This window comes from Flavobacterium ginsengisoli (assembly GCF_029625315.1).
Classification (GTDB): Bacteria; Bacteroidota; Bacteroidia; order Flavobacteriales; family Flavobacteriaceae; genus Flavobacterium; species Flavobacterium ginsengisoli.
Genome location: NZ_CP121110.1, coordinates 2,941,715 through 2,999,385 on the forward strand (window position 1 = coordinate 2,941,715; position 57,671 = coordinate 2,999,385).

Genomic DNA, 57,671 nt, shown 5'->3' on the forward strand with positions numbered 1-57,671 from the left:
TTTGCCAATTACATTTAAATAATGAAAATTAAACATAAAATAACTATTCATATAAATTGCAAATCATTTTTGCCAACGTTGTATGTAGTTATGGTTCTAGTTCTTTTCGGTTGTCAAAACAAAGAAAACAAACAGCCGGATGCTAAAAACATTGATATTAACAAAGACACTTTGACTACAAAGCCAGATGTTTTAGATACAACTGCAATCAGTACAAAAAAATCAGATCAAGCACCGTCAGATATATCAAAAATTGAGCGACTCAAAATAAGGAAAACTACAACAATAGCATCTAGAGAAGTTGAAGAGAACAAATCATCAAAATCTGATAAAACAAAAAAAGATGATGCTTTGATAGTTGCAAAAACAGTTTCAAATTCTAACGCAGAATTTCCAGGTGGCATTGAACAATTTCATAACTTTTTCATGAAAGAATATAAAAAACCTGAAGAAGTTGAATATTGGAAGCTGAATTTTACGCTTTCATTTGCTGTAGAAAAAAATGGTTCTGTATCATTTCTTGAATGCGCTCCTGCAGTTGAAGAACCTCTCGAAAAAGAAATCATCAGGGTTTTAAGCTTATGCCCTAAATGGCTGCCAGGCGAATCGAATGGAAAAAAAGTGAGAATGCAATATTCTGTGCCCATTTTATTGAAATAAGACTCTAAGAGAAAATTAAATTTAAAACCGTAAATTTGCTTTTTACCTTACAATGAAAAGCGATTTACTTTCCGACATATATAATCCCGCTGATTTACGTCTTTTAAAAGAAGAACAGCTCACCCAAGTTGCCCAAGAACTTCGTCAGTTTATTATTGATATAGTTTCTGTAAAAGAAGGGCATTTGGGAGCAAGTTTAGGCGTTGTAGAACTTACAATAGCGCTTCACTATGTTTTTAATACTCCAAACGATTTATTGGTTTGGGATGTTGGACATCAAGCTTATGGGCATAAAATATTAACTGAAAGAAGAGAAAATTTTGATACCAATAGACAAATTGGAGGTATTTCTGGTTTTCCAAAAAGAAGCGAAAGCATTTATGACACTTTTGGTGTCGGACATTCTTCAACTTCGATTTCTGCAAGCACTCGGAATGGCGATTGCTTCTAAATTAAAAGGCGATTTTGACAAAGAGCATATTGCAGTCATTGGCGATGCATCAATTGCAAGCGGAATGGCGTTTGAAGGTCTTAATCACGCTGGAGTTACAGATGCGAATATTCTCGTTATACTTAATGACAACGCAATTGGAATTGACCCAAGTGTTGGTGCTTTAAAAAAATACCTTACTTCGGTTAAAAACGGAAAAAATCCACGCCAGAACAATATCATTAAATCTTTGAATTTTGATTATTCTGGTCCAATTGACGGTCACGATCTTCCAAAATTAATCAAAGAATTAAATCGTCTCAAAAAGATTAAAGGCCCAAAATTCCTTCATATTGTAACTACAAAAGGAAAAGGATTGCGACAAGCTGAAGAAAATCAGGTAAAATATCACGCTCCAGGAAAATTTGATGCTTCGACGGGAGAAATTCATTTAAAATCGGAAGAAAATCTTCCTCCAAAATATCAGGATGTTTTTGGCTTGACCATTTTAGATTTAGCCAAAAAGAATGAAAAAATAATCGGAATCACACCTGCAATGCCATCTGGAAGTTCATTAAAATTTATGATGGACGAATTTCCAGAACGTGCTTTTGATGTCGGAATTGCAGAACAGCATGCCGTAACGCTTGCTGCAGGAATGGCGACTCAAGGAATGATTGTTTACTGCAATATTTATTCGACATTTTTACAGCGTGCCTACGATCAAGTTATTCATGATGTTGCTTTACAAAATCTACCTGTCATATTTTGCCTCGATCGTGCAGGATTGGTAGGCGAAGATGGTGCAACTCATCATGGCGTTTTTGACATTGCGTATCTGCGTTCGATTCCGAATATGATTATTTATGCTCCATTAAACGAAATTGAACTTCAAAACATCTTGTACACAGTTCAATTAGGAATAGATAATCCAATCGCAATTCGATATCCAAGAGGTCGCGGAGTTCTTCCAAATTGGGAAGTAGAAAATTTCGGACATTACGAAAAAATAAATTGGGGCGAAGCAAAATGCTTAAAAGATGGTACGAAAGTTGCTGTACTGTCGGCCGGAACAATTGGAAATAATGTTATAGAAGCTCTTAAAGAATCGACCCATTCTGATGAGATTGCCCACTATAATTTTAGTTTTATCAAACCATTAGACATCAACACATTAAATACTATTTTCAAAACTTTCCAACACATTATTACAGTCGAAGATGGCGTAAAAAATGGTGGTTTCGGAAGTGCAGTTTTAGAGTTTGCGACATCACATAATTTTAAAAATTCTATAGAAATTTTGGGTGTTCCAGACGAATTTATTGAACATGGAACAGTAAACCAACTGCAACAATTGTGTAAAATTGACGTTAAAAGTTTAATAAATCTTTTTTCTAACGGTTCAAAATAATTATTTTGCGACACCAAAACAAAAATTACCACAATGAAATTATTGCGTTCTACCCTTTTGCTGTTATTGCTTTTGTGTACTTCTAATAACTTTGCCCAGATTATACAAACAACATTAAGTCCAAATCAGGTTCCTAAACCGCCTTCTAACTGGACCCAAAAAAATCAGCTTGGTTTTGACATTTCCGAAATTGCTTTTGTAAACTGGAGTGCCGGGGAACAAGTTCTATTTCAGGTTTGTTTAAAGGAGAATTTGGAAGAACTTATGCAAAGAAAAATCATAAATGGGTTAACGAACTTATTGTAAAATATGGTTTAAACAAGCAAGATGGGACTGAATTAAGAAAAACAGACGACGCTATTCAGTTCAACTCGACTTATGGGTTTAGAAAAGATACTGCATCAAATTGGTATTACTCTTCAAAATTAAATTTCAATACACAATTTACAAACGGTTACAATTATCCAAATACAGACGTTGCAATCTCTAAACCTTTTGCACCAGCCTATATCTTTCTGGGAGCTGGAGCCGAGAATTCTAATAAGCAAAAAAATAGAGTTTTCTATTTCTCTCCAATAACATTAAAAACCACTTTGGTATTAGATCAAGATTTAGCTAACCAAGGTGCATTTGGGGTTAAGAAAGCAACTTATATGACTGATCCTTTAGATCCAAATTCTCAGATTTTGATTGATGAAGGCCAGAAAGTAAAAGCCGAATTTGGTATTCTTTTTACAGCTTATATGAAAAACGAAATTTATAAAAACGTTTTTTACGAAAACAGGCTAAGTTTATATACTGATTATTTGAACAAATTTGGAAATGTCGACATCGATTATGACACGCGTTTAGACCTTGTTGTTAATGCTTATGTGAAAGCAAATATTGGATTTCACTTAATTTATGATGACGACATTAAAACCAAAAAAGATGTTGTTGATCCAGCAACAGGAGCAACTACGCAGGTAAATAACGGACCGAGAATGCAGTTAAGACAAGTTCTTGGTGTAGGTCTTGTTTATGCTTTTCAATAATAAAGAGAAAGATTTATAATTATAAAAAAAGCTTCTTTTAGAATATTTCTGAAAGAAGCTTTTTTTATTTAACGCTTTTTTTGTCCCTGAATCATTTCATACAACTCAAGCGCATTTCCGTCGGTCAGTAATGAAACATAATGGCAAATATGCAATAGACGTTCGTATAAATTGGTTTTCTCTAAATGATGTTTTTCTGGCAACATTTTCAAAATCAACTTATCGTAGTTTGAAGCAGTTCCTTCAAACTTGTTATTAAATGCTGTTATGAATTTATCCAACAGTGTTTGAATAATCTGATAACCCACAATTTCTTTTTCGATCACTTCGCGGCTCTGATAGATTTTCTCAATACTTAATTTGATAATATCATCCATTTGCGCTTTATATTTGCTTTTCTCTGTTAAAGCATATGGAAAGTTTCCTGCAAGAATCGCTTCTTCATTTTCAACAAAAACATTTACAGCATCGTTAATTAAAGTTCCAATCGCTAAAGCTCTTAAATAGCTAATACGATCTTCTTTTGTCGTTAATGATTTGTATTTAGAAACTCCAATATTGTCTTTTACAAGGTTAATCAAATATTCTAGAGCAAAATCTTCAGAAACCAAACCTAAATTGATTCCGTCTTCAAAATCAATAATTGTATAGCAAATATCATCAGCAGCTTCAACCAAATACGCCAAAGGATGTCTTTCAAAACCAATATCATCGCCAGATTTATTGGCAATCATTCCCATATCTTTAGCTACTTCTTCAAAGAATAATTTATCGGTCTGAAAAAAACCGTATTTCTTATCTGAGATGTTATTAGTTGGCTTTTTTGGAAGACTTTCTTTTGGATATTTCATAAAAGCTCCCAGAGTAGCATACGAAATACGAAGTCCGCCTTCAATTCCTGGACGACTTGCCGTTAGAACTGAAAATCCATTTGCATTTCCTTCAAAATCAATTAAATCCTGCCATTGTTTATCTGTAAGCTGATTTCTGTATTTCTGGCCATTTCCTATAGAAAAATACTCGCCAATTGCTTTTTCGCCAGAATGTCCAAAAGGCGGATTCCCGATATCATGCGCCAATGAAGCCGCAGCCACAATTGCTCCAAAATCATTCATATGATAACCGTGAACTTCTTTCAAGTAAGGATATTTTTCAATAATCTTTTTTCCGACCAAACGGCCAAGCGAACGCCCTACAACAGAAACCTCCAAACTATGCGTTAAACGCGTATGAACGAAATCTGTTTTAGAAAGTGGAATAACTTGTGTTTTATCTTGTAAACTTCTAAAAGCGAGCAGAAAATATAATGCGATCATAATCTACTTCAAATCCTAAACGCGTATCATCTTGTTCTACACGTAATCTTTTGCTTGTATCGCCCTGACGTTTTAATGATAAAAGTTGTTCCCAGTTCATTTGATTTTAGATTGTAGATTAAAGATTTTAGATTGATGATCTAAATCTTGATTTTAGACTTCAAAAATACATTTTATTTTAGGATTTTCTTCTGCTTTAAAACTCTAAAGGTGCACTATGTTTGATTTCTCCCAATACAAAAATACTATTCGTATTTGCGATGTTTTCTATAGTAGACAAATTATTCATTACAAAATCCTGATAACTAGCCATATCTTGCACCAAAATCTTAAGCATAAAATCATAATTGCCAGCAATATTGTAGTATTCTATAATTTCTGGAAGCGCAACAATATCTTTTGCAAAATTGCTCCCGAAATTTTTGGCATGTTCTTTTAAACGAACATTGCAAAAAACAGTCATTACGCATTTCAAAGTTGTCGATTTAGAAAAAGCAGGAATTAAAATTATTCAGATTGATGAGGCCGCAATTCGCTAAGGTCTTCCGTTAAGAACCAAGAAAGATGCCGACAGGATTTTCTGTTGCTTTTGTAGCAAAACACTAAAAAAACAATGCATTACAAACTTTGAGATATTACTAATCATAAAAAAAGCACCCCAAATTGGAGTGCTTTCTAAAATTGAATATAAACTTAAGACTAGAAATTTTTAGAAATTCCGATGTTAACCGTTTTTCCAAAATTGAATGAAAAACTATTGTATTTCGTATCATCGTTATCATAGCTTAATGTTTGATATTCTATACCGCCAATACTAAAATTTAAACCGAAGCCTTTTTTCATATTAATAAAAAGAGATGGAGCTAAATTGGTATAGAAACCATCGGCTTTACTATCCGACATAAGCACATTGTTTTGATAATTCTTGTTTGTTCTATTTTGAAAACCGGCTCCTAAATCGGCAAAAACAGAAAAAGTTTCATTTAGCGGAACTGTATAACGAACAAACGCCCCAACTCTTAAATTCTTATACTTCGATTCTGTATCCAAAGCAGTACTTTTTGAAGTTGCTAAAGCAAATTCAGCCCCAACCGTCCAATTTTCGTGAAATTGATACCCCACTTTTGGAGAAAAAGTAAACGAATTCGATTTTCTCTCATCGGCTTGCTGATCAATATTTTCTGAAGTATAACCAACGTTTCCTCCTACTAATACTGTTCCTTTTTGTGCATTTGCATAGCTAACCATAGCCAATGCAAGAATAAGTAGCATTTTTTTCATATGTTATATTTATTAAGATTTCACATACAACAAACAATTAAAATACCAATATAGAATCGTAGTTATTTTCTTAACCATTACTTAAAAACAACTCGCCTTAATCAGCTTAAAAATTAAAATAAGAATAAGAAATGGTTATAAAAAAAGCGCCCCAAATGGAGCGCTTTCTGAAATTGAATGTATAAACTTAAGATTAGAAGTTTTTAGAGATTCCGATATTGAATGTTTTACCGAAATTAAAGTAGAAATTGCTGTAATCTTCTCCATTATCATCAAAACTTAATGTTTCGTATCCTAAACCACCAATGCTGAAGTTAAGACCAAAACCTTTTTTCATGTTGATGAAAAGTGCTGGAGTTACATCTACATAAGCACCATCTCCTTTATATCTTACATAGTTATTTGCATTAGTGTAGATTTTGTTTTTTTCAGTTTGGAAACCAACTCCCATATCTGCAAAAACAGAAAAAGTTTGGCTTAATGATTTTGTATAACGTACAAAACCACCTGTTCTAAATTTGTTGTCTTTACGTTTTACATCTGTATTATCGATATCAGATGTGCTTAGAGAGAATTCTCCTCCAACTGTCCAGTTTTCGTGAAATTGGTAACCTACTTTAGGAGAAAAAGTAAATGTACTTGCTTTATCATCTCTAAATCTGAATTCTGATTTTTCAGAAGTGTATCCGATGTTACCACCTACTAAGATTGTTCCTTTTTGTGCGTTTGCAAAACTGCAGATAGCTAAAGCAGCCATCACTAACATTTTTTTCATGATTTGGGTTTATTTTAATTTTAGCATTCCTTTAACAACAACAGTGCCGTGAATTGCTGACTTTATGTTTTTTTTAAGAACTACTTTAAAAGGCAAAATGTAGCAATCGAAATTATTTCTCGTTACTTTTGTAGCAAATAAAAAGTCAATGTCGATAGAAGTAAACAACATATCAAAAAGTTACGGAACACAAAAAGCATTAAACTCGATTTCATTTTCGATTGAGAAAGGAGAAATTGTTGGATTTTTAGGTCCAAATGGAGCTGGAAAATCTACTTTAATGAAAATTTTGACCACGTATTTATTGGCAGATGAAGGCTCAGCCCTTGTAAACAGTCACGATGTCATGACGGAAGCCAAAGCTGTTCAACGTTCAATTGGGTATTTGCCAGAACACAATCCGTTATATTTGGATTTGTATGTTCGTGAGTATTTGGCATTTAACGCCGATGTTTATAACGTGCCAAAAACAAGAATTGAAGAGGTGATTCAACTGACAGGACTGACACCAGAAAGTCATAAAAAGATTGGACAGCTTTCTAAAGGATACCGCCAGCGCGTTGGATTGGCGAATGCTTTGCTTCATGATCCAGAAGTTTTAATTTTGGACGAGCCAACTACCGGACTGGATCCTAACCAGTTAATGGAGATTCGTAATGTAATTAAAAATGCAGGAAAAAATAAAACTGTTTTTTTATCGACACACATCATGCAAGAAGTCGAAGCAATTTGTGATCGTGTTATAATTATTGACAAAGGACAGATCGTTGCAGACAATAAATTAGACCATTTGGTTGCAACAGACAAAGAGCAAATTATTGAAGTTGAGTTTGATTACAAAGTTGAAGAACAACTTTTGGCTAAACTCGAAAATATCGCTTCGTACATAAATACGCATGACATGACATGGGAACTTACTTTTGTTACAGATAAAGATATGCGACCAGCTATTTTTGACTTTGCCAACGAAAATGGTTTAAAAACTTTACAATTGAATCAGAAAAATAAAAATCTAGAAGCTGTTTTTAGAGAAATTACCAAATAAGTTATCACTGACTTCCCGACTATCGGGACAATTTTAAGTTAAAAAAGGGGTTTGTTTTTAAATAAAACAGACTCCTTTTTTATTTTATTTCTTCTTCTTTTTTCTGCAAATCAGTAAAATAAGGGTTTTTCTAAAAAAATAATTACTATTTTTATTTAGACTTGTTATAAATAGTATTATATTTGGCAAATCAAATTTTAAATGCCACGGTATGTTACGTATCCTCCTTATCCTTAAAAAACTTATTTCTGTTGTTCCTAACCAAGTAATAAATCTTCGAAAAAAGTTTTCAGACAAATTAGAACAAATTGTATTGCGATAAATTCTGATTTTAAAAATTACAAAGATTATTATGTTCTAAATCTCGGTTTAGAATAAGGCCAAATTCAAACAACATGAAAAAAATTATAACCTCTCTTATGCTTGCTTTTTCGGTATATGATGGATATTCTCAAACAGAAAAAGAAACTGATAGTATTGTTGAAACAACTATAAATGCTTTAGATGAAATTGTGATTAGTAAAAAGAAAGTACTTTACACTCAAAAATCAGATCGTCTTGTTTTTAATGTAGAAAACAGCATCGTGTCTGAAGGTGGAACTGCTCTTGACGTTTTGTCGCGTGCGCCAGGCGTTGTGGTTTCGCAAGATGGCGATTTGTCTATTCGCGGACAACAAGGTGTTGCTGTAATGATAAACGGTAAATTAACACAGCTTTCGCAGAAAGAATTAGCTAATTATTTAAAAACTACAACTTCATCCAATATCAAACAAATTGAAGTAATTACAAACCCTTCTTCTAAATATGATGCGGCTGGAAAAGCGGGTATTATCAATATCATTCTTAAAAAGCCAAACGCTTCGGGTTTAAAAGGGACTGCTTTTGCGAGTTACGGAAGAGGGCGAAAAAACAGAACTAATTCTGGTTTCAATTTAAATTACAATAAAGATAAATGGGGCGTTTTCGGAAATTACAGTTATACTTTCCGTGGCGAAGAAGAGCATAAGACATTCAATCAGACTCAATATACAAGTCTTACACATCAAGAAATTGCTTCTACAAATCACCAAACTTCTATTACAGATGAGCCTTTGACTTCTAATAATTTTAAAATTGGAACACAATACGAGGTTTCGCCCAAAACCAATTTAGAGCTTTATGTAGACGCTAAAATTGGACGCTATCAAAATATGGCAGACGGAACGAATAAGGTCTTTAATACTACAAATCAGCTCATTTTTGATGCCTTGACTTATAACGACAGTAAAGAAAAATGGTTTGATTATACATATGCTTTTTCTGGTACACATAAATTTAATGACGAAGGAAAAAATATGGTTTTTGATTTTGAATACGAAACTTCAAAGTTTAGATCTAATCAGTTCCAGAGTGCCGATAATACTGCAAACGCTACTGTTGTAAACGATCGTCGCGGTTATATTCCTTCTCAATTAAGAGTTTTTACAGGAAAAGTCGATTTTGTAAATCCGTTCAAGGAAAAACAATCTATTGAGTGGGGTTTTAAAGCCAGCATTAAAAACAATGATAATCCATCGGTTTATGAATATTATGAAAACAACCAATGGCTTATCGATTTTAATTCGACCAATCATTTTGAATATAACGAACAGATTTATCGTCGCTTATGCAAATTACAAATATCAGTTAGAAAAATTAAACATTCAGGCTGGTTTAAGAAGCGAATACACGGCAATCAATATCGATCAGAAAACTCTAAATGAAGAGCATAAAGATGATTATTTGAAATGGTTTCCGAGTCTTTCTTTAAAATATGAATTTACAAGCAATCATTCTGCACATGCATCTTACAGTAAAAGAATCAATAGACCAAGCCAGTTTGATTTGAATCCGTTTCGTTTTTACGATGATTCATTCAATTATTCGCAAGGAAATCCAAACTTGATTCCAGAGATTACACATGCTATGGAAATTGGTTACGCTTGGAAAAGCAATTTTATGGCTTCTCTTTATTTTAATAGCACTAAAGATGTTTTTACAGAAGTGTACAATTATAATCCTGACAACAATACAACGATTACAACTCAGATAAATGTTGACAAATCATACAATTACGGAGTTAATATTACCAATACGGCTGAGTTAAACAAATGGTGGTCTGTAAACACTTTATTTAATGTTTTTGAGAATAAATTTATGGGAGAGATTTTAAACAGTAATACTATTGATCCTATAATGACAGTAAATCTGAGTGTTCAAAATTCTTTTACTATAACTGAAACCTTGAAAGCAGAAGGAAATGCACAATATCAATCAAAATCTAATCTTGGAATTTACCAAAGAGATGGTTTCTTTGATTTTAGCATCGGAATATCTAAACAAGTTTTAGCCAAAAAAGGAAGCATCAAACTCAATTTTACTGATGTTTTCAATACTAATAATTTCTACATTAAATCGGCAGTTGCGCAAACTACTATTGATAAAAAATATGATTTAGATAATCGTATTGCGACAATTGCATTTACATACCGTATATAAAATTCGTTCTTTAAATACCTTGTTTTTTGTTTTTTTTTGTGTTAGTTAAGAGCCTGTTCCTTCAAACAGGCTCTTCTACATTTAATAATGTGCTTAGTTTTATTGTTGCAACCTTAGCAATAGTAAACAGATGAAACAATTCACTAATTTTTCTAATTATAGAAACTTCTGGAATCATTCGCTCTTTAAATTTTACCGATACGAGCTATCATTTAACTATTAAAGCGCAATTAAATTCAGAATCATTTACATTCTAAAATCTTTAAAATTAAATCTTTTGCTTTTTATAGATATAAAAAATCTTTCAATTAAGAGCATAAAAAAAGTCCTTTTAAAGCTTATTTCACTTCAAAAAGACTCTTCAAAAAACAATTGTAACGGCTAGCTTTTCTTTGTTTTCTTCTTTCTTCCCCACCAAATATAAAAACCGGTAATAGGTAAACTCGCGCAGATTAAACTTGCTGTAAAATAGAGAATTTTGGTTGTTATTCCGCCAATTGCGCCAACATGAAGGCTATAATTTGAACGACTCATCCAATCGTGGAATTTCTCATCTCCTATATATTTTTTAGAATTTGGAAGCAATTCTAATGTTTTCTGGTCAAAATATAAATCTCTCCAATTCCCGTTGTGCATATCGGTACATGCGTAAAAATTATCTTTCGGTTCATCTGGAAAATGAATAATTACGGCCTCATGATTCTGCTTCGCAATTTCTTTACGAACTCGATTAAAAATAATATCCGCAGAAGTCAGCATATCATATTTAGGTTTTAAAAGTGTATCCGATTTTATTTCAGCAACAACTTCTTTCTTTTCTTTTTCATTGCTAAAACCTCCAGTAATCCAGTAGGTGCTTTCTCTTACCCAATGAAAACTCATGATTAAACCTGTTAACGCAATCAAAAATGCTAAAAGAAGCGAGTAAAACCCTAAAACATTATGCAGATCATAATTAAGCCTTTTAAATTTGGCACTCCATTTAATTTTGAAACTATTATTGATGGTTGTTTTATTCCACTTTTTAGGAAACCATAAAATAATACCGCTTATCAATAAAAAGAAGAAAATTAAAGTTGCCCAAGATGTTACTGCAGTTCCTACTTCTCTACCCAACCAAACATAACGGTGTCCTTCATCAATTTCATGAAAAAAATCTTCATGATCAACCATTCCGGTTATTTTTCCATTATAAGGGTTTACATAAATCAAAGAATCAGATGCAACATCAACTTTTATTGTTTTATCTAAACCGTTATACCATAAGCCGTGAATGTCTTTTCCTGGCAATTCTTTCTTAACAGCAAGCATATATTTTAGAAGGAGGCAAAACTCTATCTGCACTTTGAGCTTCAACTTTAAGCCACGGAGAAGTTAGTTCTTTTATTTCATGTTCAAAAACCAAAATGCAGCCTGTAATTCCCATTATAAAAACTACAATTCCAGAAGCAAGTCCGAGCCACAGATGCAGCCAAGCATTGATTTTACTGAATCTTGATTTTCCTTTATTTGGAGGTTTATTTAAACGTTTTTTAAAAATATTCATTGCAATTTAAATTTGAGAAGATTACAAAAAAGTGTAAAAACAAAATGGCCTGAGGATTATGTTCATAATGCCTCAAGCCATTTTTTAATGTATAAAATTAATATGTAAGTTTACCAATTGTAGGCAAATAAAGGCCTTCTTTGATAAGAGCTCCAGCTTTTGCAACACCAGTCGCGATATCGATTTGATAAACACGTGCTTCGTCTCCTGTAACAAAACTTTTGTATGCTTTTCCGTTATCTACAAGCAAACTTCCTAACCCAAAAAACTCATCTCCACCATGATCAGGCAAGCCTGTTACAGCAAGAATAGTTTTATTTGATAAATCTAAAATAGCCGACTTGAAAATTGTTTTTGTATTTAAGAAACTGTAAACTGCATTAACAGCATCTACATCATTAGGAATATAAGAAATGAAAACTTTTTCTCCGCCTAATGGATAAGTCGCAAGAACTTTTCCTTTTAATGTACTTTCTTCCAAATTGAAGAAGTAACCTGGATCAAACTTAGCATCTCCTTTTTTGATGCGTAAAATTCCTGAAGCAGCAGTTGTAACAGGATATCCTCCTGCACGTGCATTAGATGAAAATGTATAAACATCTCCAGATTCTGTCTGAACAATTCCGGTATTTGTATAATACATTCCAATTGCAGTTGTTCTAGTATCTTTTATTGTTGTAACATATTCCAAAGAAGGATATTTGTAAATTCTAACAGTCGCATCAGATGATAATACTTTATTTGTTCCGTCTGTTACATCTTTAGTGTAAACAGGAACAAAAAGTTTATCTCCTGATACAGCAACTCCAGTTGGCCAGTATAAAACCTTTTTGTTAGCTGGGTCTACAGCAAAATCATTAAACTTACGTCCTTCTATAGAAACAGTTGCAGGATTGTAAATCATAAGTTCATAATCTGATGAACTTCCGTCCCAAGTTGCACCAATATTGACTAGTTTTTTGTCATCTGTATAACCAACAGCATAAGACGATTCGAAAGCTAGTTTTCCTGCTTGTATAAGTTTTCCACTGCTGTTAAGTTTAAAAGAAGCAGCTCCTTCATCATCAGTACTTAAAGCAAAAAATGTATTTTCGATAGGAAAACAAGATCCGTTTTGTTCAATTCCAACTCCTTTAGCACTGATTTCGCCAGTCATTAACTGGTCTATAGAATTAAAATCAAGAATATACTGTGTATAATCGTCAAGCCAATAAGAGGCAACATATTTAGTACCATTTACCGTTGGTTCGGTTGGTTCGGTCGAATCATTATTATCACTACTACATGAAAAAATAGAAAGTGACAGACAAGCCAATGCAAAGCATTTTGCAAATTTGTTTACAAACATGATTAAAAGTATTAAGGGTTATTATTATTTTAATTATTGAAGAAAGTATCTAAACTTAACTGAGAAGGAACGTCCTGGCTTTTGAACTTTAAAATAGTCGTACACCTTTACATCAGTAATGTTTCGGCACTCAAAAGCCAGATTATATGTTCCGTTTAAGAAAGAATATGCAACCATTGCATTTTGAGTAAATTGTTCTGGAATTGCCTTTTTAGTTTCTAAGCTTCCTAAAACTGGCCAAGTCAGATAAAAATCGTCTATATAATTTGCACTTGCGTTTAGAGAAAGTCGATCTCCTTTATATTTGACATTTTTAAAATTGAAAGTCAGATCGGCATTTCCAAAAAAGATTGGAACGTTTGGCAATTGTGCGTCATATAGCGCATCTGGAATTGCTGTTCCAGATTTAAATTTATTTTTGTTGAGACTTTTTTGATAAGTACCATTTACTTCGAAAGTAAGCAGATCTTTATATCCATATCTAAAAACTCCGTCGATACCCGTTATTTGTACATTTTGAAGATTTTCATAAACGGTTTTATCTCCGTCTTGTTTCTCTCTGATAAAATCTTTTGCTTGTCTGTATATCAAACTTGTTTCGGCACTAAAATGATTTTTGGTTTGTTGAGTAAGAAATGCCAATCCAAAATTTGCATTATCACTACTTTCGGGTTTCAAGCCAATATTACTGTTGATTGTTAATCCGTCACCTAGCATTTCTGTCGCTGATGGCAAGCGATAAGCATGTTCAAATGAACCTTTTATTTGAAATTTATCCGACAAATGATAAGCCGAAGTAGCCCCATAGCCATAATTATTTGACGATGCAGATTGGCTAATCGAATTGGTAACCATTTTGGTTGACAGATCGTACATCTTACCAAAAGCAGAAATTGCAAGTCGGTTATCCAGACCGCTAAAATTGTATCCAAAACCTAAAATGCCTTTATCGATAGTAGGTTCACCAAGATCGACAACTTTTTGAAACTCTTCAGTTGCCTTTCTTTTATATGCTAGATAAGTATAATTTAAAGCAACAGAATGTTGGTTATTTAACTGATATTTCAAATTGGATGTGAATTGCGCATTTGCCTCATCGTATACATAAATTGTTTTGTTGCCCAATTCTCCTTTATCTCCAGCATTGGCAAACTGCCTGTAAACGTAATTTCCAGTCCAATCATAAACTCTCGACGAAGTATCGATAGAGCGATTGTTTACTAGAGCATATGTAGAATTAATATTCAAAGACAAACCTTTAGTAAAAAGATTGTCTTTTTTATATTTTAAAGATGTGATAAAACTTTGACTGTCTGTAAAAGCTTGTCCAACAACTTTCTGCATGGTTCTTCCCTGTTGAATTTCTTTCTTGTTTCCTGCCATCGCAAAACCAACAAGCAAATAATCTGCAAAATTTCTATTCTTAAATCCTGCTTCAGCCATTACTGTACCCGACTTATATCCATCATGGAAATGCTTATATTTTTGTTCTGGCAAAAATTTAGAAGTATTTTTATCTACCACACTTACATCAACTTTATAATCATTATCAGAGTAATTAGCGAATGCATTAATGTTGGCTATAAAACCATCTCTACCAGAAAATCTCGTATTTACAGCGGCTCTGTGCGTATTAAACGAACCATAACTGTATGAAGCGTCTATGTAACGGTTTACATTTTTGTTGGTTACAATATTTACAGCTCCTCCCAACGCATCAGCTCCTAATTCTATTGGCACAACTCCTTTGTAAACATCGATTCTTTCTGCCATATTTACTGGAATGTTATTCAATGTAAGTGCAGATCCATAACTGTCCATAGGCACGCCATCCAAGAAAAACTTAACCTGACTTCCTGAAAATCCATTTAGAGAAAAATTAAATGCAGAACCCAATCCTCCATATTCGCGAATACGAACTCCAGTTGTTTTATTCAAAACCTGATTTAAATCTGCAGAGGTATTGTAGGTTTTCTTAAGATCAACTGCGGTAATATTATAAGCCTGTTCCCTAACACGCTGTACTTTAGATTTACCTGTTACAGCTACTTCATTTAAAGTCGCCATATCTTCTTCAATGGTAATATCTTCAACAGTTTTAGCGCTCTCTTTTACAATTATTGCTGTTTCTGTAGCTTTATAACCTGTATATGCAACTACTAATGTATAGTTGCCAGGCGCAACCGTAAATTTATATTCTCCCTTACTATTAGTTAGTGTAGCATAAGGAGTTCCTTTCAGCGCAACCGAAACTCCTTCCTGCGGTTTCCCAGCATTTAAAATAACTCCGTTTAAACTCGATTTGTTCTTTTGTGAATACCCTTGAAATGAAATTAACAGAATTGTAAGCAAGAGCAATAATCTAGATAGTTGCATTATAATTTTTTGAATTTGAAAATTAAAGTGCTCCAAATTTAAGGCCTTCAGCAAGCTTTCACAATACTATTTTTAATTATTCTAAATAAAAGTATTATTTAACTTTAAAAAATAGAAATCAATAAAAAATATATTCTTTCTTAAGAAATAATTAAGATTAAATTAATATTACATTAAAAAAAACGACCTGAAGAGTTAAATATTTCTGTCTTTTTTTAAATGAAATCCAAAATAAAAGACATAAAAAAAGCCCGCTTCAAAATAAGCGGGCTCTTAAAATAGATCTTTAATTATTAGATTTCCATATCTAAAATCGTTTGCTTCATTTCTTCAATCACTAATTTGATATCCTTTTCGGTTGTTCGCCAATTTACAAAAGAGGCTCTAATCCCTTTTTTGTTTTGATAAATTGTTGGTGTCATAAATACTTTTCCAGTATCATTCAACGCAGATAGAAACTGGTTTACTTTGTCTTGATTGTGTTTTCCTTTTAGCGTAAAGCAAACATTATTTAAACGTATTGGCGCTAATAGTTCAAAATCATTTTCGATTAAAGCATTTCCAAAGTGCAAAGCCAATGCTATACTGCCCTCGATAAGATCTTTGAAACCTTCTTTTCCATACGCTTTAAGCGAAAACCAAGCTGGTAATGCACGTAAACGACGCGAATTTTCAGGAAGTACGTTTAGATAATTAAAATTTTCTAACGGATTTCCTAAATATGGTGCATTAGAATTTTGAAATGTTTCAATTTGCAGGTTAATATGATCTTTTTTAATTAAAAAGAAAGCACTTTCATAAGGCACATTCAGCCATTTATGGCAATCAATCGTAATACTGTCTGCCCCTTCCCAACCTTTTACCAAATGATTATATTTATCTGAAACCGCTGCAAATCCACCGAAAGCACCATCAATATGCCACCAGAAATTGTACTTTTCTTTTAATGCAAGCAATTGCTTCAAAATCGTCAAAATCGGCAGTATTTACAGTTCCCGCACTAGAAATCAAGATGAAAGGTTTTCCTTCTAACTTCTTTATATTTTCTTCCAAATCAGCAATATCAAGAGCTTCACGATTTCCTTCGATTGTTTTTACAGTTGTATAATTTTGGCTTCCAATTCCTAAAAGCGATAAACATTTTATAGAAGAAGAGTGCGGCGTTGCTGTTAGAATATTGACAGTTTCTGAAATTCCGTCTTTAGCGAAATCTTTCCCGAATTGCTTACCAAACCATTGTCTGGCAACACCAAGAGATGTAAAGTTTGACATGGTAGCGCCTGTCACAAATCCGCCTAAAAATGTGTCCGGAAGATCTAACAGCTGCAGACAATAAATTGATTGTTTCAAACTCTATTAATGCCGAAGCACCACCTTGTGCTTTTACAGCCTGAGTGTTTTGATCGTAAATAGATGCCAACCAGTCGCCCACGATAGATGCTGGAGTTGAACCACCTGTTACAAAGCCCCAATATCTTGGTCCTGGAGAAGAAACCATCAAAGGAGCTAATCTTTCGTTGAATTCTCTTAAAGCTTCAATCGAGCCTAATCCTAATTCGTTTAAAGCTGTTTTGGGATTAATTGTATAAGTGTTTGAAGTTGGAATATTTTCTATGTCATTCAGAAAATCAATCCCTTGTTGTTTTGTTTTTTCTAAGATATTCTCAAAATTGTCGAGATCTTGCTTTAGTATTGAATTCATTTTTCTATTAAACTAATTTTTCATCTAATTTAATGAATAATTGCCCTTAGATTTATAGTGAAATAAACTTTTTTTAGCGTTTTAAAGTGAAGTGTCCCTTATAAATCTTGCCATTTGCTCTTGTCACTACAAACCAATAATCTGTTGCTGGCAAATCTATTCCGTTGAGTTTTCCGTCCCAAAAAGTATAAGCATTCAGTTCTTTTATGAATTTTCCGTATCTATCAAATATTTTAGTATTGATTTCGGGTTCTGTTTCAGAGAACTTTATTCCCCAAGTATCATTGTAACCGTCTTGATTCGGAGTAAAAAACTTTGGATAATTCAATAAAAAGACTTCTTGATTTACAGTTCCACAGCCGTTTTTATCTCGAACATAAACAATGTAATCTCCTGTTGTTAATCCTGAGAAAATGTTATTGTCTTGATAAGTGTTTCCATCAATTGAATATTCGTAATTACCAAGACTTGTGTCTGCTAATTCAACTTCAATACTATTGTCAGCATCTGTCCAATCTTTGACAGAAAGATTCTTGATTTCAGCAGTATTCGAGAGTTTTACCTGAAAATCTTTTGTAGATGAACAAATAACACCACCGTGATTTTGTGTAACCATCACAGAATATGAGCCAGCTTCTGTAATGATTATCGATTCTGTCGTAGCTTGGGTTGACCATAAATAACTTTCAAAACCAGAACCTGCATGAACCTCAACCTCTTTATTTTGGCATAACGAAACGACATCAGAAATTACGATGATAGGCACATTTACTAATGTTAAATTTAATTCAGCAATTTGATAGCATTTATCATTAGAATCTATTCGAACATAAATTAATGTTGTGTCAGCTGATAAAGTATAACTAGTTTCATCTGTAATTTGATTCGATACTGTTTGATTTTCTGCTCCAGATAAAGTCGTATAGTAGGTAAACGTACATGAACTGCATTCTGCTATCTGATTATTATAACTCTTTAGATTTATAACTTCAGATCCATTATTTAATTCATCGCAAACATTAGCCGAAATATTATTAAATGCTAAAGATGGGGCAACTATAGAAACCGAGACTGTCAGACGGCTTACACTTTCACAGCCATTTATAGTCTGAGAAGCATAATAGGTTGCCCCATTTGTTAAACTTGTTGAAGAAGATAAAACTACTCCGTTTGATATACTATCATACCAAACTATATTGGTTCCTGCAACTGTTAAGTTTGCGATTGTTGGTTTTTGAGTGGTACAAAAATCTTGCTGTAAATCACCTGTTGGAGCTGGAGTATTTTGAATATTGATCGCAATTGGAGTTCTTTCACTTTCGCAAACAGCAATAGTTTGAGAAGCGTAATATGTTTTGTTTTGCAAAATGGTAGTATTGGGCAATAAGTTTCCATTTGTTTGAGCATCATACCATTTGATGTTTTGTCCCGTAACACTAACATCACTCAATGTTGCATTTTGCTGTAGGCAGAAAAGTTGCGGACTCACAGCTGTAACAAGCGGCTCTTGATTAATGTAAGCCTTTATCTCGACTTCATTTGGCAATAATGAAATACAACCTAAATTGTTTTTTATCAAAACCTTATAAATTCCTGGAACTAAATTATTCTTTGAATTTGAAACTCCCCAAGTTAGTCCGTTATCAAAACTATACGCTGAAGCCGAATCAGAAATTGTAATTGTTCCTGTTGCTGAAATACAATCTGGCTGTACAATCGAAACTGCTGGAGTTGGCGGATAACCCGGTGGTACCAAAATAGAAACCAACACTGCTGTAGTTTCGCAATTAGAACTATTTCTAGTTTTAATCTGATAGTCTCCTGCTTCTAAACCTGTTTTATAGTTACTCGTTGACCATGTTGTGCCATTGTCAAAACTATACTCGTAATCGATGCTTGTGATTGTAATTGTTCCTAAAGGATTCGAACAAATTACAGGCTGTGTAACCGAAAATGAAGGAGTCGCATTTGATGAAGTTACAGAATTTATATGTGCCACTACAGGAGTTGAAGCACAGCCTGTATTTAATTTTGTAGTAACCTTATAATCGCCTCCCGACAAACCAGAAAAAATACCCGATGTTTGATAATTCGTCCCATCAATACTATAAGCCGTATTGGCTGTTGTAGCAATAATAATAGTTCCGCTGGGTACATCGCATGTTGGTTGCACTGTCGTGAAAACTGGGGCAATGGAGCTTTCATTGATTTTAAAACTAATAGTATTTGACACGACTCTACAAGTAGTCGATGAAATATTACTGCTTTGTGCTACCGCCATGCGATACAAGTAAGTCCCAGCTGTAGAATTGGGAACAAAAGTATAAGTTAGTGCGTTTGCGCCCGAAATATCAATCCAAGTTGTTCCGTTATCGCCGCTAACCTGCCACTGGTAAGCTGGATTTGAATATCCTGAAGAAACTGTTCCCGCAAGTGTATAACTTTGTGTATCGCCTTGACAAATCGTTAAATTCGTATTTGTATTGTTTTGTACTGATGAAGTAACTGTCGGACCGCAGGCACGAAAAGTAATATCGTCCAAAGCAATATCATTTCCAGGCGCTGCTCCTGCTTTATTGTTTCGCATTCTAATTACAACTGTAGGAATGCCTGTAGGTGTTGTAAAGTAAAAGCCATACTGTTTCCAGATAGCACTAGAACTTAAACCAATATCTCCGGTATTGTAAGTTCCTAATATAGTTCCAGAAGTTGATTCAATTGTGAAAGTAATATTGGGCGGACTAGTATCATTTGATCGCAATAAATTCATAATCCACGCAACAAACTCATATGTAGTATCTGGGCAAAGTCCCGTAACGGTATTTTTATAAAAATAATCGGTTGTAGAAAGACTTGCATTAACTACCATCATATATCCTCCACCGGTATGATCTGTTGTAGTCCACCAAGTTCCTGGTGTGTTAGTTGTTTTTTCAATGGTATAAGAACCATCATTGGGAAAATCTGCTGTTGTATAAGTATAACTTGTAATTCCAGTTCCTAAAGCAGTTCCATGTGATGAAGTACCAGTACCGAAATCAATTTTGACAACGGCATCGCCTAAACTTCCTGTGCACAGCTGAGCGTGCACATGGAAGCAGACAATAAATAGAAATACAACAAAAAAAGTTTTACCTTTCAAAATAAATCAATTACTCGGTAAAACTACTGTTTAATAAGTCATTACATTAATGTTTTATACTAATCAATACAAAATCTCGATGTATATAAAAGTATTATCTACTAATACGTAATTTCTTTATAAAATTTAATCCCATTTCGTTTTTTCAGAGAATCTAGAAACTACCATGGAAGCAATTACATCACCATTTGCATTTAGCAAAGTCGCAATTGGATCAACTAATGTTCCTAAAATCATGGCAACCGCAAAGCTTGTTCCATTGGAAAACCATAAACGGTAATAGCTAAAACTTCTCCAATATAACCACCATTTGGAATTCCGCCTTCGACAATCGAAACAATTATAGTGATTCCTAATGCCAAAAGTATAGTTGACGGTTCTGTAAAATCTTTTCCAAACATGGCAAACAAAAAAGTGATTTTTAAGATAGATGACATACTCGATCCATCTTTATGTAAAGGTGCTCCAAGCGGAATTACCAAATTGCGAACATGTGCTGGAATTCCCATTTTTTGTGCAAGCATCCAAATTTGCCGGAATTGTTGCAATACTACTGCAAGTTCCTATTGCGGTTAAAGAAGGTGTAATATTATTGCTCCAAAAGACTTTAAAAGCTCTTTTTCCGCCAGCAATAAAAGCGTACAAACTAAAAAATGTAAAAAAGTAAAAGATACAGGCTGCATAATAAACCGTCATAGGTTTTGCGTAAACTCCAAATAACTGAGGTCCGAAAATACCAACTTGATAAGCAAAATAAGCTCCTAATCCTATAGGTGCAAATTTCATAATAATATTCAACAGCTGTTTCATAACTTCATTACCTGAGTCTAGAAAACTCTTGAAAGCATTTCCCTTTTCTCCAGATTGTAAAGTAGCAAAACCAATTAAAAACGAAAATATAATGAGCGCCAACATACTTTTTCTCGATAATAATTCGAAAAAATCATTTGTGGTAACCAATTTAGCAATCTGATCGCCTACAGAGCCTGACTGTATGTTTTCAAAAGGAACTTTTGCAACAGCAATATCCTGATGAATTGGAAAAAGATAAACAGCAAAAATCATTACAATTGCAGAAATAAGAATCGTTGAAAGAAAAACCAAAACCATTATAAAAAACAGTTTTCCTAACTTTTCTTTTTGTTCCAAATTTGCAATTGAAGAGCCAATAGTAAAAAATATTAATGGAATAATTGCTGTAAAAAGCAAATTCAGAAAAATATCTCCAATCGGTTTTATAACCAGAACTTTTTCTCCAAAAACTAATCCAAAAATGCTTCCGACGATAATTCCGCCAAGAAGCAAAAGGATACTGCTATAACTTTGTAGAAAATTAATTTTTTTGATTTCCATTATTTGTAAAAGGCATTAGAGACTTGAATTAAAATTAAATAAAAAAAGAGTATTAAAACTAATACTCTTTCTTTTATTATTTTTCTAGAACAATTGTAGTAAAAGCTCTGTCGACCAATTCGCCGGTTTTGCTTTTCACCTTTTCGGTCTGAGTTTCAGTATAAACAATTTGAAAAGCTGTTTTCTCTATTAATTGCTGCGCCTTCTCGGTGCTGTAAAGCTCAAATTCAAATTGAGTAAAAGGAAGCTTTTTCATAAAATCTTCTTCAGCAAAAGTCAGACAGAAATTTCCGTTTGGTTTTAAAACTCTGTAGATTTCCGAAAGCAAATCTTCTGGCTTTTGCCAAAAATAAATGGTGTTTACTGTAAATATTTTATCGAAAGATTCGTCTTCAAACGGAATTCTATTTCCGTCATAAATAGAAAAGAATGCCTGTTTTTGAGAAACGAAATTTCTATTGATCTGGCGCGCTTCCTTAAACATTAATTCAGACATTTCAAGTCCGTAATATTTTAGGTTATCTGCTTGTTCGAAAAGAAATTCAGCATGACCTGCATTTCCATGGCCTAATTCTAGAATTTTATTCTCTTTTGAAATATTTAGATTTTGAATGGAATGTTTGGTCATATTGATGTTCGTTTCGTTCATCATATTTCCCATTTCGATTCCTTTTTCTCCTGATGGATGCTTTAATTGAGAAGCTATGGCTTGTAATTCTTCATTTTTCATAATGCAAAATTTTAAAACTCTAAATTAAACAAAATCCAAATTCGAAGATTATTTTTTTGTCATTCTTAGAAATGATAAACTAGACCTCAACAACTTTGTCAAAGTTTTAAACTTTGACAAAGTTCCTCACAAAGACCTTAAAAAACCTGACTTGCAATCTGGCGGATATTCTCAGATTTACCCATCGAATAATAGTGTAAAAAAGGAACTCCAGTCTGCTTTTAATTCTAATGATTGCTGAATCGCCCATTCGACTCCTACTTGTCTAATATCAGCGTTATTTTTGCATTTGTCTACTGCATCGATTAAATCTTCTGGCAAATCGATTCTAAAAATTTGCGGTAAAACCTGTAAATGTCTTTGAACGGCAATTGGTTTAATTCCAGGAATAATCGGAATTGTGATTCCCATTTCTCTTGCTTTTTCTACGAAAGCAAAATATTTCGAATTATCAAAAAACATCTGCGTTACTACATAATCAGCTCCTGCATCAACTTTTTCTTTTAATCTTTTTAAATCTGATTGTAAAGAAGGAGATTCTAAGTGCTTTTCTGGATAACCTGCTACTCCAATACAGAAATCGGCTTTGTTATCAGCATCGATTACTTCGTGCAGATATTGTCCACAATTTAAGTCTTTAATTTGTTTTACTAAATCAATTGCATAATGATTTCCTCCAGCTTTTGGAACGAAAGATTGTTCATCTTTCATAGCGTCACCACGAAGCGCCATTACATTATTAATGCCTAAATAATGACAGTCAACCAGCATATACTCGGTTTCTTCTTTGGTAAATCCACCGCAAAGTAAATGCGGAACCGTATCAACATTGTATTTGTGTTTTATAGAAGCGCAAATTCCAAGCGTTCCCGGGCGCATACGAGTCAATTTTTTATCCAAAAGTCCGTTGCCTTTATCAATGTAAATATACTCCTCACGAGAAGTCGTTACATCAATAAACGGTGGATTAAACTCCATTAATGGATCAATATTATCATATAATTCCTGAATACTTTTCCCCTTTTGAGGCGGAATAATTTCAAATGAGAATAATGTTTTTCCTTTGGCGTTTTCTATATGTTCTGTTACTTTCATTATTAAGTCTTAAAGTTGTAAAGCCTAAAGTCTAAAGTCTTTCCTTTCGGACTTTACGACTTTTGACTTTAGACTAATTTAATCTGCTATATTAGGGTTTAACCATTTCATTGCGTAATCAAGTGGTACATTTCGGCGTTTTGCATAATCTGTAACCTGATCTTCTTTTATTTTTCCGAGTCCGAAATAGCGGCTTTTCGGGTTTCCAAAATAATATCCTGAAACCGATGACGCTGGCCACATTGCCATACTTTCTGTTAGTTTCACTCCAATTTGTTTTTCAACATCTAAAAGCTTCCAGATTGTTGGTTTTTCCAAGTGATCTGGACAAGCCGGATAACCTGGAGCTGGACGAATTCCTTTATAACTTTCTTTGATCAATTCTTCGTTGGTTAAAGATTCTTCGCTGTCATAACCCCAAAAATCTTTACGGACTCTCTCGTGAAGATATTCGGCGAAAGCCTCAGCAAAACGATCGGCAAGTGCTTTAACCATAATCGAATTGTAATCGTCTAGATTCTTTTCATATTCAGCCGCCCATTCGTCAACACCAAAACCTGTCGTTACGCAGAAAGCTCCCATATAATCAGTTACGCCACTATCTTTTGGCAGAATAAAATCGGCTAAAGCGATATTTGGAGCGCCTTTTGTTTTTTGCGATTGCTGACGAAGCGTCAAGAATTTCTCCAAAACTTTTCCGTTTTCATCACGCAATTCGATATCATCGTCATTTACCTGATTCGCAGGGAAAATTCCGTAAATACCTTTTGCTTTCAGTTTTTTCTCAGCTAAAATTACTTTCAACATCGCCTGAGCATCGTTAAAAACAGAAGTCGCTTCTTTACCTACAACCTCATCCGTTAAAATCGCAGGATATTTTCCATACAATTCCCAAGTCTGAAAAAATGGCGTCCAGTCGATATATGGAACCAAAACATCCAATTCTATTTCGATCGTCTGTGCACCAATTACTTTTGGTTTAACTGGAGTATATTCAGACCAATCCAATGGCAATTTGTTTTTACGAGCATCTTCAATCGTCAGGAAGTTTTTATCTCTTGAACGATTTAAAAACGTTTCTCTAAAAGAGTCGTATTCTGCACGAATATCTGCCGCATATATTTTTCGGTTATGATCTAACAGGTTTCCTGCAACGGTAACGGCTCTAGAAGCATCGTTTACGTGAATTACCGTTTCTCTGTACTGAGGTGCAATTTTCACGGCAGTATGCGCGCGTGAAGTGGTTGCTCCACCAATCATAATCGGGATTTTAATATCTTGTTTATCTAATTCTTTGGCTAAATAAACCATTTCGTCAAGCGAAGGCGTGATCAATCCGCTTAATCCGATGATATCTACTTCATGTTCTATTGCCGCTGCAATGATTTTTTCCGGAGGCACCATAACACCAAGATCTACAATCTCATAATTGTTACAAGCCAAAACTACCGAAACGATGTTTTTTCCAATATCGTGAACGTCACCTTTTACGGTTGCCATCAAGATTTTTCCGTTTCCTTGTTTGTCTCCCACTTGTTTGCTCGCTTCGATAAACGGCAATAAATAAGCCACCGCTTTTTTCATTACACGAGCCGATTTCACCACCTGAGGCAGGAACATTTTTCCGCTTCCGAACAAATCTCCAACTACATTCATTCCGGCCATTAAGTTGATTTCAATAACTTCAATTGGTTTTGTAGCGACCTAAACGTGCTTCTTCAACATCTTCTTCAATAAAAGCATCGATTCCTTTTACTAACGAATGTGTAATACGCTCCTGAACAGTTCCAAAACGCCATTCTTGAACGGTTTTTTCATCGCTTTTTGCTTCTCCTTTTACGCTGTCTGCAAAATCTAACAATCTTTCTGTAGCGTCGTCACGTCTGTCCAGAATTACATCTTCAACGTATTCTAATAAGTCTTTCGGAATATCATCGTAAATCGTAAGCATTTCTGGATTAACGATTCCCATCGTCATTCCATTTTTAATTGCGTGGTATAAAAATACCGAGTGCATGGCTTCACGAACCGTATCATTTCCTCTAAAAGAGAATGAAACATTACTTACTCCACCGCTGATGTGCGCATGAGGCAAATTTTCACGAACCCATTTTGTTCCTCTAAAGAAATCCAATGCGTTCAATCTATGTTCTTCCATTCCCGTTGCAACTGGGAAAATATTTAAATCGAAAATAATATCCTGCGGAGGGAATCCTACTTTGTTCACCAAAATATCATACGAACGCGCACAAATTTCTACTCTACGATCGTAATTATCAGCCTGACCTACTTCGTCGAAAGCCATAACAATCGCCGCCGCTCCGTAACGTTTGATTAATTTGGCGTGGTGAATAAAGGCTTCTTCTCCTTCTTTTAACGAAATCGAGTTTACAACGCTTTTTCCTTGTACTACTTTTAGACCTGCTTCAATGATTTCCCATTTCGAACTGTCGATCATAATCGGCACTCTCGAAATGTCTGGTTCCGCAGCGATTAAATTCAAAAATTTAGTCATTGCAGTAACTCCGTCAAGCATTCCTTCATCCATATTAATATCGATGATTTGTGCTCCACCTTCTACCTGTTGTCTTGCAATATCAAGCGCCTCGTCATATTTCTCTTCCTTGATTAGTCTTAGGAATTTTCTTGAACCTGTTACATTCGTACGCTCACCAACATTCACGAAAACACTTTCCGGCGTAATAATCAACGGTTCTAATCCTGATAATACAAGGTCTCTTCTTTTTTCTGTCATTTCTTTTTAAGTTACTAAGATCCTGAGATTCTAAGGTTCTAAGTTTTTTTTATTCTATATTTTTTAGGCTTTTAAACCTGTAATCTTTTATTAATTTGGGCGTGTTTCGCCGTGGCGAACCGGGCTATCCGTTACAAGTCCTCGCACTTCCTTCGTCAGGCTGTGGGCTTTTCACTTCTATCCCTCACGCGAACTCGGTTTCATAAGACGTTTATGTTTACCGAATTTTTCAATTTTATATTATATTTTTCGTTCCTATTGAACTTTTGTTTTATCAAAACCTACTAAATTTGAAATTGCTCTAAAAGTTGCCATTTCAAAACTTCTCCTATGCGAATCAACTACATGATGAGAACCTCCAACAATTCTAAATTTGAAAGATTTTTTACTATCGTAAACTATAGTTTTTATCGTTGTAACAATTACATCTAAATATTCTACTGGTATTTCATCATCTGCAACTTCCCAACTAAACATTTTACCGCCGTTCCAATTTCTCTTATTTTCTACAATAATTTTCACTTCGCCATATTTGCAATATCCGGAACTTTGTTGCTTTATTTTCCCTTCGCAATAGTAAGATTCCTCAGAAAATTCAAAATCCGAAAAAGCTCGAATTAATTCTTCGTATGAAGAATCTAGAACAACTCTATGTAGCAGAAATTCCATACTTAATTTTATAAAAATTATTTTTAAAACTTACCAAATCATTACGATAAAACCGGCGCCACTCTTGGCTTATAATCCTTCGCAACCTCCGCCATTAATCTAATATGATCTGGAGTTGTTCCGCAACAACCGCCAATAATATTAATCAAATTGTCATCTAAATATTCTTTAATGAAAGCTTGAGTTTGTTCTGGCGTTTCATCGTATTGTCCGAAAGCATTTGGCAATCCTGCATTTGGATGTGCTGAAACATTGAAACTTGTATTATGCGCTAATGTTTTTAAATACGGTTTCAACAAATCGGCTCCAAGGGCGCAATTGAATCCTACACTTAACAACGGAATATGTGAAACGGATATCAAAAACGCTTCAACTGTTTGACCTGAAAGTGTTCTTCCTGAAGCATCTGTAATTGTTCCTGAAACCATTATTGGAATATCGATATTGCGTTCTTCTTTTACTTCTTCTATTGCAAAAAGTGCTCGCTTTTGCATTTAATGTATCAAAGATTGTTTCTACTAAAAGTAAATCACAGCCACCGTCCATTAAAGCTTCTGCTTGTTGTTTGTACGCAATTCTTAAATCGTCAAATGTTACAGCTCTGTAACCCGGATCATTTACGTCTGGTGACATACTTGCTGTACGGTTTGTAGGTCCGATTGAACCGGCTACGAAACGTGGTTTATCCGGATTTTTTGCAGTAAACTCATCGGCTACTTGTCTTGCGATTTTTGCCGATTCGTAGTTTAACTCGTAAACCAAATCTTCCATGTGATAATCGGCCATACCGATTGTCGTTCCTGAGAAGGTATTGGTTTCCACGATGTCTGCGCCTGCTTCGTAATACGCGGCGTGTACATCGCGAATCGCTTGTGGTTGTGTTAGGGATAGTAAATCGTTGTTTCCTTTTAACGGATGCGGAAAATCTTTGAAACGCTCTCCTCTAAAATCTTCTTCAGAGAAATTATAGCGTTGCAACATTGTTCCCATTGCTCCGTCAAGGATTAGGATATTTTTTTTTATTGCTTCTTGAATTGTAATTGCCATGGCTTCTTTTTTTAGCTTCTAAGATACTGAGGTTCTAAGATGCTAAGTTTTTTTTATTATGATTGTGAAGTTTAAACCTGTTAGGTTTGCTTCGGATATTTTTTTCGCATTAATTCCAAAAGTGCACTATTGCCGGCTCATTAGCCCCGATTGAAGTGGAAATTATTTTGCTTTTTTCTTTAAAAAGCAAAATGATTGCAACGTAAAGCGGGAACTATTGACTGCAAAAATGCGCCAATGATTCGCTCCTGATACAGAATCTGTTTCAGTAAATATTATATGTTATCGAGAAAAGTTTTGAGAAATACGAGTGTGTATTTGTGTTATCTATCTTTAATACTGGAAAATGTCGTATAAAGTAGAATTTAGCACCTTCTTTATGGTAAAGGGTTGCTAAGGTTTCATCGGGTCTATCCCTCCGCCTTTCGTGATAACGAACAATAATTTTAAGAACAGTGCAAAGGTATGAAATAGGGTTTCGATTTGCAAATGTTTTTTTTGAAGTTGCTGAGAGGCTAAGATACTGAGATTCTAAGTTTAGAAATCTAATTATGTTTTATTTGGTTTAAGAATATATTGCTAAATTCTTGAAGCTATCATTGTTTCTTTTTACTTGCTTTTGCAATAGGATTAAAATCTAAACAAAGTTGAAGCCAATACTCCATATCCTGATTTCTTGTCCAGCCAATTTCGGTAATAAAAACATAGTTTTTCATTGGCTTTTCTGCGTTAGGCATTGGTAACACATCATCTCTTTCTATGGCCTCTAAATAAGCCGAATCATCTATTCTGCATAGCAATAGATTTTCTCCAACTTTTTTATCTAAACGAGTTCCACAGCATAATTTGTTATCTACCATGAAAACAATACCACCAAACATTTTCTTTTCAAAAAAGTCTGCTTCTTTATATTGGAGAAACGTTCTAATTCTCTTCGCATTATCTTCTTCGAAAGCCATATATTTAGATTCTAAGATTCTGAGTTACTAAGATACTGAGTTTAAAATTCTGTTCAATAAAAAAGCCCAAACTAAAAGTTTGAGCTTTCTATATAATAAATCTTAGAGTCTTAGTATCTCAGAATCTTAGCAACTTAGACAATCGCCTTAACAACCGCTTTCGGCGCTTCTTTACGAGTTCCGTCGAAACCGTCTACACCAGAAACTGTTGTATATTTCAATACGTATTTTTTACCTGGGTTGATGATTGAGTAAGCGACTTGACACATTAAAGTTGCTTCGTGGAAACCGCAAAGGATTAACTTTAATTTTCCTGGATATGTATTTACGTCTCCAATGGCGAAGATTCCCGGAATGTTAGTTTGGTAATCTAATGCATTGTTTACTTTGATGGCGTTTTTCTCGATTTCTAATCCCCAGTCTCCAATTGGACCTAATTTTGGTGTTAATCCGAAAAGTGGGATGAAATAGTCACAGTCGATTTTACGGTGTGCTCCGTTTTCTTCGATGTCTAATGACTCTACGTGCTCTGCTCCATTGATTCCGATAACCTCAGCTGGCGTGATCAATTTGATTTTTCCAGCTGATTTTAATTCCTGTACTTTTTCTACAGAATCTAAAGCACCTCTAAATTCGTTTCTTCTGTGAATTAAAGTTACTTCTGAAGCTACATTTGCTAAGAAAATTGACCAGTCTAATGCTGAATCTCCTCCTCCTGCAATTACAACTCTTTTATCTCTGAATTTCTCAGGATTTTTGATGAAGTATTTTACTCCTTTATCTTCATAAAACTCGATATCTTCGATAAGTGGTTTACGAGGCTCAAAACTTCCTAAACCTCCCGCGATTGCAATAACTGGTGCATGGAATTTAGTTCCTTTGTTTGATGTTACAATGAATGTTCCGTCTTCTTGCTTTTCAACTGTTTCAGCACGTTCTCCTAAAGTAAATCCTGGCTCAAATTGTTTGATTTGCTCCATTAATCCGTCAACTAAATCTCCTGCCAATACTTCTGGAAATCCAGGAATATCATAAATTGGTTTTTTTGGATATAACTCTGATAGCTGTCCTCCTGGTTGTGGAAGAGCATCTAAAATGTGGCATTTTAATTTTAACAATCCTGCCTCGAATACGGCAAATAAACCTGTTGGGCCTGCTCCAATTATAAGTATATCTGTTTTAATCATTATGTTGTTGTTTATAATCATTCTTAATAACGCAAAGAAACGAATAAATCCTTGTACTTTCAATGATTTTTATCATTAATTTCTTTCCCAAACTTTTTTACTCTTTATTTTTTAATGAAGAGGTAATCTCATTCATTCTTTTAACCTTTTCTTCAAAATTACCTTTTAGGGTCTTTCGATATTCATTCAGATTCTCAACCATTTGATTGATATCTTCAGGAATTACTTCTTCAAAAAACTCGCGCAATCTCTTTGCTGTTGTTGGCGATTTTCCATTTGTTGAAATGGCGATTTTTACGTTTCCTTTCGTGACGATTCCGCCCAAATAATAATCACATAAATCTGGCGTATCGGCAATGTTGCAAATCAAATAACGCTTTCTGGCTAAATCGTAAACCCTTTTATTTACTTTCAAATCGTCTGTGCAGGCAATTACCATGTGACGCTTTTTGAGCATTTTCTTTTTGAACTTTTTTTCCGTCAATTTAATTGAAGGATGTTTTTCTGCTAAAACCTTAATTTCTAAATGAAAATCAGGTGCAACTACCTCAACATTAGCATTCGGACTTGATTTTAGCAAGAAAGAAAGCTTTTCCAGACCTACATTTCCTCCACCTACAATCAAGACATTTAAATTGTGAAGCTTTAGAAATATTGGATATAATTCGTTTTGTTCCATTTTAATCTTTTTTCATCTAAACAAAATTAGATGATTTACCAACGAATTGTTCCTAACGGAACATATAATTCTAATGAATGGTTTCTTTTGATAGAAATTCTTCGTAAAATCCTTTCAGTTTATTGCTTTCTCTGACAACTTCGCCTAAAACAATAATAGCCGGTGAACCTAATTCTTTTTCTTTTACAATGTTTAGAATCGAATCTACAGTTCCTACACCTACTTTTTCTTCTGCTGTTGTTCCGTTTTGGATGATTGCAACGGGTAAATTTCCTTTATCTTCTTTTGAAACAAATCGATTATTTGAGGCAATTTGTGCATTCCCATCAAGATCACAACTGTCGCAGATGATTGTGCCGCCAAAGCTACATCTGAAGATAATTTTCTATCAGAAGTTGTTCCCGTAATTGCCCAAAAGCTTTCTGAAACTCCTCTTTTTGTAATCGAAATTCCCTGACTTGCTGGAACGGCAACTACTGATGAAATTCCAGGAACTACGATAGTTTCAATTCCGAAACTTTCTGCAAAATCAATTTCTTCTCCGCCTCTTCCAAAAATAAACGGATCTCCACCTTTTAATCTTACTACGTTTCCGTATGTTAAAGCATTATCCACAATCAACTGATTGATTTGATCTTGCGTGTAAGCATGATTTCCGATTCTTTTTCCAACAAAAATCCGAATCGCATTTTTTGGTGCGTAATCCAGAATTTCTTCGTTGGCCAAAGCGTCGTATAAAACCACATTAGCTTCAGCCAATGCCTTTACAGCTTTGAGCGTCAGTAAATCGGGATCGCCCGGACCTGCACCGACTAAAGTTATTTTGGGTTTTATATTATGCATTTGCTAATTCCTGTGCTCTGAAAGTTTCGATTTTATCAAAGAAAACAGTTGCTTGCGCAATGTAACCTTTAGCGAAAGCTTCAGACGGTTCATTTTTATTGATTTGGTAAACCAAGTCTTTAAAAGTTGAGTTCAATTCTATTTTATTTGTGTCAATAAAAACAGTGTCAAACAAGTCTACGATTCCTGCGTGGTGATTTGTTTTTTGGTTTTCTGCCAATAACAATGCTTTTGCACCGTTTACAAATCCTGCATATGCATGGTAAATTGCATCTGACCATTTTTTCTCATCGAAAGATTCCTGAGCCAAAATCAATTTCTCTTTAGCTTCAAACAATAATGTCGCCACTAAATCGATCACAACTCCGGCACATTCTCCAACTCCAACTGCTTTTACGTAATTGTCTGCGTTACCCCAATCTACAAAATCAGCTTCTGTTAAATTGGTTACATCTGCGAAAGGTTTTAAGATTTCGTAGAAATATTTCTCTCCTTTTGTATCATAATAATCAAGGAATTTTTGTCCGCTTCCGTTGGCATCAAAATCATTTAAAATGGTACGCAACGCATCTGGACCTCTACGACTAGGCACTTTAATTACTTTATCAGCAAAACGTCCAGCGCCATTTCCTAATCTTCCTCCACCCAATAAAACTTGCAAAGCCGGAGCTACTAGTTTTCCTGAGTTGATAGACATTCCCTGGAATCCAATTGCAGACATATTGTGCTGTCCGCAAGCATTCATACAACCTGAAATTTTAATTTCAATTTCGCGGTTGTTTAAATACTGTGGATATTCAGCACTTAAAACCCTTTCTAATTCTTCTGCAATACCGGTACTACTTGCAATCCCCAAGTTGCAAGTATCTGTACCCGGACATGCCGTAATATCTCCAACTGAATTATATCCTAATTGAACAAAGTCAAGTTTGGCTAATTCTTGATAAAAGAAAGGAAGATTCTCTTCTTTTATGTGACGTATTACAATATTTTGACGCAATGAAAAACGTAATTCATTTGCTCCGTAATTTTTAATTAAAGCGACTAATAATCGTGCTTTATCAGTATAAAAATCTCCTAATAAAACTTTGATTCCGATAGCATAATAGCCGTCTTGTTTCTGTTTGATTACATTCGAATTTTTCCACGCTTCATACGCTTTTGTATCTTCGATTGTAACTTGCGGAACTTCTAATAATGGCTCTGGAATTGGGCCATCAAAAGCAGTTGTATCAATTTCGTATGTTTCAAAAGCGATGGCTTTTTTCTCTTGCTCAACCAAATCAAGGAAAACATCTCTTCCCATTTCTTTGATTAAGAATTTCATACGCGCTTTCATTCTTTTAGCACGTTCTCCGTATCTGTCGAAAATACGAATGATTCCTTCTGCTGTTGGAATGATTTCGTTTACCGGAACGAATTCTGAAAGCAATTCGGCGTGTGCTGGCTGAGATCCTAAACCTCCACCAAACATGATTTTGAAACCTTTTTGTCCGTCTTTAATTTTCGGAATAAATCCTAAATCATGCAAATAACTCAAAGCCGTATCTTCGTCTGAAGAAGAGAACGAAATTTTGAATTTACGTCCCATTTCCTGACAGATTGGATTTCTTAACAAATATTGAAAAAGTCCATGTGCATAAGGCGAAACATCAAATGGTTCGTTTATGTCAACTCCAGCCAATTCGCTTCCTGTAATATTTCTAACCGTGTTTCCACAAGCTTCACGAAGCGTGATATCGTCTTTAGCCAAATCTGCCCAAAGTTCTGGTGTTCTGTCCAAACTCACATAGTGAATCTGGATATCCTGACGCGTTGTAATGTGCAAACGTCCTGTAGAATATTCATCAGAAACTTGTGTGATACGCACTAATTGCTCGCTGGTCACTTTACCATAAGGCAATTTGATACGAATCATTTGAACGCCTTCCTGACGTTGACCGTAGATTCCACGCGCTAAACGAAGACTACGAAAACGCTCATCATCAATTTTTCCTCCACGGAATAAATGAATCTTTTTTTCTAATTCGATAATCTCCTTCTGAACTACCGGATTTTCTATTTCTGTTCTAAAACTTTCCATTTCTCTTTAGTTGTTGGTTGTCAGTTGCTGGTTGTTGGTTTGCTGGCAGATAACTATCAACCAAAAACCATCAACTATCAACTAGCGAATGAATCCTACTCCTGCTGTTGTGTTTGTTGCTGTATCAATTAAGATGAAAGCTCCGTTTGATTTGTTTTCGTTGTATGAATCAAAATATAACGGTTTGCTTAATTTGATCGTTACTTCTCCAATTTCGTTAATTGCCAATTGAGAAGCTTCTGTTGTTCCTGAGTAATCTGTTGCAATTGTATTTTTAATGCTTTCTACTTTTGCTAAAACTCTATTTGTATTGTGTTGCACCAAATATTTAGTTCCCGAACCAGTTTTTTACTGTCCATCCAGCAAACTGTTGTGGTAATATCTTTTTCAATTTTTGGAAGCTCGTCTGATTTTACAATCATATCGCCTCTTGTTACATTGATGTCATTTTCTAATTCGATTGTAATTGAAGAACCTGCAACAGCTTCGTCAAATGTTTTATCGAAAAAGTGAATTTTAGATACTTTTGACTCTGTTAAAGAAGGAAGAACTGTTACAGCATCTCCAACTTTAATGGAGTTTCCGTATAATTTTCCTGCGTAACCTCTAAAATCGTGGTATTCTTCCGTTTTTGGACGAATCACGGTTTGAACCGAAAAACGTGCTTTTCCTGCTTCAAAAACATCCGAAGCATGTAATCCTTCCAAATGTTCCAATACCGTTTGACCATCATACCAAGGCATGTTTTCAGATTTATCAACAACGTTTCCACCGTTGATTGCGCTTAACGGAATATAACTTACGTTTTGCTCTTTGAAAGTACTTTTTGCATTTAATGCTTGGAAATCAGCTTTGATTTTATTGAAAACTTCTTCTGAATAATCAACTAAATCCATTTTGTTTATCGCTACGATTACCTCTTTTACTCTCAATAAATTATTGATAAAAAAGTGACGGTAAGTCTGCTCGATAACTCCTTTTCTGGCATCAATTAAAATGATAGAAACCTGAGAAGTCGAAGCCCCTGTAACCATGTTTCTTGTATATTCTACGTGACCCGGGTATCGGCAATAATGTAACTTTTCTTTGCAGTCGAAAAATAAATATGCGCAACATCAATCGTAATTCCTTGCTCTCTTTCTGCCACTAAACCATCAGTTGCTAAAGAAAAATCAAGGTAATCGTATCCTTTTTGTTTACTGCTTTTTTCGATTGCTTCTATCTTATCAGTCGTCAATGATTTTGTATCGTACAATAATCTCCCGATCAAAGTACTTTTTCCGTCATCTACACTTCCTGCTGTTGCTATTTTTAAAACGTCCATTCTGTAATATTTTGTTTCAGGTTTAATTTTTTTGTTTCAGGTTTCAAGTTTCAAGTTGCTTGCCTTTGAACTAAAATTTAAATCTGTATGTTTTTGTTTTCTTGATTTTTACTTCTAAAGTTCCGTCCCGAATTGCATTAACAATTCATAATTAACAATTATTAAAAGTACCCTTGTTGTTTTCTCTTTTCCATTGCGACTTCAGAACGTTTGTCATCGATTCTGGCTCCTCTTTCAGAAATCGTTGATGATCTGATCTCTCCAACTACTTCTTCAATTGTTGCTCGCGTAAGATTCAACTGCTGCCGTACAGCTCATATCTCCAACGGTTCTGAAGCGAACAATTCTTTCTTCGATTTGTTCGTCTTCTTCTTGGTACACAAAAGGAGAATGCGACCAGATTAAACCGTCTCTCAAAAAAACTTTTCTTTTATGTGAGAAATAGATTGACGGAATCTCGATTTTTTCTTTCTCGATATAACTCCAAACATCTAATTCTGTCCAGTTTGAAATTGGGAAAACACGAACGTTTTGTCCATTTTCTATTTTTCCATTTAAAATATCAAACAATTCAGGTCTCTGATTTTTTTCGTCCCATTGTCCAAAATCATCACGAACAGAGAAAATACGTTCTTTCGCTCTTGCTTTTTCTTCGTCACGACGCGCACCACCAATACAAGCATCAAACTTAAATTCTTCAATTGCATCCAAAAGTGTTGTAGTCTGCAAGCTGTTTCTACTAGAATATTTCCCTGTTTCTTCAACCACTTTTCCTTCATCAATAGCATCCTGAACATTACGAACGATCAACTCTAAACCTAATTCTTCTACCAATTTATCTCTGAAAGCAATGGTTTCAGGGAAATTATGTCCTGTATCAACGTGTAATAGAGGAAACGGAATCTTAGCAGGGAAAAATGCCTTTTGCGCTAAACGCACCAAGGTAATAGAATCTTTTCCTCCTGAGAAAAGTAAAACCGGTTTGTCAAACTGTGAAATTACTTCTCTGAAAATGTATATCGCTTCACTCTCTAAAGCGTTTGTTTTTAATACTGAACTCATTGTTTTTTTGTTTGATATTTTTTAGTTTCAAGTTTTAGGTTTCAGGTTGCCTGATCTAAAAATCTCCACTCTTTATTCTATTTTCTTTATTCTCTCTTCAACGGATAAAATCTATTTATTTTACCACATCTTCCCGGATTAAAATCCGGCGCTACAATATGAATCGCTCCTTCGGAACTTTAAATCTAAATTCTCTATTTTCTTGCTTCTTGTATCTTGTTTCTAAAAATCTAGACTTACTCTTTCTTAGCACTATGAAGTCCACACTCTTTATGGCTTGATTCCCACCACCATCTTCCGGCTCTGATATCTTCTCCAGGGAAAATTGCTCTTGTACAAGGTGCACATCCAATACTTACGAAACCTTGTTTGTGCAATGCATTTTGAGGAACATTGTTTTCTGACAGATACGTTTCAACTTCTTCCAAAGTCCATTTTAATAACGGATTGAATTTGATGATTTCGAAGTTTCCGTCGTATTCAAACAAGTTTAAATCTTGTCTGTTTTCTGATTGTTCTGCTCTTAAACCTGTAATCCAAACTGAATTTCCTGCTAAAGCTTTTTTTAACGGAACCACTTTTCGAATAAAACAGCATTCTTTTCTGTTTTCAACTGAATCGTAAAAGCTGTTTGGCCCTTTTGTCTTCAGAAGATTTTCTACTGAAGTCTGCTTCTGGAAAAAAACTTCAATTGGTCTTTTATATTTTTTTAATGTTTTATGAAAAACATCGTAAGTTTCCTGAAATAACCTTCCTGTATCTAAAGTAAAAACCGTAATATCAGTATTGCTTTTTGCAATGAAATCAGTAATTACCTGGTCTTCCTGACCGAAAGATGTGGAAAAAATTACTTTTCCTGGAAATTCTTTTGCTAAAAAAACTAAGGTTTCGTCAAGCGAAAGGTCTTTAGTTTTCTCTAATAATTCTTGTACAATAATCGCACTCATAATTCTTTTCCTTTCTAAAACTATCTTTTACAATAATTTAGATAATGTTTTTAAACTCAATAATATAATCAGAATTCCAACTGCAACCATCATTGGTTTTCTTTTGATTTTATTTACCAAATAAGTCGCTATTGGTGCTGAAATAACTCCTCCTAAAATCAATCCGATAATGATCTGCCAGCCGTGAATTCCTCCAAAAAGCATGAAAGTAATTCCGCTAGCAAACGAAATTGCAAACTCAGTCGCATTTACTGACCCGATAGTATATTTCGGGTTTCTTCCTCTTCCTAATAATGTTGAAGTTACAATTGGCCCCCAGCCTCCTCCTCCAACAGAATCCATAAAACCTCCAAACACTGCTAAAACTCCCAGTTTCTTAGTTTTCTTTTTTACAACACTTTTTCTAAGAGCCTTTCTGATAATTACAACTGCCAGAATAATCATGTAAACCGCAATAAATGGCTTAATAATATCTCCGTCAATAACATCTGATAATAAATAAGCCCCTGTGATCGATCCTAAAACTCCTGGAATCAATAGATGCTTTACCAGTTTTTTATTGATGTTTCCAAAGCGGTGGTGCGAAAGCGCCGATGCTCCAGTTGTAAACATCTCTGAAACGTGAACTGCCGTACTGCTCAAAACTGGCGAAACTCCATAAGCCAATAAAAATGACGTAGAAGTTGCTCCATATCCCATTCCTAAAGCGCCATCTACTAATTGTGCAAAAACACCAATTAAGAAAAACACTAAAAGATTTTCATCAAATCCCTGAACGAAACCATCCCATGAAAATTCAGCGTGATGATTATAAATTAATGTAACTGCTAAACCTAACAACAAAATAACAGGTATTACGACCCACAATTTTTCCTTTAATAAAGAATCAGACTTTACTATAGTGTTTTCTAACTTAAGTTCATTTTCCATATTTCTAAGAATGTTTTTTTATTCTCAAAAATCCATTACCCTATCGGCTTAGTAGATTACTTTGCAAAAGTACTATATATTTCGAAATATCAAAACAATATATTTACTTTTTTACATCAGCTATCATCTTATAAACCAAGATAAAAGACATTTAAAAAAGAATTAGTGATTATTTTAACAAATTAAATGTTGCGACTTATTATTTTAACAACACATTCAAATTTTGTGATTCACAAAAATACACATTTAATCTCTACAAAATCTATAGGATAATTATAAAATTGTTTTTACTTTAGCGGCAAATATTTTTTCATGGATTTTCAGATTGGTCTCGTAATAGCAGGTTTAGTAGTTGGTTTTATTGTTGGGTTAACAGGTGTTGGAGGAGGTTCTCTTATGACTCCTATTTTATTGTATTTTGGAATTCCGCCAACAAAAGCAGTTGGAACAGACTTGCTTTATGCTCGCTTTCACAAAAGCCGGAGGAATATTTGTACACAACAAAAAAGGAAACATCAACTGGAAAATTACAGGCTGGCTGACTTTAGGAAGTGTCCCTGCAACTTTAATTACATTATGGGTTTTAAACAGCATTAAAACGGATATCGAAACTATCAATAACGTTATTAAACACAGTTTAGGCTGGGCTTTATTGTTTACTTCGGTAGCTATTATATTCAAAAAGAAGCTTTTAGTCTTCTCTCAAAGACATGCTGGAGATAAATTTCACAACGAAAGCACAACTCAAAATATGCTTACTATAGGAATTGGAGTTTTATTAGGAGCAACCGTAACTTTAACTTCTATCGGCGCTGGGGCATTAGGAACAGTGACTTTATTTTTCCTTTATCCATTATTGCCAACGCCACGTTTAGTCGGAACTGAAATTGCACACGCTGTTCCCTTAACTTTAGTTGCTGGTCTTGGGCACGCTTCTATGGGAAATTTAGATTTAGGCTTACTTGGTCAATTATTAATGGGATCACTTCCTGGAATATACATGGGAAGTATGCTAAGCGGAAAAGTTCCAGATCAATTTCTTAGAAATGCAATTGCTGTAATGCTTTTTATGGCTGGATATAAATTGATATTTTAATATAAACAGAAATAAAAAAGACCATTTCTAATTGAAATGGTCTTTTTTATTGGTTTAAAGCAAATTTCTAAAACGCAATATCTGCTAAAGAATTACTTTCTAATATTTTAAGCGTATTATCACGAACTTCTGTCATTAAACGTCTTGCGGCACAGGTAGTTTCATCATCGCAGTCATCACATCTTTCGTAGAAATTATGGCTCGCACAAGGCAGTAAAGCGATTGGCCCTTCTAGAATTCGATAGACTTTTGCCATGCTAATATCTTTTGGGTCTTTGATTAAATAATAACCTCCACCTTTTCCTTTTTTAGCACCAAGAAAACCTGAATTTCTTAGCAACAACAAAATACTTTCTAGAAATTTAATTGAAATATGTTCACTTTTCGCAATTTCAGCTATTTGTACTGGCTCATTGTTTTCGCGTCTGGCTAAATAAGTTAAAGCTTTAATTCCGTATTTTGTTTTCTTTGAAAGCACTAATGTAAAATTTTGATTGCAGAATTTAATTTCAAATCATACTCTTGCAAATTATTGAATAACAAAAGTATGCTTTTTGTTTGAACTATCACAAAGAATAAAGTTAAATTCTACTAAATCTATCAGATTACTTCTTTTTTTAATATCCATAAAAATCCAATAGAGTCACGTTCTAATAATTTAATTTTATCAAGTTACAACAAAAAAATATGAGAATGAATTTATACAAAATTATTACAAATCGGAGAGGCATTACTTTTCTCTTCATATAAATTATGATTTTGGTTTTCAAAAATTTGACTTTCCATTTTTAGTCTCATAAACCATTCCTGATCAGGCTTATTCATGTCTTTATCACCATAATAAAGTTTGACTTTACAACTAGGAATTCCAGTTTCAAAACGCAATCTTGTCGAAGAGACAGCAACTAATTGTGTCGCCTTTAATCCTTTTAGAGAAGCTTTCCATGCAATTGTTCCCCCAATGCTAAAACCCAAAACAGCCACTTCTTCTTTTTCAAAATCTAATAAACAATTTACTGCTTTTTCAATTCCGCCATTCAAAAATTGATTATGGATTTCCTTTTCCTCACTTGAAGAATCAATCTGAGCTAATTTTAAAACATCATAATACTGAACATCAAATTTAAGCTCTAAAATTTCGATATAATTCTGAATCCATTCAGGATTGTCTCCAAACAAATCTGACAGCAAAAGCAATCTTGGTTTTTTCATATATTGCAAAACTAAATTAAGAAAAGTGGTTCATTCAATAACAAAGAAAGGGCTATTTCAAAAAAAAATAGCCCTTCAAAAGTATTATATTTTATGTTTAAGCCAACGCTTGTTTTAAATCTGCAATCACATCTTCAACAGTTTCTAAACCAACAGAAACACGAACAAGACCTTGTGTGATTCCAACTGCTAATTGATCTTCTTCAGATAATTTGCTGTGTGTTGTAGAAGCTGGATGCGTTACAATTGTTCTTGTATCTCCAATATTTGCAGATAATGAGCAAAGTTGAATTGAATTCAAGAATTTTCTTCCTGCTTCGATTCCGCCTTTAATTTCAAATGCAATAATGTTTCCACCAGCTTTCATTTGCTTTTTAGCAATTTCATACTGTGGATGCGATTTCAAGAACGGGTATTTTACGCTGTTTACATTTGGATGGCTTTCTAAAAATTCAGCCACTTTTAATGCATTTTCGCAATGTCTGTCTACACGAACCGCTAAAGTTTCTAAACTTTTTGACAGAACCCAAGCATTAAATGGTGATAAAGCTGGCCCTGTATTTCTAGAAAACAAATAAATCTGTCTGATTAATTCTGCGTCTCCAACTGTTACTCCTCCTAAAACACGACCTTGTCCGTCAATTAATTTAGTTGCTGAGTGAATTACTAAATGTGCTCCAAATTTAATTGGCTGTTGCAAATAAGGTGTTGCGAAACAGTTGTCGATAATTAAAATCAAGTTGTGTTTTTTAGCAATATTTCCTAACAATTCTAAATCAATTACATCAACTCCAGGGTTTGTTGGAGATTCGGCGTATAATATTTTGGTATTTGGCTTAATGAAGCTTTCGATTGTTTCCGGCTTATTAATTTCGAAATAAGAAGTTTCGATATTCCATTTTGGAAAATAAGTCATAAACAACGCGTGAGTCGAACCGAAAACACTGCTTGCAGAAACAATATGATCTCCAGAATTTAATAATGCTCGCAAAAGTAGAATATACTGCTGCCATTCCTGTTGCGAAAGCATAACCTGAATCGGCACCTTCCATTTTGCAGATCTTGTCTACAAATTCTGATGTGTTTGGATTGCTGAAACGGCTATAAATATTTCTTTCTTTTTCTTCTGTGAAAGAAGCTCTCATATCTTCAGCATCTTCAAAAACGAAGCTTGATGAAAGGTACAAAGGCACCGAATGTTCTAAATATTGAGATCTTTCTAATTGTGTTCTGATGGCTTGTGTTTCAAAACCAAATTCTTCTGTATTCATTGTGTGTTGTTTTTTTGTTTTTTTGTTTGCTTCGCCAGTTCGGCTTCCAGCCTCGTGTCAAGTCTCAGGTTTCAAGTTTTAAAAACTGAAATCTAAACCAAAAACAAGTCAATTATTTATGCGCAATCTGAGCATTTTCTAATTATCTAATTGACTAATTATCTAATTTATAAAGCTTCGTTGTTCAAGACAACTTTGTATTTAATTGTCGCTGTTGGTTCAATCGTTTTAGCAACCGAACAGTATTTCTCAAAAGAAAGCTGTCGTCGCTTTTTTGCTTTTTCTGGGTTAATTTCTCCTTCTAAATAAAAAACCACATCAATTTCTTTAAAAGGTTTTGCTTCTTCAATTTGCACACGCGTTCCTTCAACCTCAGCGTTGAAAGAAGTGATTTCCTGACGCTGTTTTTTTAAGATCGAAATCATATCAATAGCACTGCATCCCGCAACTCCCATTAATACTAATTCCATTGGGCTTGCACCTAAATCGCTTCCGCCAAATTCGGCTCTGCTATCAACGTCAACTACGTGTCCGCGCTCATTTTTTACTTTAAAATGAAATGCGTCATTTACTCTGTTTAAAGTTACTTTCATTGTGCTGTTATTTTTTTTGTTTTTTTTTTAATTCCATTCAATTTTGTCATTTCGACGAAGGAGAAATCTTCGTTGCCAAATCGACAAAGACTATACATTCTTTGCGGAGTTTCTTGCGAAGATTTCTCCTTCGTCGAAATGACAAACTGAACTCAAACTAGATACAAATCTTACAATCTAAAATCTGCAATCTAAAATTAATTACCCTTTATCAGACAATCTCAAAATATCTCCGAAAACCCCTCTTGCCGTTACCGCAGAACCTGCACCAGCTCCTTGAATAACGATTGGACGATCTCCGTAAGATTCTGTATAAATTTCGAAGAAAGAATCAGAACCTTTTAATCCGCCTAATGCAGTATCTTTTGGTACTGAAACTAATTTTACTTCTAAATTTCCTTTGTCATTCTGCAAATCTCCAGACAATTCACCAATATATCTCAATACGTGATTTGGCTGTTGTTCTGCTTTTATTTTAGCATAAATTGGGTCAAATTCTTTTAATTTCGTCAAGAAATCGGCAGCGCTTCCCTCACGTAAGTGCTCTGGAATTAAGTTTTGAATTGAAATTTCTTCAAACTCGTTTTGCAAGTCTAATTCTCTAGCTAAAATTAATAATTTTCTTCCCACGTCATTTCCGCACAAATCCTCACGCGGATCTGGTTCTGTATATCCGTTATCAATTGCTTCTTGCAAGATTTCGCTGAAAGGCGCATCTTTTGCTGAGAAATTATTGAATAAATAACTTAATGTTCCAGAGAAAACCCCCTTAATTTTCGTGATATTTTCTCCTGAAAGGTGCAATAATTTAATTGTATCAATTAACGGTAATCCCGCACCAACGTTCGTTTCATACAAATAATTCTTTTGGTTTTCTGCCAAAGCTTTTCGCAATTCCTTGTAGAAACCATAACTCAAAGTATTAGCCACTTTATTTGAAGAAATCAAATCGAAACTACTTTCTACTAGCGGTATATAATTTTCAACGAAACTTGCACTTGCGGTGTTATCAATCGCAATTAAGTTTTCTAAGTGATGTTCATTCGCGTAAGCAATAATATCTTTGATTGTATAAGCCTCACCTTTAGTTGCAATTTCATTCTTCCAATTACTGTTAACACCGTATTTGTTTAAAAGCAATTTTTTAGAATTCGCTATAGCGAAAACATTCAGCTTAATGTCTTTACGTTTTTCGATTGCTGCAGCCGATTCTAAAATCTGATTGATTAAAGTTCCACCAACTAATCCGTGACCAAAAATCGCAATATTGATTTTCTTCGAAACTCCAAAAATCTCTCCGTGAATTACGTTAAGCGCTTTATTTAATTCCTCTTTTTTAACAACCAAACTCACGTTTTTACCCGTTACCGTGTTGTTGAACAAAATCGGAACAATTTTGTTTTTGATTAAAGCGGTGTATGGTTTGTGGAAAGTACTCAAATCTTGTCCGATAATTGAAATTACCGATACATTATCTGTTACCGTAATCTGATTTACATCTTTAGAATAAAAGTCATTTTCAAACTCTTTTTCTAATTCAACCATTGCAAGAGTAGCTTTTTCTGTTGCTACCACAAGTCCGATTCCTCTTTCTGAAGAACCTTGCGAAATGATACTCACACTGATATTGTGATCACCCATTACTTTAAAAATTCTGGCATCTACTCCTGCTTTTCCAAGTAATCCGCGTCCTTCAAGATTTACAAGAGAGACATTTTCTAAAACAGAAAGTGTTTTAATTCCTTCTTTAGAAGAATCCGATGTAATTAAAGTTCCGCGATTTTCGTGGTTGAAAGTATTTAAAATTCGTAACGGAATGTTTTTTTCTAATAAAGGAATAATCGTCTTAGCATGAAGAATCGTTGCTCCAAAATTAGCTAATTCGTTTGCTTCATTAAATGATAAATATTCAATTTTCTTAGCATCGGCAACTAAATCTGGATTTGCCGTATAGATTCCATCTACGTGCGTGAAGTTCTGTAATTCTTCTGCATTTAAATAATTTGCAATTAACGAAGCGGTATAGTTACTGCCATTTCTACCTAAAGTAGTTGTGTCGTTGTTGTTGTTTGAGCCAATGAAGCCTGTAACTATATTAACCGTTTCGCCGTTATGTTCTTTAAAATAATTTACTACGTTTTTCTTTGAAAGCTGCTCCAAAGGCTGTGCATCACCAAATTTAGAATCGGTTTTCAACAAATCTCTTGTATCTACAAAATTGGCAGGAATTCCTTTTTCCTGTAAAATTGCTGTCAATAATTTAGCTGAAAGCAATTCTCCTTTTGACAAAATCTGATCTTTGATTTTTTTGCTGTAATCTCCAATTAAGCTTACACCTTCAAAAAGCTTGTCTAAAACGCTAAATTCTTCAGACAAATCAACTTGTGGGTAATCTGATATTTGATATTTTTTAAAATTCTCTAATAATTCTTTGTAACTGCCGTTTTTAGCGACGAATGCTTAAGATAAATTCTAATTCGTCAGTAGCATTTCCTCGTGCAGAAACTACAACGGCAATTTTTTCACCTTGATTTACTTTATCTGAAATGATTGAAACAACTTTGTTAAGTCCTTCTCCGTTTGCTAACGATTTACCTCCAAATTTTAATACTTTCATTTTATTTCTTTATTGTTTCTGCCTTAAAAATGTCGGCAAGTAAATGATCTAATTGTTTGTACTCGATTAAAAAAGCGTCATGTCCGTGAACCGAATCAATTTCGCTATAGAAAACATTATCTTTAAACTTCTTCAATTCTTCGTAGGTTTCTACATTTTCTTTTGCTGTAAAAAACAAATCTGAATTGATTCCGACAATGTGAATTGAAGCTTTTGTTTTAGACATTAAGTTTTCAAAACTTTCACTATTTCTAGTAATATCAATTGTTTTAAGCAACTGATTCATTAATTTATAAGAAGACAACTGAAATCTTTTCTGCAATTTTTTTCCGTGATGTGCCAACCAGCTTTCGATATTAAAAATCAAAAGATCTTGGTTTATGGTACGCTGAAATTTTTCCTTGAATGATTCTGGCGAGCGGTAGCACAGCATTGCGTGAATTCTTGCATCTTCGATTGGTTTTGAAGAATTGTTTAGAATTTGCTCTTGTAAAAAGCAATTGGCGATAAGCCAATCAGTCGATTTCCAGTCACTCGCAATCGGAATAAGATTTTCTGTGATATTTGGCGCTAAAGCTAAAATTTCCCAAGCAATTCCGCCACCAACAGAACCTCCGATAACTGCAAAAAGTTTTTCGATATTTAACGTTTTTACGCCCTCGATAAAGATTCTTGCAACGTCTCTAGCTGTAAAGTCTAAATAGTTGTCAATTAAAAAGGAATTGCTTCCGTTTCCTGGAATATCGAAAGCCAAAATGGTATAAACAGCAGTATCAATGGTTTTGCCTTCACCAATCAAGTCATTCCACCAGCCGTTTTCGCCAGTAACTTGCGAATTTCCAGTTAAAGCATGGTTAACCAAAACAATAGGCGCGCTGTGCAAAGGTTGTCCTGCCAGCGTAAAACTTAATGGTATAGAATGATAAGTTGCACCACTTTCTGTGATGAAATCTTGAATTATAATGGGATTTGGTATATTTTCCAATTTCAAATCTGTTGTATTATTGATTTGTATATGGAAATATTAGAAAGAAAAACTAGGTTTAACTAGAAAAAATCTTGTTGTTATCTTTCCACGTTTGGCGTGGTAGAATGTAGCACCTTCTTCGTTTTACCGAAGGGTTGCTAAGGCTTCATCGGGTCTAATCCCTCGTCCTTTCTTTATAACATTTCAATACGTGTTTGAACTTAACGGTGCAAATTAACTACTAATTTCTCAAACAAACAAATTTTATCTAAAAGTGTTTGTTAAATTTCTGAGACTTATTTTAGCAAAAACTATTATACGCAAAAATTTACCGAACAAAAATGCCCAGTAAAATTAAGCAGGTTTTACCCTAAATTTATGATGCTTTTCCGTTTAGATAAAAAGCGTTTCATTTTCTTTTGAATACATCAAAAACAATAAAGAGTTTGGCACTTTTTTCTCAGCGCTTTTATCTTCCTCTGTGATTCCGAATCTTGGATGAGCCAATTCGTTTGTTGGCGGCGGATTACTATTTTTTGTCCTTCTGTTTTTCAATTTAGAAATTTTTTCTGCGAAGTAGTTCAATTTGCTCATGATATTAAGTTTTAGTTAAGTTGTGTTTTATAATCTTTATTTCTCGTTTATCTTTTTGTTAAGTCATTTTCTAGAATAAAAAAACCCTTTTGGATTTTTAGATACCAAAAGGGTTTAAGTTTTTAAACTCATTTATACTTTTAGTATCAACAGACGTTCACGCAAATAAGCGCGACAGCAAACATCTTAGTGTTCATCTGTAAGGATTTATTCATCTGTGATTTATATTGTATTTTATTTAAATTCTGCATTTGTTGTAAATTAAAAAGCCTCCTAAATATTTCTTAGGAGGCTTTTACTATATTATTATTGTATTCTTACAATTTTTTAGCAATAGACACCCCCGCCTCGGTCTTAACCGAAATGGCACAAAACATTTTGTTGACTTTTAAGTTCATTTGATTTCTAGTAGTTTTTGGGTATAACAAATATGCAAATATTTTTCTTATTACACAAATAAAATTCAAGAATTTAATTACAAAATCCGTTGAAAATGTGTTTTTTAACGTCAAAAAACATCTTACAAAAACGAAAACGAAATAACACAAGTAAAAAACTTACAAAATAAGCCAATTTTCCTTCATAATTCCATTTGACAAATCAATTTATCAAAGAACTTTTTTCTCTTTTATATTTTTTTAACTAAAAAATTACAGCCAAACGGCTTCTTTACTCCTAATTCGCTCCGCAATTTTCAGAATATCGGTTATAATTCCTCTAGAAATTGCTTGTTTGCAAGGTGGAGCGCTCTGAATTACGATTGGAATATCGGCATAAGATTTAGTGAAAATTTCAAAAATGGTATCAGAACCTTTTAATTGTCCGATTGGAGAATTTATTGGTTCCGAAATTAATTTGACTTCTAAAGTTCCTTTTTCTACATCAAACTCTCCTACATATCTCAATACATGATTTTCTGCTTGAGTAATTTTGGCGATTTTAAAAGATTTATCGACAGCATCTTTGTTTAGCACTCCATTTTTCTCCAAATGTTCTTCGGTTATAAAGGGCTTGATTGTAATGTCTGAAAACTCAAAATCTTTTCCTATTTCTCTGGCCAATATCAGAAGCTTTCTTGCAGAATCGTTTCCAGACAGATCTTCTTTAAAATTAGATTTCATTAAACCTAAAAGGCTCGCATCTTTTAAAACAGAAGAAAACGAAACATCTTCTGATGAAAATCGATTAAAGACATAACTCAAATTATCAGATAAAACACCTCGAATCTTCGTGATTTTTTCTCCAGAATAATATAGATCTCTTAAGGTCTGCAAAACAGGAATTCCAGTTTCAACCGACGTTTCGTACAAAAACTCCTTGTCATACTTTTTAAGATCTGCTCGTAGTTCTTTATATAAGTCAATCGGGAGCGTATTGGCTTTTTTGTTTACTGCTACAATATGGAATCCATTTTTAATTAACGTATTGTAATGCTTCACCAATTCATCGCTGGCTGTTGCGTCTACGGCAATCAAGTTTTCGAATTCATTTTCTTGTGCAAATTCGACAATATCTTCTACTTTAAAAGGAACAGCCAATTGTCTAAAATTGGTTTCCCAAGCATAACCAACACCTTCTTTCTCAAAAAAGGCAACCGTCGAATTGGTTATTATTGGAAAATGAAAATCGACATTTTTACTTTCCAGAAAAAACTCCTGACTTTCAACAATTTGATTAATCAAAGTACTTCCGATATTTCCAATTCCGAAAAGGATAATGTTTATTTTAAGCTTTGACATAATTTCTAACATTTTAATTTTTTAAAACCATATAAGTGATGTAAGTTCATTTAATATCCAAACGTTTATCAAGGTAGACGCACTGCAGTGCGTCTCTACAAAATGCACTTATATTCCTTATATGGTTTAAATTTTATAATGGTGTTTTTCATAAAAAATTACCTTTAGCAAAACCACTCGCTAAAGGCAATTTTTCAAACAAAAAACAAAAAAACCTAATTTTTATTGATGCTGAATTGAGAAAGCGAAACGTTCTCAAAAACAGTCTGAAGATCAGCAATTAAATCTTCAATATCTTCAATTCCCACAGACAGACGAATCAAATCTTTAGAAACTCCTGTTTCTATTTGTTCTGCTTCTGTCAATTGTTGGTGTGTTGTACTTGCTGGGTGAATAATCAGCGATTTTGTGTCACCAATATTCGCTAGCAGAGAGAATAATTTTGTGTCATCTACCACTTTTTTAGCCGCATCAAAACCTCCTTTTAATCCGAAAGTGATAATGCCGCTTTGCCCTTCTGGCAGATATTCTTTAGCCAAATCATAATATTTATTTGATTTTAAACCTGGATAATTTACCCAGACTACCTCATCTTGTTTTTCTAACCATTCAGCTAGAGCCAAAGCATTTTCACTGTGTTTCTTGATTCGAATTGGAAGTGTTTCTAGTCCCTGAATAATCTGAAAAGCATTAAATGGACTCAAAGCAGAACCAAAATCACGTAGTCCTTCAATTCGAGCTTTTGCTATAAAAGCCGCATTTCCTAAGGCTTCATGATATACTAATCCGTGGTATCCTGCAGATGGCTCGGTAAATTCGGAATTTTCCGTTTGCCCAATCAAAGTTTCCAGCATCAATGATAACGCCTCCTAATGAAGTTCCGTTTCCTGCGATATATTTAGTTAAGGAATGAATTACAATATCGGCACCATATTTAATTGGGTTTAATAAATAAGGTGTCGCAACTGTATTGTCTACTATAAATGGTACTTTGAATGCTTTGGCTTCTGCCGAAATTGCTTTTAAGTCTAATACATCTAATTTTGGATTTCCTAGAGACTCAACAAAGAAAGCTCTTGTGTTTTCTTTTGTCGCTTTTGTAAAGTTTTCAGGTTTTGAAGGATCTACAAATGTGGTAGTAATTCCTAATCTTGGCAAGGTAACTTTTAGAAGATTATAAGTTCCTCCGTATAAACTATTTGACGCAACAATATGATCTCCCGCTTTTAGCAAAGTCAATAAAGTTGTTGAAATTGCAGATGCTCCAGAAGCAGTTACTACAGCTCCAATTCCTCCTTCGAGTGCTGCCAAACGCTGTTCTAAAATGTCATTTGTTGGGTTATTTAATCTCGTGTAGATAAATCCAGCTTCGGCAAGACCAAATAAATTGGCCGCATGATCGGCGTTATTAAATACATATGATGATGTCTGATAAATAGGCACGGCTCTTGTTCCTGCGTTTTTAGTTACGTCGTGTCCTGCGTGTAATGCGTTTGTTGCAAATTTTTGTGTGCTCATGATTTTTAAGTTTTTAGGTATTGTTAATACGTTTTATATTGTAATTGATATTGATTTTTAAAATTGATTTAAGCTAAAATATCTTCAGCTTCTTCTTCAAGATCATATAAATGAAATAGTAATGATTTTTGTGTTTTTGTCTGCTGTGCAGGATCATATTTTAGTGTTTCAGCCGATGTCTCTTCCGAATTATTATTTCTTAATAAGTATTGAAATGCGATTGTATTTATATCTAGTGTATTCATGATTTAAAATTTAAAATGTTGGAAATAAAAAAGCCCTTTCGGATGGCGACCAAAAGGGCTTATAGTTTAACTATAACAAAGATTGTCTCTTTCACTTTTGGCAACAGCAAATTGGGATGCACATTTGCATCATCTTACAACACATCATATTTCTTTTTGCTATTGTTTTCATTTTTATTTAAAATTTGAATTCGATTATTTTTTAAATTCGACTAATTCGATAGAGTAAATGTAATAAGTATTTTTTGAACGACCAAATTAAAATTGAAATTTTATACTATTTTTTTAAATTTCTTTCAAGCCTTTCAAATAAAGACTTGAAAGAAATTTATTTAATTAGAATTTAAAGCTTAAACGGGCAAAACCAAATCTTCCGTTTAATCCGAATTGAGAAACTGCTCTTGAATACGCAAACTGATTCGCATTTGTCAAATCTGTACTTGGCGCTGGCGACAAAGTTGGCGTTGTGTTTGTAAATGCAGGAGTTGCAGGATTATTTCTGTCTGGATAAACATCTCCTATATTATTAACTCCAATTGTAGCTCTAAAATGCTTGTTGATCTGATATCCTAAAGATAAATCTGTAACCAATTTTGCGCTGTATTCCGGATGTTCGTACACAGAAGAAAATCCGTCTAAATTCACATCTGTTGCTCCTGGGTCTGTAACTTTTCCGAAATAGCTGTTTCTTAAATAAATATCCAGTTTTTTAATGCTGAATGTTGTCATCAAATTGGCCTTTACTTTCGGAATTGCTTCTTCTAAATATACTCTGCTTGATTCTGGAAAGAATGAATAAATATACGGCTCTCCACCTGCATCTACTATAGATTTTGGAATATGCAAATCGCCTACTCTTTTGGTTTCGTTGAAACTAAAAGCAAAATCATTTCTAATTGTGAAATCCTGAATTACATCGTATTTCTGAGAAATTACCAAATCAATCCCTTTTGTTTCAGAATCAATTCCGTTTGTCCAGAATGAAGCTCTTTCTACTCCTTTCAAATCAAATGCTTGCTGAAATAAAGTCAACGCCTCTGCCTGTTCTGGCGAAGTTGCAGCACCAATTTGCGCATCTGTTGGTCTAGAATATTGTCCAGACAATACAATTCTGTCGTTGATTCTTGTAAAATAAGCATCAGTTGCAATTGTTATGTTAGCTTCAGGAATTTTGAATGTAAATCCTGTACTAATGCTTTTTGATTTTTCTGGTTTTAAACTTTCAATTCCAATGCTTTTTGCCGCTTGCGAATCGTTTGTAAAATACCCCACTTGATATGGAGAACCGTTTATAAACTGAGTAGAACTTGACTCAAAATATCTTTGCTGTAAAGACGGCGCTCTAAAACCTGTCTGTCCAGAAATTCTCCAATTAATATTATCATTTAATTTTAAAAGAGAAGCCAGTTTAAACGTAACCGTATTTCCAAAATCTGAATAGTTTTCATAACGTGCAGCTCCATTTATAAGCCATTTTTCAGTGGCATTCAATTCTAAATCAACATAAGCAGCACCACTTTTTCTGTTTTTTTCTTTAGCATCCGAAGGCTGAAATCCTGAAAATCCTTGTGCTCCTGCTCCACGTTTGTTTCCAAAGAAGTCAGTTACAATTAATGGTGAATTGCTTGGCAGAATTCCTGAAACTAAATTTCCGTTTACATCATACAATCCGTAAGAAGCTTCTTCTCCTGCTTTAATTTCGTAGTTTTCATATCTGAATTCACCTCCAAAAGCAACATTCAGTCCAGCAAGAACATCTAGTTTTTTACTAAAATCCAAATTGGTTGTGCTTTGTAAAAACGAAACTTTTCCTGCATCAAAACTAAAAGGAGAATTTGTCCCTAAAGTTGCATTGATGGAATTATTTACATCATAATTAAAAGAGTTTGTTCCTAAATTTGTGCTTAAATCAGTATCAAATCCAAATAATTGCGTAGTTACACCAACTGCTGCAGAAGCATCTAAAATTTTTGATTCAATTTCTGGCAAAAATCCGTTTTGGTACACTTGAGTGAAAGTTCCAGAACCATTTGGCAATCTATTAAAGGCATATGATTTTCCGCTTCTATACGATATTCCACCAAAAGAATACAAAGAAGTTGTTTCTGTTAAAGGATATTTTGCATTGTAATATGCTTGTCCTGAAGCCAATTCTGACTGACCAACACTCATATTATAATCACTTCTCTGCTGTCCTCTGTAAGCTAATTCATTATTAGTAACATCAAAATTCAAAGCGGTCTGCATCTGCGCAATTGTTGAAGCTGATGCAATAGCACTTTGTTGAGCTGTTGTAAAATAACCTACTTGTGGAGCATATTGTTTTAAAGAAGACAAAATCTGAGCTGAATTTGTAGTCGTATTAATGTTGCTAAACAAAGAGTTAATTTCTACACCATCTTGTGCGACTCTATTTTCTACTGCATTGTAAGCATTAAAAATAGCATTGCTTCTAATTCCTGCTCTACTTGTTGCTTGTCTCGTTACCGCAGTTCCAGTAATATTCAAGAAACTTCCCGGTTTGCCCAATGAAGTTCCGTAGTTTAAATCTATTTGGGCAGTTTGTCCGTCTGCTCCTCCTTCAAAATTATTTGATCCCGAAGATAAATTTGCTCCATATTGAATTCCTCCTGTTAGATAATTAGCGTTTTTCTTTAGAACAATATTAATAACTCCCGCAATCGCATCAGAACCGTATTGTGCGGCAGCTCCATCTCTTAAAACTTCAATTCTTTCTATGGCAAAAGACGGAATGGCATTTAGGTCTGTTCCAACAGATCCTCTTCCTGGCGATCCGTTTATGTTTACTAAAGCACTTGTGTGTCTTCTTTTTCCGTTTACTAAAATCAGAACCTGATCCGGCCCTAATCCTCTTAATTGTGCAGGATCTACGTGATCTGTTGCATCTGCTGTAGAAGTTGGATTACTCGTAAACGAAGGAGCAACATAATTTAAAATTTGAGTTACGCTTGTTTGCGGCGCTCCTTTTGTTATTTCTGATACATTAAAAACATCTACCGGAACTGGCACATCTGTTTTAACTCTGTTTTTACTTCTTGATCCAATAATAGTAACTTCAGACAGTTCGTTGTTTTTTAAACTGTCTTGCTCTTTTTTATTGTCTTGAGCATAAAGTCCTGAAAAAGTCACAAGACCTAAAACGATTAGTACATTTTTCTTCATTTCTTTTTTACTGATTAATTATTGTTTTTGGCTTAAAAAAATCTTACAGGTTTATTTTTGGCATAAAAAAAACCTCTGCGGTTCGGCAGAGGTTCTATTTATATTTTATTGAAAAATAACTACAATAGCGTCTCTGCGGATAACTCCGGCATCTTACAAGACATCATATTGCAAACTGTAAATTTCATTTTGTTTCTTTTATTTTAACGGGGCAAAGTTGCAAACTATTTTTTAATCGACCAAACAAAAAACAAAATATTTTCCATTACCCTATCAAAATAGTATGTTATTGTTAAATTTCTGCTAGAAAAAATAAAAAAAGTTGAACTTTAATTTGCAAATCAAAATGGTTTCATACCTTTGCACCCGAAACAGAGGAAAAATTTGAACTGATTGCAACCTCTTCATAATGAAAGGATTTCATTATGAATGCCGAAAGATTCATTTCAGCAGTAAAAAATGCTAAAGCAGGAACTCTCCTTTAGCTCTTTTTAGCAATCATTTTTCTCGCTTAAATTAAAATTAATACATTTTTATTACATTATTATGGCTTATTTATTTACGTCAGAATCTGTTAGTGAAGGGCATCCAGACAAAGTTGCAGATCAAATTTCGGACGCATTAATTGACAACTTTTTGGCATTTGACGCTGACTCAAAAGTAGCTTGTGAAACATTAGTTACAACTGGTCAGGTTATTTTAGCAGGTGAAGTAAAATCGAATACTTATCTTGATGTTCAGCAAATTGCACGTGAGGTAATCCGTAAAATTGGATATACTAAAAGTGAATATATGTTTGAAGCGAATTCTTGTGGAATTCTTTCAGCTATTCACGAGCAGTCTGCAGATATTAACCAAGGTGTTGACAGAGCTAAGCCAGAAGAGCAAGGTGCTGGTGACCAAGGAATGATGTTTGGTTACGCTACAAACGAAACTGAAAACTACATGCCATTGGCATTAGATTTATCTCATAAATTATTACAAGAGTTAGCTATTTTAAGACGTGAAAACAAAGAAATCACATATTTACGTCCGGATGCTAAATCTCAGGTTACTTTAGAATACAGCGACGATAACAAACCAACTCGTATTGATGCGATTGTTATCTCAACTCAACATGATGATTTTGATGAAGAAGCTGCGATGTTGGCTAAAATCAAAAAAGATATTATCGAGATTTTGATTCCAAGAATTATCGCTAAAAACCCAGAGCATGCTCATTTATTTAACGATAAAATCAACTACCATATTAACCCAACAGGAAAATTCGTTATTGGAGGACCTCACGGAGATACTGGTTTAACAGGAAGAAAAATTATCGTTGATACTTACGGTGGAAAAGGTGCTCACGGTGGTGGTGCATTCTCTGGAAAAGATCCAAGTAAAGTAGACAGAAGTGCTGCTTATGCAACTCGTCATATTGCTAAAAACTTAGTTGCCGCTGGTGTTGCTGACGAAATCTTAGTTCAGGTTTCTTACGCAATTGGAGTTGCTGAACCAATGGGAATTTTCATTGAAACTTACGGAACTTCTAAAGTAAACTTAACTAACGGTGAAATCGCTAAAAAAGTAGAAGCTATCTTTGATATGCGTCCTTACTTTATTGAGCAAAGATTAAAATTAAGAAACCCAATTTATAGCGAAACTGCTGCTTACGGACACATGGGACGTAAACCAGAAACGGTTACTAAAACTTTCTCTGCTCCAGGCGGAAACGAAAAAACAGTTACTGTTGAATTGTTTACATGGGAAAAACTTGATTTTGTTGACCAAGTAAAAGCTGCATTTGGATTGTAATTCAATCTAAATTTTAAATACTAAAAAAGGCTTTCTAAAATTTTAGAAAGCCTTTTTTAGTTTTAGCTCTTAAAAAAATAAAACCCGACAAAGTTTAACTTGTCGGGTCTATTATTTATTTATTAAACTTAGTATGTTCCATTACTCATCTTAGTTAGAACTTCTTTCATTTGATTTGCAGTTTCTTCATCAACATCACTAGTAATATATTTTACTGCTAAAACCTGTGTTTCGATAGCTTTTTGTGCCTGTCCATCTTTATAATACAATTGTGCTAAAGTGTCTAAATAATATGGATTGTTTTTACTTAAAACCAAACTATATTCTGACCATTTAATGGCATCCTTTAAGAAGTTTGCATTCTGAGGTTTTAAAACTACTGTCCAAGCTGCGTTATTACAAATATCTGAGTGGTAAAGTTTAAACGAACTCCATCCATCATAAGAATAACTCGAGCTAGAATCTAAACCTGAAAAAATAGCGTCTAATTTTTCTATTGGGCTTGTTCCTGCCAATGTTGCATCAAAATAGGTATTAAACTCTCTTAAATAAGTTGTATTAGAACCATCTTGATCTTCAACCTGAGTCAAATAATAGAAATAATTTCTATAAGCATCAAAATTACCTTTCCCAGATTCGATAATCTTTTTATAAACAGAATTGATTTTTTCTTTGTTCATTTTACCTGTAAGTCCGTCCTGCGAAGCATATAGGTTTTGCTGTAATGCATTAGAAACTTCTGAAACAGGATTACCAAAACTATGAATCGCATTTTCTGTATTATTGTATGCCACCCTATTGTTTTCAATTTCATCAGAATGTTTTAACAGATAATCAATAGCAAGAAAATCGGTATCATTAAGAATTCTTTCTTCATTAAAGAATTGTTTAGTAAACCCTTGATTTTTGATTTCTTTTATAATGGTTTCGGCCAATTGCATATTCACATTTTTATCTTTCTGATGCGCTTCAATCAATTTTTTCCAACTTTGAGCTACTTCTTTTTGATCTAATTTCGTTTTTGTCATTACAAATTCAGTCCCGTTTTTTTCATTTATCAAAACATCTTCTGATTCATATTCATAAACTGCTTCCAAAAGAGCAGACTTTATTAAAAGCTGTAATTAGATCTGCATCTGAAGTTTTTTTGTTCTTTAACACTTTATCTATAGAAAGAAAAGCACTTGCTCTTTGAAGTTTTCTATACAAATCACCATAATAGCTAAACTGATATTGCTGTGTTGTTAAATCTGATTTTGCAGCAGCAACTACATCACCGTTTCCATTTAAAACCAATACGCTTGGATCATTAGTAATTTTATTATTTTTTAGCCATTTTTGATCATCGGCTCCAGCCAAATAATAATTGTAAGTATCATACAGTGCATTATACGAATCGTACATATTATATCCTGTCTGAGTTTCCTGCTCTTTTACAAAAGCATTAAAACCTTCCTTAGCCGATTTATTCTTGCTGTCAACCACAACTACCAAAAATTTGTTACTAGCTGTTTTCGTAGATTCTATTGCCTTTTTTAGATTGTCTTCGATTTTTAGTTTAAAATCGTATTTGGTGTAAGAAGCTGGAGGATCAAGAGAATAATCTGCAGCAGGTACCGCAGTACTATCAACTGGCAGACTATTATATATACTATCTACTACAGTATTTCCATAAGAATCTTGAAATGAATCTTTCCCTGGATACGTCCAATTTGAAATACTTTCAGTTTGTATTGGAACGACTGCTGGAGTCTTAGCTGGCTTTTCATCTTTTTCGTTTACAAATACCAAAGGATCTTTTCCTGCTTGATCAGAAATTCTCAATTCTTTTGTATTCTTATCAAAAGATCCTGCAAGATTTAAATCGTTAACAATTGCAACATCATAATCGATTATTACTTCTGAAACATCTTTTGGCAATGTATATTTATTAACATCACTTTTTCCATTATAATCTTCGTAAACCAAATAAAGGAAATCCGTTTTTTCTATTTCAAAATCTAAATCTATTTTTATATAATCAGGATCTACTTTTGTTTTTATGTCTGAAAGTCTCTGGTATTGAACTGCTTCTGTTCCTTTTTGAGTTCCTATGTAAAAAGAATAATAAGACGGATTCAAAAACTTAATCTTAACTTTTTTTGCTTTTTTATCTTTAAAAAAAGAGAGATCAAATCTATTATTTACGGTATTTTCACTTTTTAAGAAAACCAAAGAATCGCCTTTAATTTCATATCCTCCCGAATAAAAAACCAATTCATATTTATTATCATCCAATAAATTTAACTTGATTTTCCCTCCTTTATTTGTAGATAAATAAGTTCCTTTTTCCAATCCATTTGTCTGGGCAAAAGAGATAGAAATTCCAGCAAATAGGAGTGATAAGCTCCAAATAAAATCGCGCATAACTACGTATTTTGTTGTTAATAATATAGCGCAAAGATATCTGATTCTCCTTTAAACAAATCACAAAAAATCATAATATTTGCAATTAAAATACTACAAATTATACTTCATCGAAAATATGATATAACGTGGCTGTACAGTGTATTGAGAAACTCTTGTAGAGAACTGTGAGAAGCTGTCGTCGTTA

Annotated in this window: 36 protein-coding genes, 15 pseudogenes and 2 riboswitches (2 of these 53 running past the window's edge); of the genes and pseudogenes, 11 read left to right on the plus strand and 40 right to left on the minus strand. The window is 33.9% G+C overall.

Annotated features, from left to right (window positions below; translation table 11 throughout):
• The 4 genes and pseudogenes from P5P87_RS13690 to P5P87_RS13705 form a co-directional block, all read left to right on the plus strand.
• Positions 1-22 carry the end of an energy transducer TonB gene (locus P5P87_RS13690; protein ID WP_233074009.1) on the plus strand. 791 nt of this gene lie to the left of the window's left edge, so only the last 22 of its 813 coding nucleotides appear in the window; the start codon falls outside the window, past its left edge; the stop codon is at positions 20-22.
• Positions 22-660: an energy transducer TonB gene (locus P5P87_RS13695; RefSeq protein WP_278019647.1), complete on the plus strand. Its 639-nt coding sequence runs from the start codon at positions 22-24 to the stop codon at positions 658-660. The genes P5P87_RS13690 and P5P87_RS13695 overlap by 1 nt, the downstream gene beginning before the upstream one ends.
• Before the next feature lie 52 nt (positions 661-712).
• Positions 713-2,501 (plus strand): annotated as a pseudogene (locus P5P87_RS13700) (1-deoxy-D-xylulose-5-phosphate synthase).
• A 33-nt stretch (positions 2,502-2,534) separates the two neighbouring features.
• Positions 2,535-3,535 (plus strand): annotated as a pseudogene (locus P5P87_RS13705) (DUF3078 domain-containing protein).
• Between the two features lie 68 nt (positions 3,536-3,603).
• Here the strand turns inward: P5P87_RS13705 and P5P87_RS13710 are convergent.
• Together P5P87_RS13710 and P5P87_RS13715 are read right to left on the minus strand one after the other, a co-directional pair.
• Positions 3,604-4,951 (minus strand): annotated as a pseudogene (locus P5P87_RS13710) (deoxyguanosinetriphosphate triphosphohydrolase).
• A 96-nt stretch (positions 4,952-5,047) separates the two neighbouring features.
• Entirely contained in the window at positions 5,048-5,314 is a 267-nt protein-coding gene (locus P5P87_RS13715) for an Lrp/AsnC family transcriptional regulator (protein ID WP_278019648.1), read from the minus strand.
• Between the two features lie 10 nt (positions 5,315-5,324).
• On the opposite strand from P5P87_RS13715, the pseudogene P5P87_RS13720 reads away from it, so the two are divergent.
• Positions 5,325-5,387, plus strand: a pseudogene (locus P5P87_RS13720) (hypothetical protein); the annotation flags it as partial.
• A 163-nt stretch (positions 5,388-5,550) separates the two neighbouring features.
• On the opposite strand, the gene P5P87_RS13725 reads toward P5P87_RS13720, so the two are convergent.
• Together P5P87_RS13725 and P5P87_RS13730 are read right to left on the minus strand one after the other, a co-directional pair.
• The gene (locus P5P87_RS13725) at positions 5,551-6,132 is read right to left on the minus strand and encodes an outer membrane beta-barrel protein (protein ID WP_278019650.1); all 582 of its coding nucleotides are present in this window, start codon (positions 6,130-6,132) and stop codon (positions 5,551-5,553) included.
• A gap of 193 nt (positions 6,133-6,325) precedes the next feature.
• Positions 6,326-6,907 (minus strand): outer membrane beta-barrel protein, encoded by a 582-nt coding sequence (locus tag P5P87_RS13730; protein WP_198854612.1) that lies wholly within the window; start codon positions 6,905-6,907, stop codon positions 6,326-6,328.
• 148 nt (positions 6,908-7,055) lie between these two features.
• Between P5P87_RS13730 and gldA the strand changes: the two genes are divergently transcribed.
• From gldA to P5P87_RS13745, 3 genes are all read left to right on the plus strand, one after another.
• Positions 7,056-7,952, plus strand: coding sequence for a gliding motility-associated ABC transporter ATP-binding subunit GldA (gene gldA / locus P5P87_RS13735; protein WP_278019651.1), 897 nt, complete (start codon positions 7,056-7,058; stop codon positions 7,950-7,952).
• Positions 7,953-8,347: 395 nt separating this feature from the next.
• Positions 8,348-9,694, plus strand: coding sequence for a TonB-dependent receptor plug domain-containing protein (locus P5P87_RS13740; RefSeq protein ID WP_278019652.1), 1,347 nt, complete (start codon positions 8,348-8,350; stop codon positions 9,692-9,694).
• A complete protein-coding gene (locus P5P87_RS13745; RefSeq protein WP_278022796.1) occupies positions 9,633-10,469 on the plus strand; it encodes an outer membrane beta-barrel family protein in 837 nt (278 codons plus the stop codon). The genes P5P87_RS13740 and P5P87_RS13745 overlap by 62 nt, the downstream gene beginning before the upstream one ends.
• Positions 10,470-10,850: 381 nt before the next feature.
• On the opposite strand, the gene P5P87_RS13750 is transcribed toward P5P87_RS13745, so the two are convergent.
• From P5P87_RS13750 to P5P87_RS13850, 21 genes and pseudogenes are all read right to left on the minus strand, one after another.
• Complete coding sequence (locus P5P87_RS13750) at positions 10,851-11,780, minus strand: PepSY-associated TM helix domain-containing protein (RefSeq protein WP_278019653.1); 930 nt, start codon at positions 11,778-11,780, stop codon at positions 10,851-10,853.
• Positions 11,767-12,015, minus strand: a complete 249-nt coding sequence (locus P5P87_RS13755; protein ID WP_278019654.1) for a PepSY domain-containing protein — start codon at positions 12,013-12,015, stop codon at positions 11,767-11,769. Before P5P87_RS13755 ends, P5P87_RS13750 begins: the two co-directional genes overlap by 14 nt.
• Before the next feature lie 97 nt (positions 12,016-12,112).
• Positions 12,113-13,363, minus strand: coding sequence for a DUF4374 domain-containing protein (locus tag P5P87_RS13760; RefSeq protein WP_278019655.1), 1,251 nt, complete (start codon positions 13,361-13,363; stop codon positions 12,113-12,115).
• Between the two features lie 33 nt (positions 13,364-13,396).
• A complete protein-coding gene (locus P5P87_RS13765; protein ID WP_278019656.1) occupies positions 13,397-15,715 on the minus strand; it encodes a TonB-dependent receptor in 2,319 nt (772 codons plus the stop codon).
• Between the two features lie 317 nt (positions 15,716-16,032).
• A pseudogene (locus P5P87_RS13770) lies at positions 16,033-17,441 on the minus strand (pyridoxal phosphate-dependent decarboxylase family protein).
• Positions 17,442-17,514: 73 nt separating this feature from the next.
• Positions 17,515-20,583 carry a T9SS type B sorting domain-containing protein gene (locus P5P87_RS13775; protein WP_278019657.1) on the minus strand — a complete coding sequence of 1,023 codons (3,069 nt, stop codon included), beginning with the start codon at positions 20,581-20,583 and terminating at the stop codon, positions 17,515-17,517.
• 126 nt (positions 20,584-20,709) lie between these two features.
• A pseudogene (locus tag P5P87_RS13780) lies at positions 20,710-21,936 on the minus strand (dicarboxylate/amino acid:cation symporter).
• Positions 21,937-22,012: 76 nt separating this feature from the next.
• The gene (locus P5P87_RS13785) at positions 22,013-22,666 is read right to left on the minus strand and encodes a class I SAM-dependent methyltransferase (RefSeq protein ID WP_198854620.1); all 654 of its coding nucleotides are present in this window, start codon (positions 22,664-22,666) and stop codon (positions 22,013-22,015) included.
• A 137-nt stretch (positions 22,667-22,803) separates the two neighbouring features.
• Positions 22,804-23,761: pseudogene (gene metF, locus P5P87_RS13790) on the minus strand (methylenetetrahydrofolate reductase [NAD(P)H]).
• A gap of 78 nt (positions 23,762-23,839) precedes the next feature.
• Positions 23,840-26,516, minus strand: a pseudogene (metH, locus tag P5P87_RS13795) (methionine synthase).
• 255 nt (positions 26,517-26,771) lie between these two features.
• On the minus strand, positions 26,772-27,185 hold the full coding sequence (locus P5P87_RS13800; protein WP_278019658.1) for a hypothetical protein: 414 nt from the start codon (positions 27,183-27,185) through the stop codon (positions 26,772-26,774).
• Between the two features lie 41 nt (positions 27,186-27,226).
• Positions 27,227-28,232: pseudogene (locus P5P87_RS13805) on the minus strand (homocysteine S-methyltransferase family protein).
• A gap of 320 nt (positions 28,233-28,552) precedes the next feature.
• Positions 28,553-28,669, minus strand: a riboswitch (SAM riboswitch).
• Between the two features lie 159 nt (positions 28,670-28,828).
• Entirely contained in the window at positions 28,829-29,191 is a 363-nt protein-coding gene (locus tag P5P87_RS13810; RefSeq protein WP_278019659.1) for a TfoX/Sxy family protein, read from the minus strand.
• Between the two features lie 134 nt (positions 29,192-29,325).
• Positions 29,326-30,378, minus strand: coding sequence for an NAD(P)/FAD-dependent oxidoreductase (locus P5P87_RS13815; RefSeq protein WP_278022797.1), 1,053 nt, complete (start codon positions 30,376-30,378; stop codon positions 29,326-29,328).
• A gap of 97 nt (positions 30,379-30,475) precedes the next feature.
• A complete protein-coding gene (locus P5P87_RS13820) occupies positions 30,476-31,057 on the minus strand; it encodes a precorrin-2 dehydrogenase/sirohydrochlorin ferrochelatase family protein (protein ID WP_278019660.1) in 582 nt (193 codons plus the stop codon).
• A gap of 70 nt (positions 31,058-31,127) precedes the next feature.
• Positions 31,128-31,900: pseudogene (gene cobA / locus P5P87_RS13825) on the minus strand (uroporphyrinogen-III C-methyltransferase).
• Positions 31,893-33,983, minus strand: coding sequence for a HEPN domain-containing protein (locus P5P87_RS13830; RefSeq protein ID WP_278019661.1), 2,091 nt, complete (start codon positions 33,981-33,983; stop codon positions 31,893-31,895). The pseudogene cobA and the gene P5P87_RS13830 overlap by 8 nt, the downstream one beginning before the upstream one ends.
• A gap of 81 nt (positions 33,984-34,064) precedes the next feature.
• Positions 34,065-35,307: pseudogene (locus P5P87_RS13835) on the minus strand (sulfate adenylyltransferase subunit 1).
• A gap of 161 nt (positions 35,308-35,468) precedes the next feature.
• Positions 35,469-36,369: pseudogene (gene cysD, locus P5P87_RS13840) on the minus strand (sulfate adenylyltransferase subunit CysD).
• 236 nt (positions 36,370-36,605) lie between these two features.
• Positions 36,606-37,316: a phosphoadenylyl-sulfate reductase gene (locus P5P87_RS13845; protein ID WP_278019662.1), complete on the minus strand. Its 711-nt coding sequence runs from the start codon at positions 37,314-37,316 to the stop codon at positions 36,606-36,608.
• Positions 37,317-37,343: 27 nt separating this feature from the next.
• On the minus strand, positions 37,344-38,246 hold the full coding sequence (locus P5P87_RS13850) for a sulfite exporter TauE/SafE family protein (protein WP_278019663.1): 903 nt from the start codon (positions 38,244-38,246) through the stop codon (positions 37,344-37,346).
• A gap of 312 nt (positions 38,247-38,558) precedes the next feature.
• On the opposite strand from P5P87_RS13850, the pseudogene P5P87_RS13855 reads away from it, so the two are divergent.
• Both P5P87_RS13855 and P5P87_RS13860 read left to right on the plus strand, forming a co-directional pair.
• Positions 38,559-38,642, plus strand: a pseudogene (locus tag P5P87_RS13855) (sulfite exporter TauE/SafE family protein); the annotation flags it as partial.
• Between the two features lie 64 nt (positions 38,643-38,706).
• Positions 38,707-39,342: a sulfite exporter TauE/SafE family protein gene (locus P5P87_RS13860; RefSeq protein WP_278019664.1), complete on the plus strand. Its 636-nt coding sequence runs from the start codon at positions 38,707-38,709 to the stop codon at positions 39,340-39,342.
• Between the two features lie 67 nt (positions 39,343-39,409).
• On the opposite strand, the gene P5P87_RS13865 is transcribed toward P5P87_RS13860, so the two are convergent.
• The 12 genes and pseudogenes from P5P87_RS13865 to P5P87_RS13920 all read right to left on the minus strand — a co-directional run bounded on the left by P5P87_RS13865 (position 39,410) and on the right by P5P87_RS13920 (position 53,281).
• Positions 39,410-39,820, minus strand: coding sequence for an RrF2 family transcriptional regulator (locus P5P87_RS13865; RefSeq protein WP_125722103.1), 411 nt, complete (start codon positions 39,818-39,820; stop codon positions 39,410-39,412).
• 221 nt (positions 39,821-40,041) lie between these two features.
• Complete coding sequence (locus P5P87_RS13870) at positions 40,042-40,554, minus strand: alpha/beta hydrolase (protein WP_198854633.1); 513 nt, start codon at positions 40,552-40,554, stop codon at positions 40,042-40,044.
• 97 nt (positions 40,555-40,651) lie between these two features.
• The gene (locus tag P5P87_RS13875; RefSeq protein ID WP_278022798.1) at positions 40,652-41,515 is read right to left on the minus strand and encodes a trans-sulfuration enzyme family protein; all 864 of its coding nucleotides are present in this window, start codon (positions 41,513-41,515) and stop codon (positions 40,652-40,654) included.
• Positions 41,421-41,825: a PLP-dependent transferase gene (locus tag P5P87_RS13880; protein ID WP_278019665.1), complete on the minus strand. Its 405-nt coding sequence runs from the start codon at positions 41,823-41,825 to the stop codon at positions 41,421-41,423. The genes P5P87_RS13875 and P5P87_RS13880 overlap by 95 nt, the downstream gene beginning before the upstream one ends.
• Before the next feature lie 167 nt (positions 41,826-41,992).
• Positions 41,993-42,418: an OsmC family protein gene (locus P5P87_RS13885; protein ID WP_278019666.1), complete on the minus strand. Its 426-nt coding sequence runs from the start codon at positions 42,416-42,418 to the stop codon at positions 41,993-41,995.
• A gap of 201 nt (positions 42,419-42,619) precedes the next feature.
• Positions 42,620-45,035: pseudogene (gene thrA, locus P5P87_RS13890) on the minus strand (bifunctional aspartate kinase/homoserine dehydrogenase I).
• A gap of 1 nt (position 45,036) precedes the next feature.
• Complete coding sequence (locus P5P87_RS13895; protein WP_233074011.1) at positions 45,037-46,020, minus strand: alpha/beta fold hydrolase; 984 nt, start codon at positions 46,018-46,020, stop codon at positions 45,037-45,039.
• A 77-nt stretch (positions 46,021-46,097) separates the two neighbouring features.
• Positions 46,098-46,205, minus strand: a riboswitch (SAM riboswitch).
• A gap of 190 nt (positions 46,206-46,395) precedes the next feature.
• Entirely contained in the window at positions 46,396-46,596 is a 201-nt protein-coding gene (locus P5P87_RS13900; RefSeq protein WP_198854638.1) for a hypothetical protein, read from the minus strand.
• A 650-nt stretch (positions 46,597-47,246) separates the two neighbouring features.
• Positions 47,247-48,335, minus strand: coding sequence for a homoserine dehydrogenase family protein (locus P5P87_RS13905; RefSeq protein ID WP_198854639.1), 1,089 nt, complete (start codon positions 48,333-48,335; stop codon positions 47,247-47,249).
• A gap of 215 nt (positions 48,336-48,550) precedes the next feature.
• A pseudogene (locus P5P87_RS13910) lies at positions 48,551-49,853 on the minus strand (O-acetylhomoserine aminocarboxypropyltransferase/cysteine synthase family protein).
• A gap of 68 nt (positions 49,854-49,921) precedes the next feature.
• Positions 49,922-50,098 carry a hypothetical protein gene (locus P5P87_RS13915; protein WP_198854641.1) on the minus strand — a complete coding sequence of 59 codons (177 nt, stop codon included), beginning with the start codon at positions 50,096-50,098 and terminating at the stop codon, positions 49,922-49,924.
• A 336-nt stretch (positions 50,099-50,434) separates the two neighbouring features.
• A complete protein-coding gene (locus P5P87_RS13920; protein ID WP_278019667.1) occupies positions 50,435-53,281 on the minus strand; it encodes a TonB-dependent receptor plug domain-containing protein in 2,847 nt (948 codons plus the stop codon).
• A gap of 546 nt (positions 53,282-53,827) precedes the next feature.
• Here P5P87_RS13920 and metK point away from each other — a divergent pair.
• Positions 53,828-55,078, plus strand: coding sequence for a methionine adenosyltransferase (metK, locus tag P5P87_RS13925; protein ID WP_111367782.1), 1,251 nt, complete (start codon positions 53,828-53,830; stop codon positions 55,076-55,078).
• Positions 55,079-55,206: 128 nt separating this feature from the next.
• Here the strand turns inward: metK and P5P87_RS13930 are convergent, their stop codons facing one another.
• From P5P87_RS13930 to P5P87_RS13940, 3 genes are all read right to left on the minus strand, one after another.
• Positions 55,207-56,175, minus strand: a complete 969-nt coding sequence (locus tag P5P87_RS13930) for a hypothetical protein (RefSeq protein ID WP_278019668.1) — start codon at positions 56,173-56,175, stop codon at positions 55,207-55,209.
• Positions 56,159-57,484 (minus strand): hypothetical protein, encoded by a 1,326-nt coding sequence (locus P5P87_RS13935; protein ID WP_278019669.1) that lies wholly within the window; start codon positions 57,482-57,484, stop codon positions 56,159-56,161. Before P5P87_RS13935 ends, P5P87_RS13930 begins: the two co-directional genes overlap by 17 nt.
• A 93-nt stretch (positions 57,485-57,577) precedes the next feature.
• Positions 57,578-57,671, minus strand: partial view of a carboxypeptidase-like regulatory domain-containing protein gene (locus P5P87_RS13940; RefSeq protein ID WP_278019670.1) — the end only. 2,594 nt of this gene lie beyond the right edge of the window; 94 of the gene's 2,688 nt are visible here — the last part of the coding sequence; its start codon lies off the right edge, out of view; its stop codon occupies positions 57,578-57,580.

Bases quoted from the DNA above. Each gene is read 5' to 3' on its own strand.
- P5P87_RS13695 (WP_278019647.1), top strand. From the start codon at position 22: ATGAAAATTAAACATAAAATAACTATTCATATAAATTGCAAATCATTT.
- P5P87_RS13715 (WP_278019648.1), bottom strand. From the start codon at position 5,314: ATGACTGTTTTTTGCAATGTTCGTTTAAAAGAACATGCCAAAAATTTC.
- P5P87_RS13725 (WP_278019650.1), bottom strand. From the start codon at position 6,132: ATGAAAAAAATGCTACTTATTCTTGCATTGGCTATGGTTAGCTATGCA.
- P5P87_RS13730 (WP_198854612.1), bottom strand. From the start codon at position 6,907: ATGAAAAAAATGTTAGTGATGGCTGCTTTAGCTATCTGCAGTTTTGCA.
- gldA (WP_278019651.1), top strand. From the start codon at position 7,056: ATGTCGATAGAAGTAAACAACATATCAAAAAGTTACGGAACACAAAAA.
- P5P87_RS13740 (WP_278019652.1), top strand. From the start codon at position 8,348: ATGAAAAAAATTATAACCTCTCTTATGCTTGCTTTTTCGGTATATGAT.
- P5P87_RS13750 (WP_278019653.1), bottom strand. From the start codon at position 11,780: ATGCTTGCTGTTAAGAAAGAATTGCCAGGAAAAGACATTCACGGCTTA.
- P5P87_RS13755 (WP_278019654.1), bottom strand. From the start codon at position 12,015: ATGAATATTTTTAAAAAACGTTTAAATAAACCTCCAAATAAAGGAAAA.
- P5P87_RS13760 (WP_278019655.1), bottom strand. From the start codon at position 13,363: ATGTTTGTAAACAAATTTGCAAAATGCTTTGCATTGGCTTGTCTGTCA.
- P5P87_RS13785 (WP_198854620.1), bottom strand. From the start codon at position 22,666: ATGAAAAATGAAGAATTACAAGCCATAGCTTCTCAATTAAAGCATCCA.
- P5P87_RS13800 (WP_278019658.1), bottom strand. From the start codon at position 27,185: ATGGAATTTCTGCTACATAGAGTTGTTCTAGATTCTTCATACGAAGAA.
- P5P87_RS13810 (WP_278019659.1), bottom strand. From the start codon at position 29,191: ATGGCTTTCGAAGAAGATAATGCGAAGAGAATTAGAACGTTTCTCCAA.
- P5P87_RS13815 (WP_278022797.1), bottom strand. From the start codon at position 30,378: ATGATTAAAACAGATATACTTATAATTGGAGCAGGCCCAACAGGTTTA.
- P5P87_RS13820 (WP_278019660.1), bottom strand. From the start codon at position 31,057: ATGGAACAAAACGAATTATATCCAATATTTCTAAAGCTTCACAATTTA.
- P5P87_RS13830 (WP_278019661.1), bottom strand. From the start codon at position 33,983: ATGGAAAGTTTTAGAACAGAAATAGAAAATCCGGTAGTTCAGAAGGAG.
- P5P87_RS13845 (WP_278019662.1), bottom strand. From the start codon at position 37,316: ATGAGTGCGATTATTGTACAAGAATTATTAGAGAAAACTAAAGACCTT.
- P5P87_RS13850 (WP_278019663.1), bottom strand. From the start codon at position 38,246: ATGGAAAATGAACTTAAGTTAGAAAACACTATAGTAAAGTCTGATTCT.
- P5P87_RS13860 (WP_278019664.1), top strand. From the start codon at position 38,707: ATGCTCGCTTTCACAAAAGCCGGAGGAATATTTGTACACAACAAAAAA.
- P5P87_RS13870 (WP_198854633.1), bottom strand. From the start codon at position 40,554: ATGAAAAAACCAAGATTGCTTTTGCTGTCAGATTTGTTTGGAGACAAT.
- P5P87_RS13880 (WP_278019665.1), bottom strand. From the start codon at position 41,825: ATGAATACAGAAGAATTTGGTTTTGAAACACAAGCCATCAGAACACAA.
- P5P87_RS13885 (WP_278019666.1), bottom strand. From the start codon at position 42,418: ATGAAAGTAACTTTAAACAGAGTAAATGACGCATTTCATTTTAAAGTA.
- P5P87_RS13900 (WP_198854638.1), bottom strand. From the start codon at position 46,596: ATGAGCAAATTGAACTACTTCGCAGAAAAAATTTCTAAATTGAAAAAC.
- P5P87_RS13905 (WP_198854639.1), bottom strand. From the start codon at position 48,335: ATGTCAAAGCTTAAAATAAACATTATCCTTTTCGGAATTGGAAATATC.
- P5P87_RS13915 (WP_198854641.1), bottom strand. From the start codon at position 50,098: ATGAATACACTAGATATAAATACAATCGCATTTCAATACTTATTAAGA.
- P5P87_RS13920 (WP_278019667.1), bottom strand. From the start codon at position 53,281: ATGAAGAAAAATGTACTAATCGTTTTAGGTCTTGTGACTTTTTCAGGA.
- metK (WP_111367782.1), top strand. From the start codon at position 53,828: ATGGCTTATTTATTTACGTCAGAATCTGTTAGTGAAGGGCATCCAGAC.
- P5P87_RS13935 (WP_278019669.1), bottom strand. From the start codon at position 57,484: ATGCGCGATTTTATTTGGAGCTTATCACTCCTATTTGCTGGAATTTCT.